Here is a 57,671-nt window from a genome sequence, read left to right on the forward strand (position 1 = left end):
AAAGGGGCCAAGCTGCGTTGAAGCTCCCATCCCACTTGGCCATTTTTGCCAAGTAGAAGGATCCTCATGCCGAACGCTCGGCGTAGTTCTTTTCGACCCATTCGCGGTACGAACCCGATTGGATATTGCTTACCCAATCCTGGTTGTCCAGGTACCACTCTACGGTTTTGCGAATACCCGTCTCGAACGTCTCAGCCGGCTTCCAGCCCAACTCACGCTCCAGTTTGCGTGCGTCGATGGCATAACGGCGGTCATGGCCTGGGCGATCGGTCACGTAAGCAATCTGGTCGCTGTAAGGCTTGCCATCCGCTTGAGGACGCAGCTCATCGAGCAAGGCGCAAACGGTGTGGACGATGTCCAGGTTTGGCTTTTCGTTCCAGCCGCCGACGTTATAAACCTCACCCACAGTGCCGGCTTCCAGTACACGACGGATAGCGCTGCAGTGGTCTTTAACGTACAACCAGTCACGAATTTGCTGACCGTCGCCGTACACCGGCAGGGCTTTGCCTGCCAGTGCGTTGACGATCATCAACGGAATCAATTTTTCCGGGAAGTGATACGGGCCGTAGTTGTTCGAGCAATTGGTCGTCAGTACCGGCAAGCCATAGGTATGGTGGTAGGCACGTACCAGGTGGTCGCTCGCCGCCTTGCTCGCCGAGTAAGGGCTGTTAGGCTCGTACTGATGAGTTTCGGTGAACGCCGGGTCTTCCTTGGCCAGGGAGCCATAGACTTCATCAGTCGACACATGCAGGAAGCGGAAAGACTGCTGTGCATCAGCGTCCAGTCCTTTCCAGTAGGCGCGCACCGCCTCCAGCAGGCGGAAGGTACCGACGACGTTAGTCTCGATAAAATCTTCCGGGCCATGAATGGAGCGGTCGACGTGCGACTCGGCGGCGAAGTTCAGGATAGCGCGCGGCTGGTGTTCAGCGAGCAGGCGCTGGACCAACTGAGTATCGGCGATATCACCCTGTACGAACACGTGGCGCTTGTCGCCTTCGAGCGAGCTGAGGTTCTCCAGGTTGCCGGCATACGTCAGCTTATCCAGATTAATGACCGGCTCATCCGCCTGGGCTACCCAGTCCAATACAAAGTTTGCACCGATAAAGCCCGCACCGCCGGTTACTAAGATAGTCATTGAGTCAGATCTTTTTCAGTAGTGTTGCAAAAATTAGCCCGAGGTTCCCCATAAACGTCTGCCGATACAAACCAGCAGACCAAAACCCCAGCACTCGTCTAAATAACGTTTGACTCCGCGCACCTTTGAAGCGCGCAAGGGTCGTTCGATGCTCTTCGCAGAGACGATGCTCCATGGCTTCGAGTGCACGAATGTTCTGTTCGTTCCACTCGTAGAAACGTCCTTGAAAGATCATCCGTAGCCGAACCAGGCGAGCTGCCCAGCTGGAGTTGCTGCCAATCAGATTTTCATCATGCTGGCGGTAAAGCATTCGAGGCTCGGGATCGTAGTGAACGACGCCTCCCGCCCCCGTGACGAGCTGATATGCCCACCAATCGTGAGACGGAACGACGACATCCAGCCCCGCCTCCATGATCAACTCACGAGCAGCCTGGTTGAACACCATGGTATTGCCGCCCGCAATGCTCTGAACGAGTGCGTTCGAGAAGTGCGGAGGCAACGTGAACAGCGGCGAATAACCCAGCGTGACACCCGAGTCGCTGACCAGCTGAGTGCGACCACAGTAAAGGGCCGGAACGTCTGAAGGCTGGGTCTGCAACCACTCAATGGCTACCTGCAGCTTCTCGTCATTCCAGATATCGTCCTGATCGCACCAGGCAAAATAATCCGCCTGGATATCGGCGCGACACGTCAACGACAGAAAATTGGCGACAAAGCCTTTCTGAGGACCAGCCACGACGCGCAAGCGGTCGCTGCCCCAACGATTGCTGTACTTCTGGAAGATCTGCGAAGTACTGTCTTTGGAACCGTCGTCAGAAATGACTAATGTCCAGCCGCTATGGCTCTGCCGTTCAATGGAGTCGAGCTGTTCAGCAAGGAACGCTTCACCATTGTACGAGCACATCAAAACCGCGACGTTTGCGAGGCAAACATCGTTAGGCAGAGCATTGGAAAGGCTACGCGATGCGAAAATAGACACAATATCCCTTTGCGAGCGTACTACATATCCTGCAGGGAGGTAGGATATAGGCCACAATAAGGTCGGAATTATTACAGCATTAAATGGTAAGAGCAATCTTACTGATGACCAACGGTCGACGTCCTCGCCCCGCTCAGAGGCTCTAGGATCAGGCGTTGCACCTCTAAACCGGGGGTTTGTGACGCTACGCGGCCTAAATGACCGGAGGGTAACCTTCCCTGATCCGCCCGCAATGGCTAAATCATGTTAGTGCGCCATCAGTGAATACGCCAAACCACTGCGAATAACCGCGTTCGCCGCGAGCCGAAAACCTGCTTATCCCGGTCGCCCGCCCTGCAAACGCCGAAGAGGGTATAGCGCATATTCAGTTATGATGCGTCGACAACGCCTAACGGAAGTGCGACTGACCTATATCAACGAACGCTGAATAGCTGCAGTTGCGCACTGGCTGACGAACCCGATCCACTTCATTATCACGCTCACAACAATCCATCGGTTGACTCTACACATCACTTATCGGCTCTTATTCAACAAGAGCAATAGAACAACTTTGTCAAATGAAAAATGAGCAGCGTTGAAACTGGAGCTCGAATGAATACCAAGACCATCGCGATTATCGGCGCAGGCTTCTGCGGCTCGACGCTGGCCGTACACTTGTTGCGTCACCCGCCGGTCACCGCCTTGAAAATTCTGTTGATCAGCCGCCCTGGCAGCATGGCCCGCGGGGTTGCCTACAGCACCCGCGCCCGCGCCCATGTGCTCAACGTGCCCGCCGGCAGAATGAACGCCCTCGCCGGTGAAGACGACAGCTTTTATGACTACGTTAAACGCCACGCCCCAACTGCGACACCCGGCTCCTTCGTAGAGCGGCGCGTCTATGGCGATTACCTGGAAGCGCTGCTGAAGGACGCCATCAGCCGCGCGCCGCAGGGTTGTGAGCTGCACGAGGTGATTGGCGAAGTGGTCAAGATAGTCCCCCAGCCCAATGCAAACGGCGCACTGCTCTTGATGGATAACGGAGAGCATTATCGCGCCGACAGCATCGTTTTGAGCATTGGCAGCTGTGCACGCCAGGAACCGGCTATCGCCCCGCAATATCGACAGTTCTACGCAAGCCCGGGCTACGTGCATGACCCATGGCAACCCGGCGCACTGGATGGCATCAGTGCCAATGACCCCGTCTTCCTGATCGGTAGCGGACTGACCATGCTGGATGTCGTGCTCGACTTACGTGATCGAGGGCACAAAGGCACTATTCAAGCCGTCTCACGCCGTGGCCTGCTGCCCCAACCGCACCGCGAATTGAATGCACACCCCGCTTACGACGAGGGGCTGTCACAGCACATGTTGACCGATTGCAGGGTGCGTCATTACGTACGCGCAGTCCGTGACGCGGTCAGGCTGCACGCTCAAAGCGCAGGAGACTGGCGCGACATCATCGGTGGATTGAGGTCGGCCACCCAGCAACTGTGGCAGGCCTTGCCGCTCGATGAACGCCGACGATTCTTGCGGCATATACGCCCTTACTGGGACGCCCATCGCCATCGTTGTGCACCCCAACCCGGCGCCCGCATGCACGAAGAACTCGCCAGCGGCCAGCTCAAGCTGTTGGCCGGGCGCATCGTCGGCTACGCGTCAAACCCTCAGGGCGTAAGCGTTTCAGTACGCCGTCGTGGCGCCAGCACCGAGGAACAGTTGCAGGTTAAAGCGGTGATCAATTGCACGACGCCAGCCCTGGACCTGCGCCAATTGGACGACCCTCTGCTCAAATCCCTGCGCGCAGATGGCCTGTTAGTGCCTGACGCACTCGGAACCGGGATGGGTATCGCCCCTTCAGGCGCGCTGCTCGATTGCAATGCCGTGCCGTCAGACTGGCTGTACTACGTCGGGCCCTTCCTCCAGGCGCGAGACTGGGAAGCCACCGCAGTACCCGAACTGCGCGACTACGTGAAAAGCATGGCGCAGACGCTGACGACTGCGCTCACTCGACAATAGATCGCAGACCTGACGGGCGCGCGCTTTCGCGGGCCCCCGTCAGCGTTGAGGCAGTGCTCAGCACCTCACTCAACGTCTACCAAACACAAACCCCAACCCGACGATGATCAACCCCATCCCCAACACGCTTAACAGCGCGAGCCGGTTACCAAAGATCAGGTAATCCATCACCGCCGTCACTGCTGGCACCAGATAGAACAAACTGGTGACATTCACCAGATTGCCACGCGCGATCAGACGGTACAGCAGCAGCGTCGCCAGTAACGACACCACCAGCCCCATCCATAGCACCGGCAGGTAAAAGTTGGCGCTTTGTTCAAAGTGGAAAGGTTGGAACGGTACAAACACGGCACACAGCAGCAACCCCGCCAGATACTGCACGGGCAGCGTACCGAGAGGGTTATCGGTGATGCGTTTTTGCATGATCGAGCCAAACGTCATGCTCGCCAGCGCCAGCAGGCCGAACAGCATCCCGGCCAGGGACATCCCAGACAACCCAATGCCCTGATAGACCACCATGATCAACCCCGCCAGCCCCAGTCCAAGACCGAACATCCGGCGTAACGAACGCTGACGTTCCACCAGCACCACCGTGAGTATCGGCTGCACCCCCATGATGGTGGCCATCACGCCGGGAGTGACTTTAAGGTCCAGCGCCAGCAGATAGAAAATCTGATACGCGCCTAACAGCACCAGCCCCGTCGCCGCCGCATAGAGCATGGGCTTGCCGGGACGTGGCAGTTTCAACCTGAGGATCGGCACCAGAACCACCAACCCGGCCAGGGCGATGGCAAAGCGAATCAGCAGAAAGGCAAAGGGCGAAGCATGGGCCAACCCCCACTTGGAGAATATCGCCCCGCTGCTCCACAACAGGACAAACAGGCTCGTCGAGGCCGCCGCGGCCACGGATTGTTTCGAAAGAACAGACATGGTTACCACCTGCAATCAGGCAAAAAAGCCAATTCAGCCAAGGCTGAAACTCAGTAGGTTTTTTTCAGGCGGGCACAGGGGACAGCGAATCGCTGATCAGCCCGCAATGCCAACACCCGGCGGTGATACGACTGCGTACACCGGCGTGCTACTGACAGGTGGGGGGTAGTGACTGATCTGCGCAGGCTGTTTATTCCCGCACGGCACGACCACAGCGCTGACCGCTGAATCGACTACCGCTATGCGCTGGGAAGCTGGCATGTGCTGATCTTTTTTGAAGGGATAACGACGCGCCGACTATAACCAGCCGCCTTCCTGTTTTGCAATCACTTCACCCAGGCGCCGTGCGTGGAAGAGTTTTCATGCCTGCGAACAAGCCCGGTCGCTATAATGCCGGCCAGTTTTTTTGAAGGATTTCACATGATCGCTTTGCCCTGGCTGTACCTGGTGCTTCTCTCCATTGGCTATGTATTGGCCTTGACCTACGGGCAATTGGGCATGTTGGCGGCGGTCTCGGTGGCCATGCTGCTGATCGCCGGGTACGCCGTACGCCAGCAACGCAGCCCTTGGGCGCGCTACCTCGGGCACGGCTTGTTCGTGGTGCTGGCCCTGGGCCTGGCGATGCACTGGCTGCCGGGTTTCTACAACGGCCGCGGCATCGCGCCCGAGCGCCTGACACCGGACGCGGTGCCGTTTTCGATGTACCTGAACCAGGACAAACCGCTGATCGGCTTCTGGCTCCTACTCGCTTGCCCATGGATTGTGGCGCGCCGCTCGTTGCGCCTGTCGATCTGCGTCGCCGCCCTGGCGGTGACCCTGACAGCAGTGGCAGCGTTGGGTGGCGCCGCGTTGCTGGGGATGATCAGTTGGGCCCCCAAATGGCCGGAACAGGCGTGGCTGTGGGTGCTGAATAACCTGCTGCTGGTGACCCTGGTCGAAGAAGCGTTGTTTCGCGGCTATATCCAGGGCGGCCTGAGCCAACGCTTCAAACACCTGCCCTACGGGGAAAACCTGGCATTGCTGCTGGCCTCGTTATTATTCGGCCTGGTGCACCTGGGCGCAGGTTGGCATTGGGTGCTGCTGGCGAGCATTGCAGGCGTCGGTTATGGGCTGGCCTATCGCTTTGGCGGCCTGGGCGCAGCGATCGCCACGCACTTTGGCTTGAACCTGCTCCACTTCGGTTTGTTTACCTACCCGATGCTGGCCGGTTGATTGTTGCAAAAATAAGTTAAATAAATACCCGCAATGGCCGACAACCCATCAAAGCCTTGCGGATTGAACAATCATGCGTAATAACCAACCCGTTACCCAGCGCGAACGTACCTTCCCCGCTCAGCAACGGTTGATCTCCACCACAGACGCCAAAGGCGTGATTACCTACTGCAACGACGCCTTCGTCGAAATCAGTGGGTTCACCCGCGACGAACTGGTCCGTGCGCCGCACAACCTGGTACGTCACCCGGATGTTCCGCCGGCCGTGTTCGCGCACATGTGGTCCACGCTCAAACAAGGCTTGCCATGGATGGGCATCGTTAAGAACCGCTGCAAGACGGGCGATCACTACTGGGTTAACGCCTACGTGACGCCGGTCTTCGATGGCAACCAGGTGATCGGCTACGAATCGGTGCGCATCAAGCCCACCGCCGAGCAGATCCGACGGGCCGAAGCGCTCTATCAACGCATCAACCAGGGCAAGTCGGCCGTGCCTCAGCGCGACAAGTGGCTACCGGTGCTGCAGGACTGGCTGCCGTTTATTCTGGTCAGCCAGTTGAGCTTCATGATCGGTGCCTCGCTCAACTCCCACTGGGGCTTTGCCCTCGCGGCGGGTTTGTCGGTGCCGCTGGGCCTGCTCGGCCTGAGCTGGCAGCAGCGCGGCCTCAAGCGCTTGCTGCGCCTGGCCGAGCAGACCACGTCCGACCCGTTGATCGCACAGATGTATACCGACAGCCGTGGCGCACAAGCGCGACTGGAGATGTCGATCCTCAGCCAGGAAGCGCGCCTGAAGACGTGTCTTACCCGCTTGCAGGACACTGCCGAGCACCTCAACGACCAGGCAGCGCAGTCCAACACCCTGGCGCACAACAGCTCCAGTGGCCTGGAACGTCAGCGCGTGGAAACCGAACAGGTGGCCACCGCCGTCAACCAGATGGCGGCGACCACCCAGGAAGTCGCCAGCCATGTGCAGCGCACCGCCGACGCCACCCAGGAAGCCAATCGCCTGACCGGACGCGGCCGCGACATCGCCGGGGAAACCCGCGAGGCGATACAGCGCCTGTCGGTCGCCGTGGGCGAAACCGGTGTGACCGTCACGCAATTGGCCAAAGACAGCGATGAAATCGGCGGCGTGGTCGACGTGATCAAAGGCATCGCCGACCAGACCAACCTGCTGGCGCTGAACGCCGCCATCGAAGCGGCGCGCGCCGGTGAGATGGGCCGTGGTTTTGCGGTAGTGGCCGACGAAGTCCGTCAACTGGCGCAGCGCACCGCTGAATCCACCGGGCAGATCCATGCCCTGATCGCCAAGCTGCAGCAGACCGCCGCCGCTGCGGTGCAAACCATGGACGCCGGGCATCGCCAGGCCGAAGAAGGTGTGGCACGGGTGATGGAGGCAGATCAGGCCTTGGTGGGCATCAGTGAGGCCGTGGCCAACATCACCGACATGACCACCCAGATCGCCGCGGCCACCGAGGAGCAAAGCGCGGTGGCCGAAGAGATCAGCCGCAACATCAGCACGATTGCGCTGTTGGCGGATCAGACCTCGGAACAGGCGATGAACTCGGCGCAGTTGAGCGAAGAGCTGACCCACACGGCGAATACCCAGTATTCACTGGTCGAGCGCTTCAACCGGTAAACCGCTCTCGCGAGCAAGCCCGCTCGCACATTTGGAATGCATTTCCAATGTGCGAGCGGGCTTGCTCGCGAAGGGGCTCCTAACAGGCACCCAGAAACTCAGCGACTTTCACCGCCGCAGCCTGCAAATGCTGCTCATGACTAAACCCCGACGCCTTCAGCGGCTTCAAATCATGATCGCCCGCCACCCGCCACATCACCTCGATGCTCGGCGACAACTCATACCCCTGCACCGCCGCCCGATTACCCAGCGCATCGCGCTCGCCCTGCACTATCAACGTCGGCGTCTTCAGCCCGGCCAGATGCTCGACCCGTGGCTTTTCCGGCTTGCCCACCGCATAGAACGGATAGCCCAGGCACACCAACCCATCGGCGCCCAACTCATCGGCCACAATACTGGCCATGCGCCCGCCCATCGACTTGCCGCCGATGGCCAGTTTCCCAGCGACATGACGTCGCACCACGGCATACACCTCACGCCAACATTCCAGCAGCTTCGGTGCCGGGTTGGGTGGTCGTTTCCCCCCATCCGCACGGCGTTGAACCATGTAGGGAAACTCGAAGCGCAACACGTTCACGCCATGCCCGGCAAGGCGTGCAGCCATGTCGCTCATAAAGGCTGAGTCCATAGGCGCGCCAGCACCATGAGCCAGGATCAGCGTCACCGGCGCACGCGCGATCGACCCCGTCGCGGCATCCCACAACCAGCCATGTTCCCGTACACACTGCGCCCATTGATCCCCGTCAATACTGGCCTTGTGCTCTTTGCTCATGCTTGCCTCGCTTTTTAGTCTGCCTATAACTCCAGCCCAAGTGCCGCATTTGCTTGGGTTGAACCGTGGATGGGGAACCATGAACACTACTTTAAGTACCGCCTATAACTACAAGGTGGTCCGCCAATTCGCCATTATGACGGTGGTGTGGGGCATCGTCGGCATGGGGCTCGGGGTTTTTCTCGCCGCCCAATTGGTTTGGCCTGCACTCAACTTTGACTTGCCCTGGACCAGCTTCGGCCGCTTGCGCCCGCTGCACACCAACGCGGTGATCTTCGCCTTCGGCGGCTGCGCACTGTTCGCCAGCTCCTTCTACTCGGTGCAGCGCACCTGCCAGACGCAGCTGTTCGCGCCGAAAATTGCCGCGTTCTGCTTCTGGGGTTGGCAATTGGTGATCGTGCTGGCAGCCATCAGCTTGCCGCTGGGCTACACCACTTCCAAGGAATACGCCGAGCTGGAATGGCCGATCGCTATCCTTATCGCCGTCGTCTGGGTCGCCTATGGCGTCGTGTTCTTCGGCACAGTGATGAAGCGCAAGACCAAGCACATCTACGTCGGTAACTGGTTCTTCGGTGCGTTCATCATCACCGTGGCCATCCTGCATATCGTCAACCACGCTTCCCTGCCAGTGAGTTGGACCAAGTCCTACTCGGCCTATGGCGGTGCCACAGATGCCATGGTGCAGTGGTGGTATGGACATAACGCGGTAGGCTTTTTCCTCACTGCCGGTTTCCTCGGGATGATGTACTACTTCGTGCCCAAACAGGCCGAGCGGCCGGTGTACTCCTATCGCCTGTCCATCGTGCACTTCTGGGCCCTGATCACCCTGTACATCTGGGCCGGCCCGCACCACCTGCACTACACCGCACTGCCGGACTGGGCACAGTCGCTGGGCATGGTGATGTCGCTGGTACTGCTGGCACCGAGCTGGGGCGGCATGATCAACGGCATGATGACCCTGTCGGGCGCCTGGCATAAGTTGCGCAGCGACCCGATTCTGCGCTTCCTGGTGGTGTCCCTGGCCTTCTACGGCATGTCGACGTTCGAAGGGCCGATGATGGCCATCAAGACGGTCAACGCCCTCTCCCACTACACCGACTGGACCATCGGCCACGTACACGCCGGCGCCCTCGGTTGGGTGGCGATGATCTCCATCGGCGCGCTCTACCACATGATCCCGAAAGTCTTCGGCCGCGAGCAGATGTACAGCCTCGGCCTGATCAACGCGCACTTCTGGCTGGCCACGATCGGCACCGTGCTCTACATCGCCTCGATGTGGGTCAACGGCATCGCCCAGGGCCTGATGTGGCGTGCGATTAACGAAGACGGCACGTTGACCTACTCCTTCGTCGAAACCCTGGTGGCCAGCCACCCTGGCTTCATCGTGCGACTGGTGGGCGGGGCAATCTTCCTCAGCGGCATGTTGCTGATGGCTTACAACACGTGGCGCACCGTACGTTCGGCGCAACCGGCCGAAGTCGTCGCTTCTGCGCAGATGGCCTGAGGAGTCAGTGATGAAACACGAAACGATTGAAAAGAACGTCGGCCTGCTGATGCTGCTGATGGTGCTCGCCGTGAGCATCGGCGGCCTGACCCAGATCGTCCCGCTGTTCTTCCAGGACGTCACCAACAAACCGGTGGAAGGCATGAAGCCCTACACCGCGCTGCAACTGGAAGGCCGCGACATCTATATCCGCGAAGGCTGTGTGCAGTGCCACTCGCAGATGATTCGCCCGTTCCGCGCCGAAACCGAACGCTACGGCCACTACTCGGTCGCTGGCGAAAGCGTCTGGGACCACCCGTTCCTGTGGGGCTCCAAGCGCACCGGGCCGGACCTGGCGCGCGTCGGCACGCGCTACTCGGATGACTGGCACCGCGCGCATTTATACAACCCGCGCAACGTCGTGCCGGAATCGAAAATGCCGGCCTATCCATGGTTGGTCACCGCCCCCGTCGACAGCAGCCACACCGAGACCAAGTTGCACGTCATGCGCACGCTCGGCGTGCCGTACACCGACGAGGACATCAGCGGCGCCGTCGCCAGCCTCAAAGGCAAAACCGAGATGGACGCGCTGGTTTCGTACCTGCAAGTGCTCGGCACTGCCATCAAGAGCAAGAGGTGAGCCATGGGATTTGAATTCGATGCGGGCACCATCCGCGGCCTCGGCACACTGGTCGTCGCCATCGCCTTTATCGGCCTGTCGCTGTGGGTGTTCAACAACCGGCGCAACGAGGCGTTCGAGCAGGCACGCCTGCTGCCTTTCGCCGATGAACCTTCGCCATCCGACGCTCAAGAAGAGCCTGCAACAAGGAGCACTCGCCCATGACGACCTTCTGGAGTACATGGATCTGCGTATTGACCCTCGGCAGCCTGATCGGCCTGACCTGGCTGCTGATCGGCACCCGCAAGGGCGAGACCAAGGGCAGCGTCGACCAGACCATGGGCCATGCCTTCGACGGCATTGAGGAATACGATAACCCGCTGCCCCAGTGGTGGTTCATGCTGTTCGCCGGCACCCTGGTGTTTGCGGTCGGCTACCTGATCCTCTACCCGGGCCTGGGCAACTGGAAAGGCGTGTTGCCGGGCTATGAGAACGGATGGACCTCGGCCAAGGAATGGGACAAGGAAATGGCCAAGGCCGATACCAAGTTCGGGCCGATCTTCGCCAAGTTCGCCGCCATGCCGGTGGAAGAAGTTGCCAAGGACCCGCAAGCGCTGAAGATGGGCGGTCGCCTGTTCGCCTCCAACTGCGCGGTGTGCCACGGCTCGGATGCCAAGGGCGCGTATGGCTTCCCGAACCTGGCGGACAACCTCTGGCGCTGGGGCGGTTCGGCTGACGCGATCAAGACGACCATTCTGAATGGTCGCCACGCGGCGATGCCGGCCTGGGGCGAGATACTGGGTGAGGATGGGGTGAAAAACGTCGCCGCCTTTGTGCGCCACGACCTGGCCAAGCTGCCCTTGCCCGCTGACAGCACCGCGGATCTGGCGGCCGGTCAAGCCGCCTTCAACACCACCTGCGTGGCGTGCCACGGGCCACAAGGCCACGGCACCGAAGCCATGGGGGCGCCGAACCTGACCGAGCCTGCCGGTTTTATCTACGGCACCAGCCTGGCGCAATTGCAGCAGACCATCCGCCATGGCCGCCAAGGTCAGATGCCGGCGCAGGACGTGCTGCAAGGCAACGACAAAGTGCACCTGCTCGCCGCCTATGTTTACAGCCTGTCCCACAACGCTGATGGCGCAACGCCAGAAAGCCACGCTGAGTAACCTCTGACTGCCGCCCCTGTTCGGGGCGGCAACTTTTGCGTTTTACGCGACCAAGTGTCGCACCCTTCCCCACCGCAACTTTCCCCTCCTGCCATTCGGGTCTACGCTTGTTCCCACAGTGGATCGGTATTGACCGGTCGACGGCCGATTTGCACTCGATGGGTTGAACATTTTTGCAGGGTGACAGGCGCAAAGGCTGGCAGTGACCGGCTATCGTGCCACTGACCACTCGTCACCTCGAGAGCGTGTTTACACACACCAAGTTACAAGTCCCCGCCAGCAATAAATTTTCCTGTCCACTCGATCAGCTTTCTATTTCCGATTTTGTCCTTACTTAAAACATGGAAAGGGCGCAGAATCTGGCGTGGAACGCATTGATACAGGTCAGTCATTGCGTTGCAATGGCCCCTCGCTTTCTACATACTTGCGGCCGATTTTACCTATAAAAAAACCTAAACCGTGGAACCTTAGAATGAGCACAGCAATCAGTCCGACTGCTTATAACTATAAGGTAGTCCGCCAGTTCGCCATCATGACGGTGGTCTGGGGGATCCTTGGCATGGGGCTCGGGGTGTTTATCGCCTCGCAACTGGTTTGGCCGGAATTGAATTTCGGTTTGCCATGGACGACCTTTGGCCGCCTGCGCCCGCTGCACACCAACCTGGTGATTTTTGCCTTCGGTGGGTGTGCGTTATTTGCCACTTCCTACTATGTCGTGCAGCGAACCTGCCAGACGCGACTGATCTCCGACGGCCTCGCGGCTTTCACCTTCTGGGGCTGGCAAGCCGTTATCGTCGGTGCGATCGTGACCCTGCCGCTGGGCTACACCACCACCAAGGAATACGCCGAGCTGGAATGGCCAATCGCCATTTTGCTGGCCATCGTCTGGGTGACCTACGCCCTGGTGTTCTTCGGCACCATCGTCAAGCGCAAGACCAAGCACATCTATGTCGGTAACTGGTTCTACGGTGCCTTCATCCTGGTGACGGCGATGCTGCACATCGTCAACCACGCGTCGCTGCCGGTCAGCCTGTTCAAGTCCTATTCGGCGTATGCCGGTGCGACCGACGCGATGATCCAGTGGTGGTACGGCCACAACGCCGTAGGCTTCTTCCTCACCACCGGCTTCCTGGGGATGATGTACTACTTCGTGCCCAAACAGGCCGAACGCCCCATTTACTCGTATCGCCTCTCTATCGTGCACTTCTGGGCATTGATCACCCTGTACATCTGGGCCGGTCCTCACCACCTGCACTACACCGCGCTGCCGGACTGGGCGCAATCGCTGGGCATGGCGATGTCGATCATCCTGCTGGCCCCAAGCTGGGGCGGCATGATCAACGGCATGATGACCCTGTCGGGCGCCTGGCATAAGCTGCGCACCGACCCGATCCTGCGTTTTCTGGTGGTGTCGCTGGCGTTCTACGGCATGTCGACCTTCGAAGGGCCGATGATGGCGATCAAGACCGTCAACTCCCTGTCCCACTACACCGACTGGACCATCGGCCACGTACATGCCGGCGCCCTCGGTTGGGTGGCGATGATCTCCATCGGCGCGCTGTATCACATGATCCCCAAACTGTTCGGCCGTGCGCAGATGCACAGTGTCGGGCTGATCAACACCCACTTCTGGCTGGCCACCATCGGCACCGTGCTCTACATCGCCTCGATGTGGGTCAACGGCATCACCCAGGGCCTGATGTGGCGTGCGATCAACGATGACGGCACCCTCACTTACTCCTTCGTCGAAGCGCTGCAAGCCAGCCACCCGGGCTACATCGTCCGCGCCATCGGTGGTGCGTTCTTTGCCAGCGGCATGCTGTTCATGGCCTACAACGTCTGGCGCACCGTGCGTGCTTCCGACCCGGTAGAAGCCGAAGCCGCCACCAAGATCGCCGTTGTGGGAGCTCACTGATGAAGCATGAAGTAGTCGAGAAGAACATCGGCCTGCTGGCCTTCTTCATGGTCATCGCCGTGAGCATCGGCGGCCTGACCCAGATCGTTCCGCTGTTTTTCCAGGACGTGACCAACAAACCCGTAGAAGGCATGAAGCCGCGCCCAGCGCTGGAAGTTGAAGGCCGTGACGTGTTCATCGCCAACGGCTGTGTGGGTTGCCATTCGCAAATGATCCGTCCGTTCCGTGCCGAAACCGAACGCTACGGCCACTACTCGGTGGCCGGGGAAAGCGTCTGGGACCACCCGTTCCTGTGGGGTTCCAAACGGACCGGCCCGGACCTGGCCCGTGTCGGCGGTCGTTACTCCGATGACTGGCAGCGTGCGCACTTGTACAACCCGCGCAACGTGGTGCCTGAATCGAAAATGCCGGCGTACCCGTTCCTCGTGGAAAACAAGCTCGACGGCAAGGACACCGCGAAGAAACTCGAAGTCTTGCGCACCCTGGGCGTGCCCTACACCGATGAAGACATCGCCGGTGCAGCCGCCGCCGTGAAGGGCAAGACCGAAATGGACGCATTGGTGGCCTACCTGCAAGGCCTTGGCACCATCATCAAAAGCAAACGGTGATCTTCATGGATATCGGGATGATTCGAGGCCTGGGCACCGTTGTCGTGATGGTGGCCTTCATCGGCCTGGCATTGTGGGTGTTCAGCCCGCGGCGCAAGTCGGAGTTTGACGACGCGACCATGCTGCCCTTTGCAGATGATCCCGAAGCCATCAAGCACGTCGAGCAAGCTTCTAGGAGTAACAAAGAATGACTACGTTCTGGAGTCTGTACGTCACAGTCCTCAGTCTGGGTACCATTTTCGCCCTGACCTGGCTGCTGCTGTCGACCCGCAGGGGGCAGCGCGCCGAACAAACGGACGAGACCGTCGGTCACTCGTTCGACGGCATTGAGGAGTACGACAACCCGTTGCCGAAATGGTGGTTCATGCTGTTCGTCGGCACCATCATCTTCGCCCTTGGCTACCTGGCGCTGTACCCCGGTCTGGGCAACTGGAAGGGCCTGCTGCCGGGCTACAACTACCTCGACAACGACAAGCAAACCCCGTTCGCCAATGGCCAGACCGGCTGGACCGGCGTGCATGAATGGGAAAAGGAAATGGCCAAATCGGACGCCAAGTTCGGGCCGATCTTCGCCAAGTTTGCCTCAATGCCGATTGAAGACGTGGCCAAAGACCCGCAAGCCTTGAAGATGGGTGGCCGCCTGTTCGCCTCCAACTGTTCGGTATGCCACGGTTCCGACGCCAAGGGCGCCTACGGCTTCCCTAACCTGACCGATGCCGACTGGCGCTGGGGCGGTGAGCCGGCCACCATCAAGGAAACCATCATGAAAGGCCGCCATGCGGTGATGCCGGCCTGGGCCGAAGTCATCGGCGAGCAAGGCGTGGCCGACGTGGCGGGTTTTGTGGTGACCAACCTCGACGGCCGCAAACTGCCGGAAGGTGCCAAGGCCGACGTGACCAACGGCGCGAAACTCTTCGCCGCCAACTGCGTGGCCTGCCACGGCCCTGCCGGTAAAGGCACCCCAGCGATGGGCGCGCCGGACCTGACCCACCCGGGTGCATTCATCTACGGTTCGAGTTTTGCGCAACTGCAGCAAACCATTCGTTATGGCCGTCAGGGCCAGATGCCTGCGCAGGAGTTGTTGCAGGGGAATGACAAGGTGCACTTGCTGGCGGCGTATGTTTACAGCTTGTCTCATGGGGATAAGCCAGCCGATCCAAAGTGACACGTTAAAATCACAAAAGCCCTGCCAATGTTGAATCCGCAGGGCTTTTTGTATGGTGAGGGTCTGGCACCCTCACTCAGCGGCCATAGACGATTTATCGAGCGTCCGCGCCAGCCGTTGTTACCTCATGTTCCCTCAACATTGCGTCCATGTAGGCACGGATGTCCTGCCGGTCAAACTTACCGTTGCGCTCGCCTTTGTCATCCAGATCCAGGGACGCCGTGAAACCGCCACGCTTGAGCACTTCCAAAGCGAGCACTTGGTCCGACGAGGTAAATTTGTTTCCAGCCATACCCATGGCGATGTATCCCAAAAATTCTACCGTCAAAAACCCCCTGTTTTCAGGATCCTCCAATCGGTCAAATTCGTTACCCAAAAGCTTGCCCAACTCATACCTGTCCATGCTGGCGTACAGATCAGACATCTCTCGCAGCGTTGCACGTGCAAAATTGGAGTCTACAGGCGAAGGTGCTGAGGCGTTATAAGTTGCAAGCGTCGAAGAAATATTCAAGTTTTCATCTCATTAGTAAACAATCCCACTCCCAACACAGGTAGTGGGTGACGCATGAGTGCTCTACTTCATCGCCTCAGTTCCGCTATCACATACGGACTTACGCATTACATCGCGCCGCGACACATCTGGCCGGGCCGCCCTGTACTGGATGAGACAGATGTTCAGTCCTGCGGCGCCTCACTGATTAATCCATGGGATGAATGACCTGCCTACCGGCAAAAAACGTCCATACTTGCCAAGTCAATTGATCCAGATCACATATACCATCCATTGATTTCCCCCAACGCGACCAAAGGTCGCACCCGTTGAGCAGCATCAGGGGCGTATCATTACGCCACTGCAAGACCCTATTTTTGACCCCGGCTGGCACGTACTGGCCGAGGCAAATCTCCACCGCCGTGGGATGCAATGATGAGCAACCAAATACCGGTACACGACGTTACCCCGCCTGCCAAAAACGCCAGCAACACGGTCGACCTCTATGCGTCGCGAGAGAAAATCTACACCCGCGCCTTCACCGGCCTGTTCCGCAATTTGCGCATGCTCGGCGGTGCCGGTTTGTTCCTGCTCTACTTCGGCACCGTGTGGCTGAATTGGGGGGGGCACCAGGCCGTTTGGTGGAACCTGCCGGAGCGTAAATTCTTCATTTTTGGCGCGACCTTCTGGCCTCAGGATTTCATCCTGCTCTCGGGCATTCTCATCGTTGCGGCCTTTGGCCTGTTCTTTATCACCGTGTACGCCGGGCGCATCTGGTGTGGGTATACCTGCCCGCAAAGCGTGTGGACGTGGATCTTCATGTGGTGCGAAAAGGTCACCGAAGGCGACCGTAACCAGCGCATCAAACTGGACAAAGCGCCGATGGGCGCCAACAAATTCCTGCGCAAACTCAGCAAGCACACGCTCTGGTTGTTGATCGGTTTTGTCACCGGCATGACCTTCGTCGGCTACTTCTCGCCGATCCGCGAACTGGTGTTTGATTTCTTCACCGGCCAGGCCGATGGCTGGTCGTATTTCTGGGTCGGTTTCTTCACCCTCGCCACCTATGGCAATGCCGGCTGGCTGCGCGAACAGGTGTGTATCTACATGTGCCCGTACGCGCGCTTCCAGAGCGTGATGTTCGACAAAGACACCCTGATCGTGTCCTACGACCCGCGCCGTGGCGAAGTGCGTGGCCCGCGCAAAAAGGGCAGCGACTACCAGGCCGAGGGCCTGGGCGATTGCATCGACTGCACCATGTGCGTGCAGGTGTGCCCCACCGGTATCGACATTCGCGACGGCCTGCAAATCGAGTGCATCGGCTGCGCTGCCTGTATCGACGCCTGCGACAACATCATGGACAAGATGGACTACCCGCGCGGCCTGATCAGCTACACCACCGAGCACAACCTGTCCGGTCAGAAAACCCATAAATTGCGCCCGCGCCTGATCGGGTATGCCCTGGTGTTGCTGGCAATGATCAGCCTGTTGGCCGGCGCATTTTTCATGCGCTCGCTGGTGGGGTTCGACGTCAGCAAGGACCGCGTGCTGTACCGGGAAAACGCTGAAGGGCGCATCGAAAACGTCTACAGCCTGAAAATCATGAACAAGGACCAGCGCGACCACACCTACGTGCTCGACGCCTCGGGCCTGCCGGACCTCAAGCTGCAAGGCCGACGCGAAATCAAGGTTGCGGCCGGGGAAATCTTCAGCATGCCGGTGGAGTTGTCCAGCGCGCCGGAGCAACTGCCGTCGAGTACCAACGAGGTGAAATTCATCCTCAGGGATGCCGATGACGACAGCGTCCACATCGAAGCCAAGAGCCGATTCATCGGCCCACAAGTGCGTTAACCACCCAGTTCGCTAACTAGAGAGCACAACAATGCCCGTCGCTACTGCCGCAAGCCCCTGGTACAAGCACCTTTGGCCCTGGATCATCATTGGTATCCTGACCTGCTCGGTGACCCTGACCTTGTCCATGGTGACCATTGCGGTGAAAAACCCGGACAACCTGGTTAACGACAACTACTACGAAGCCGGCAAGGGGATCAACCGTTCCCTTGACCGCGAACTGCTGGCCCAAACCCTGCAACTGCGCGCCAACGTGCACCTGGACGAGTTGACCGGCGAAGTCGAGTTGCACCTCAGCGGCAACAGCAACCCGAATACCCTGGAGCTGAACCTGATTTCCCCGACCCAGCCGGAGAAGGACCGCAAGATCAACCTGACCCGCAGCGACAGCGAGCCCGGCCGCTACGTCGGCCAGGTGACCGACAAGGTCGAAGGCCGACGCTTCGTGGAACTGCTCGGTGTGGAAGGCGACAAGACCTGGCGCCTGTTTGAAGAAGAACAGGTCAGCCACGATAAGGACTTGCTGTTGGGTGACGAGCCGTTGCAAGGTGCAGAAGACTTGGACAAGTAAGCAACCTGCGCGTCGCGCATCGCGGGCCAGCCTGCTCCCACAAGGACACCATGATCCTGTGCAGGAGCCGGGCTGGCCCGTGATGAGGCCCACCCCGCCACCAAAGATCCAACTCATGACCAGCCCAATTCCCTGCTACCACTGTGCCCTGCCCGTCCCTGCCGGTAGCCGGTTTACCGCCGTGATCCTCGGCGAACGTCGCGAACTGTGCTGCCCGGGCTGCCAGGCGGTGGCCGAAGCCATTGTGGCCGGCGGCCTGGAAAGTTATTACCAGCACCGCAGCGAAGCCTCGGCAAACCCTGAGGCGCTGCCGGTGCAACTGGTGGACGAGCTGGCGCTGTACGACCGTGCCGATGTGCAAAAACCCTTTGTGCGCCACGATGGCGAGCTCGCCGAAACCACTCTGCTGATGGAAGGCATCAGTTGCGCCGCCTGCGGCTGGCTGATCGAGAAACACCTGCGCAGCCTGCCCGCAGTGGCCGAGGCACGCCTGAACCTGTCCAACCATCGCCTGCAAGTGCGCTGGGCCGACGGGCAATTGCCGTTGAGCCAACTGCTCGCTGAGCTGCGTCATATCGGCTATGCCGCCCATCCTTACCAGGCTGACCGTGCCGCCGAGCAACTGGCCGGCGAAAACCGCCTGGCCTTGCGCCAACTGGGCGTGGCGGGGTTGCTGTGGTTCCAGGCGATGATGGCGACCATGGCCACCTGGCCGGAATTCAATATCGACCTGAGCCCGGAGCTGCACGTGATCCTGCGCTGGGTGGCGATGTTTCTGACCACCCCCATTGTGTTCTACAGCTGCGCGCCATTTTTCAAAGGTGCACTGCGCGACCTGCGCACGCGCCACCTGACCATGGATGTGTCGGTATCCCTGGCCATTGGCGGCGCGTATTTCGCGGGCATTTGGACGGCCATCACCGGCGTCGGCGAGTTGTATTTCGACGCGGTGGGCATGTTCGCGCTGTTCCTGCTGGCCGGCCGCTACCTTGAGCGCCGGGCGCGGGAACGCACGGCCGCCGCCACCGCGCAATTGGTCAACCTGTTGCCCGCCTCTTGCCTGCGCCTCAACGCTGACGGCCAAAGCGAGCGCATCCTGCTCAGTGAGCTGGCGTTGGGCGACCGGGTGCTGGTGCATCCCGGCGCGGTACTGCCAGCGGACGGGGTGATTCTTGACGGCCAATCCAGTATTGATGAATCCCTGCTCACCGGTGAGTACCTGCCACAGCCTCGGCACAGCGGTGATGCAGTCACCGCCGGTACGCTCAACGTCGAAGGCGCACTCACCGTCGAAGTCCGTGCCCTGGGCCATGACACGCGCCTGTCCGCCATCGTGCGCCTGCTGGAACGCGCCCAGGCCGAGAAACCGCGCCTGGCACAAATCGCCGACCGGGCCGCACAGTGGTTCCTGTTGTGTTCGCTGATTGCCGCCGTATTGATCGGCCTGGTGTGGTGGGAGCTGGATGCCTCGCGGGCATTTTGGATCGTGCTGGCGATGCTGGTGGCGACCTGCCCGTGCGCGCTGTCACTGGCCACACCGACCGCCCTCACCGCCGCCACCGGCACGCTGCACACACTCGGCTTGCTGTTGACCCGTGGCCATGTGCTGGAAGGCTTGAATCAAATCGACACGGTGATTTTCGACAAGACCGGTACGCTGACCGAAGGCCGCTTGGCGTTACGCGCGATCCGCCCCTTGAGCGCACTGAACAGTGATGAATGCCTGAGCCTCGCCGCCGCCCTGGAAAACCGCTCCGAACACCCGATTGCCCGGGCGTTCGGCCGAGCGCCGCTGGCCGCCGATGAAGTCCTCAGCTCCCCGGGGCTCGGCCTGGAAGGTCGCGTAGGCGAACGCCAGTTGCGCATCGGCCAGCCTGGTTTTGTCTGCGAACTGAGTGGCTGCCAAATTCCCGAGTCGCCGGATGAGGCCGGCCAATGGCTGCTGCTGGGCGACCGTCGTGGCGCACTTGCCTGGTTCGTGCTGGATGACCGCCTGCGCAGCGACGCGCCAGCCCTGCTGGCCGCGTGCAAGGCGTGGGGCTGGCGCACGCTGCTGCTGTCGGGCGACAGCTCGCCGATGGTCGCCAGTGTCGCCCTGGAGCTGGGCATCGACGAAGCCCATGGCGGCCTGCGCCCTGACGACAAACTGCAGGTGCTGCAACAGCTGCACCAGCAAGGCCGCAAGGTGCTGATGCTCGGCGATGGCGTCAATGATGTGCCCGTGTTGGCCGCCGCCGATATCAGTGTGGCGATGGGCTCGGCCACAGACCTGGCGAAAACCAGCGCCGATGCTGTGTTGCTGTCCAACCGCCTCGACGCGCTGGTGCAAGCGTTTAGTCTCGCGCGGCGCACGCGCCGGGTAATCATCGAAAACCTGTGGTGGGCCGGGCTGTACAATGGCCTTATGCTGCCGTTTGCCGCCCTCGGCTGGATCACTCCAATCTGGGCGGCGATCGGCATGTCCCTCAGTTCGTTGACTGTGGTGCTCAACGCCTTGCGCCTGACTCGCCTGCCGAGCGCGCCGGCTGCAAGCGCCGCCTTAGTAACCCGCCCGCTGCCGGCTTGAGCCGCACAGGCATGGAGTGCAGATGCCAGCTCTATACGTGATGATTCCAGCGGCGCTGCTGTTAGTCGGCGTGGCCATTTACATCTTCTTCTGGGCGGTGGACAGCGGCCAGTACGACGACCTCGACGGCCCGGCCCACAGCGTGCTGTTCGACGACCAGGACCCGAACCACCTGGCCGCCGTGGACGAAGCCAACGGGCCCGAGCAACCGCCCGCGCCAAAAGCCCCCCCCCATGCTTGAACTGGCACCGTTGCTGGTCTCCGCGCTGATCCTCGGCCTGCTCGGCGGCGGCCACTGCCTGGGCATGTGCGGCGGGCTGATGGGCGCGCTGACCCTGGCCATTCCAAAGGAGCAACGCAGCCGCCGCTTTCGCCTGCTGCTGGCGTACAACCTCGGCAGAGTGCTCAGCTACGCCACCGCCGGGTTATTGATTGGCCTGGCCGGCTGGGCGGTGGCCAACAGCCCGGCGGCGATGTTCTTGCGTGTGCTGGCCGGGTTGCTGCTGATCAGCATGGGCTTGTACCTGGCCGGCTGGTGGAGCGGCCTCACCCGTATCGAAAGCCTCGGGCGTGGTCTGTGGCGCTACCTGCAACCCGTCGCCAACCGTTTGCTGCCGGTGTCCAGCCTGCCGCGCGCTTTGCTGCTGGGCGCGCTATGGGGCTGGTTGCCGTGCGGGTTGGTCTACAGCACCCTGCTGTGGGCCGCGAGCCAGGGTAATGCGCTGGACAGTGCATGGCTGATGCTGGCTTTCGGGCTGGGCACTTGGCCGGTGTTGCTGGCCACCGGGCTGGCGGCCGAACGTGTCACGGCGTTGCTGCGCAAACGCAGCGTGCGTGTGGCCGGTGGTTTACTGGTGATGGTCTTCGGTATCTGGACGCTGCCCGGTCCGCATCAGCACTGGTTGATGGGCCACTAAACGCCCATGTGGCATAGCGCCGCTCCCCGTTGATACAAGTCAACATGCCATTGCGGCCATGCCCCTAGACTCGGTCCACTAGCCTATTCGGGGGACCGCCCGCATGCTCGACGCCATTCGTTGGGACACAGATCTGATTCACCGTTACGACTTGGCGGGGCCGCGCTACACGTCCTACCCCACCGCCGTACAATTCGACAGCCAGGTCGGCACCTTCGACCTGCTCCACGCCCTGCGCGACAGCCGCAAGGCCGTGCGCCCCTTGTCGCTGTATGTGCATGTGCCGTTCTGCGCGAACATTTGCTACTACTGCGCATGCAACAAGGTCATCACCAAGGACCGCGGCCGCGCCCAGGCCTATCTGCAACGCCTGGAGCAGGAAATCCAGTTGGTGGCCTGCCACCTCGACCCGAAACAGCCGGTGGAGCAGTTGCACTTTGGCGGCGGCACGCCGACGTTTCTCAGCCACGACGAACTGCGCCAGGTCATGACAAGCCTGCGCCAGCATTTCAATTTGCTCGATGATGACTCCGGTGATTACGGCATCGAGATTGACCCGCGTGAAGCCGACTGGGCGACCATGGGGTTGCTGCGTGAACTGGGCTTCAACCGCGTGAGCATCGGCCTGCAAGACCTCGACCCCGAGGTACAAAGGGCGGTCAACCGCTTGCAAAGTCTGGAAGAAACCCGCGCAGTGATTGATGCGGCACGCACCCTGCAGTTTCGCTCGATCAACGTCGACCTGATCTACGGCCTGCCCAAGCAGTCGCCGCTGAATTTTGCGCGTACCGTCGAAGAAGTGATCAACCTGCAACCGGATCGCCTGTCGGTATTCAACTATGCGCACCTGCCGGAGCGTTTTATGCCACAGCGGCGGATCAACGCCGACGACTTGCCCTCCCCGGCAGAAAAACTGCTGATGCTGCAAACCACCATCGAGCAGTTGACCCAGGCGGGCTATCGCTACATCGGCATGGACCACTTTGCCCTGCCCGATGACGAACTGGCCATCGCCCAGGAAGAAGGCAGGCTGCAACGCAATTTCCAGGGCTATACCACCCACGGGCATTGCGACTTGATTGGGTTGGGTGTCTCGGCAATCAGCCAGATCGGTGACCTGTACTGCCAGAACAGCAGCGACCTCAACCACTACCAGAGCGCGCTGGCCGGCGGGCAGCTGGCGACCAGCCGTGGCCTGGTCTGCACCACGGATGATCGCTTGCGGCGGGAGGTGATTCAGCAGTTGATCTGCAATTTCAGCCTGGGCTTCGAGCTGATCGAACAAGCGTTCAACATCGACTTTCGCGGTTATTTCGACGAGCTCTGGCCGCAGTTGGAGACGATGGCCGCAGACGGCCTGATTGAACTCGATGCCCAGGGCATTCGCGTACTGCCCGCCGGGCGTTTGTTAGTACGCTCGGTGTGCATGGTGTTCGATGCCTACCTGGAGCACCAGAACAGGCAACGGTTTTCGCGGGTGATCTAAGCGCCGCTACTTCATCGCCAGGCTCATGGCTTCCAACTGAGCGGCTGGCGGCTCGTTCTTCAGGGTTTTGCCCAACTGCGTCTGGGTCGTTACCAAGGCGGCTTGTAGGGTCGCCACATCGCCCTGCAATCTGGCCACCTTGGCCTGCTGTGCCTCGGGGCTCAGGGCGGTGTCAGACATGGCAGCCGAGAGTTCAGCCATTTTTTCGGCGAGCTGCTTTTTCAGTTCGCGGATCATTTTCAACAACTGCTTGACGCTATCGCTCAAGCTGCTGTTGTCGATATCGCTGTTGGGCGATTGCTCGGCCTTCGATGCGCCCATCCCCGCACCGGAAATGACCACCTTCACACCTTCGGTGGGCGTGGGTTGAACATTCTTGGCTTCGGTTGGCGCCTTGGTGGTGGCGTCTTTATCTTTTGCCGCATCGGCGGCCTTCCATACCGATACCGCTGCCACGTTGATATTCGGGTTCTGGATCGAACTGACTGACATGATCTGAGCTCCGGCTCATGGAGATACCTTCATGTATCGGCACTGATACATAATCCTTTATACCGTTGCTGCTTTTTTGTACAGACTGGCCTCACTCCCCTCAGTGCGTTACCCTTACGTCTTATGTGTGTTTTCTCACAAGGATTTAAGAAATGTCCGAGCCAGTCAAGCTGCGCGCTCACAGTCAGGCTCACTGCAAGGATTGCAGCCTGGCGCCCCTCTGCCTGCCACTTTCATTGAATTTGGAAGACATGGAAGCGCTGGACGAAATCGTTAAACGTGGTCGCCCGCTGAAAAAAGGCGAGTTCCTGTTTCGCCAAGGCGACAAATTCGATTCCGTTTATGCAGTACGTTCCGGAGCGTTGAAGACGTTCAGCCTGAGCGACGGCGGCGAAGAGCAGATCACCGGTTTCCACCTGCCCAGCGAACTGGTCGGGCTGTCCGGCATGGACACCGAGATTCACCCCGTGTCAGCCCAGGCACTGGAGACGACGTCGGTGTGCGAAATCCCCTTCGAACGCCTGGATGAATTGGCCCTGCAACTGCCGCAGTTGCGTCGCCAGTTGATGCGTGTGATGAGCCGAGAGATTCGTGACGATCAACAGATGATGTTGCTGCTGTCGAAAAAAACCGCCGACGAGCGTATCGCCACCTTCCTGGTCAACTTGTCGGCACGTTTCCGCGCCCGTGGGTTCTCGGCCAATCAGTTCCGCCTGAGCATGTCGCGCAATGAAATCGGCAATTACCTGGGCCTCGCGGTAGAAACCGTGTCCCGAGTGTTCACGCGTTTTCAGCAGAACGAATTGATTGCCGCCGAAGGCAAGGAAGTGCACATTCTCGACCCCATCCAGTTGTGCGCGCTGGCCGGTGGTTCGCTGGACGGTTGATGCAAAGGCTTGCGGCCGCGCCAATCGGCGAGGCCGCAGGTATACTTCGAGTCCGTTTTCAGCCCTCAGGACTCTTCGACGATGACCTTCGATTCGTTCGACATCAAATCCCTGATTCGCCCTGTCATCGATTTCCCCAAGCCTGGGGTGATATTTCGTGACATCACGCCCCTGTTCCAATCGCCCAGGGCCCTGCGCCTGGTGGCGGACAGCTTTGCCCAGCGTTATGTCGAGGCCGACTTTACCCACATCGGCGCGATGGATGCGCGCGGCTTTCTGATCGGTTCGATCATCGCCTACCAACTGAACAAACCGCTGATCCTGTTCCGCAAGCAGGGCAAGCTGCCGGCCGACGTGCTGGCCGAGGGTTACCAGACCGAATACGGCGAAGCCTTCCTCGAAGTGCACGCCGACAGCCTGTGTGAAGGCGACTCGGTGCTGATGTTCGATGACCTGATCGCCACCGGCGGTACCTTGATCGCTGCCGCCAACCTGGTGCGGCGCATGGGCGCGAAGATTTTTGAAGCGGCGGCGATCATTGATTTGCCCGAGCTGGGTGGCTCGCAGCGTTTGCAAGACATGGGCATTCCGACGTTTTGCCTGACCCAGTTTGCATTGACCGAACGTTAAGCATTGCCGGAACCAGCCTCATCGCTGGCAAGCCCGCTCCCCCATCCGAATGCGCTCACCTGTGGGGGCCGGGCCTGCCCGCGATGGAGCCCGTGAACCCCGTCACAACCCCATCTGCTTGCTGATGATTTCATTCATCACTTCGCGGGTGCCGCCGCCGATGGACAGGATGCGGTTGTCGCGATACAGCCGCTCCACCAGGCTGCCGCGCATGTAGCCTTGGCCGCCAAGGATCTGCACGGCGTCGTAAGTGACGCGATCGGCAGTGTCGGTGGCCAGGTTCTTGGCCATGGAAATTTCCTTGATCACACTCATGCCTGCGGCCATTTTTGCTGCCTGGCGATACGTGAATTCCCGCGACACTTCCACCGCCGTCGCCATCTCGGCCAGCCGATGCTTGAGCACCTGGAATTTGCCGATGGGTTTGCCAAAGGCTTCGCGCTGGGCGGCCCATTTGAGGCTTTCCTCCAGCGCCAGTTGCGCGGTCATATTGGCCATCAACGCCAGGGCCAGGCGCTCACTTTGGAAGTTGCCCATGATGCAGGCAAAGCCCATGTTCTCGACGCCGATCAGGTTGCCCACAGGCACGTGGCAATCGTCAAAGAACAACTCCGCCGTGTCCGACGCCCACCAACCCATTTTCTTCAACGGCTGACCGACCGTGAAGCCCGGCGTACCTTTTTCGATGAGCACTAAGCTGATACCGCCAAAGCCCGGCCCGCCTGTGCGGACGGCCACGGTGTAGAAGTCGGCACGGTTGCCGCTGGTGATAAAGGTTTTGCTGCCGCTCACCCGGTAATGCTCGCCATCACGGATCGCGCGGGTTTGCAGGTTGGCCACATCGGAGCCACCGCCAGGCTCGGTAACGGCCAGGGCGATGATCTTTTCGCCGGCCAACACCTGGGGCGCGACGCGGTCACGCACTTCGGGCCGCGCCCATTTGACGACGGGCGGCAGGCCGATATCCAGCGAACCCAGCCCTGCAACGACCCCACCGGAACCACAGCGCATCAACTCTTCGCTGGCAGCGACCTTGGCAAACAGATCACCTTCGTGACTGCCGCCCAGACTCTCCGCGTAACCGATACCCAGAATCCCCGCAACGCCGGCCTTGCGGTACAGCTCGCGAGGAAAGCTTTCCGCCTCCTCCCATTGCTCGATGCCCGGCAACATCTCGCGCTCGACAAAACGGCGCACGCTGTCGCGGACCAATTGGTGGCTGGGGTCGAAGTAGTCCTGATAGGCAGACATCGGTAAGCTCCACGCTGAGGTGGAACGAACTTACCAAGCGCTTGCTTGGTTATCAAGCGATCAAGCTCACACAAAACAGTGTGGGAGCGGGCTTGCTCGCGAATGCGCGGGTTCAGTCAATACATCTGCTGACTGAAACCCCACATTCGCGAGCACGCCCGCTCGCACATTTTGAACGGTGACTAGCGTTAAAGGGCGATCGGTTTGCGACCTGCAAACGAATGCGCCAACGTGCCGCCATCGACCAATTCCAGCTCACCCCCCAGCGGCACGCCGTGGGCGATACGCGACGTCACCAGCCCTTTGTTGCTCAACAGCTGGGCGATGTAATGCGCGGTCGCCTCACCTTCCACCGTTGGGTTGGTCGCCAGGATCACCTCGGTAAAGGTGCCCTGCTCTTGAATGCGTGCCACCAGTTGCGGAATGCCGATGGCTTCCGGCCCCAGGCCGTCCAACGGCGAGAGGTGCCCTTTAAGCACAAAGTAGCGCCCGCGATAGCCGGTCTGCTCTACCGCATACACATCCATCGGCCCCTCTACCACGCACAGCAACGTGTCGTCGCGGCGCGGGTCGGCACATTGCGGGCAGAGTTCTTCTTCGGTGAGGGTGCGGCACTGGCGGCAGTGGCCCACGCCGGTCATGGCCTGGCTCAAGGCCTGGGCCAAGCGCGTGCCGCCGCTGCGATCCCGCTCCAGCAGTTGCAGCGCCATACGCTGGGCGGTTTTCTGACCCACACCCGGCAAGGTACGCAGGGCGTCGATCAGTTGGCGAATCAGAGGGCTGAAGCTCATGGGGCAATGGTCCGACAAAACAACGAGACGCGGTTTATACCCGCGCCCCGGATTAGCGTCAAATGGTCAATCCTGTGCGACGCGCACCACCAACTTGCCGAAGTTGCGCCCCTCAAGCAAACCGATAAAGGCTTCAGGCGCCTGCTCCAGGCCCTCGACCACGTCTTCGCGGAACTTGATCTTGCCATCGCGCACCCACGGCGCCATGGCGCTGAGGAATTCAGGCTGGCGATCACCGTAGTCGTCGAACACGATAAAGCCCTGGATGCGCACGCGCTTGGTCAGCAAGGTGCGTTGCAGCGCCGGCAGACGGTCGGGACCGCTCGGCGCTTCATGGGCGTTGTAGCCGGCGATCAAGCCGCACAGGGGAATCCGCGCTTTGGGGTTGAGCAACGGCAGCACCGCATCGAACACCTTGCCGCCGACGTTTTCAAAGTAAATGTCCACGCCGTTGGCGCAGGCCAGGGCCAGCTCGTTGGCAAAATCGGCGCTCTTGTGATCGATGCACGCGTCAAAACCCAGCTCGTCCACCACGTAGCGGCATTTGTCCGCGCCACCGGCGATGCCCACCACTCGCAAGCCCTTGAGCTTGGCCACCTGGCCCACCACCGAACCGACGGCGCCGGAGGCAGCCGCCACCACCAGGGTTTCCCCCGCCTTGGGCTGCCCGATATCCATCAGCCCCATGTACGCAGTCATCCCCGGCATGCCCAGCACACCCAGCGCCATCGACGGGCTCGCCAGGCCCTTGGGCACCGGGATCAGGTTACGTCCGTCGGAAACGCTGTGGCTCTGCCAGCCGGTGGAGCCGACGACCAGGTCACCCACTTCGAATTTCGGGTTACGCGATTGCTCGATACGGCTGACAGCGCCACCGGTCATAACCTCGTCGATTTCAACCGGAGCCGCGTAGGAAGGTGCGTCACTCATGCGGCCGCGCATATAGGGATCGAGGGACAGGTACAGGGTTTTCAATAGCACCTGGCCGTCCGCCAACTCGGGCAAGGTCACGCGTTCCAAGCGGAAATTTTCCGGGGTCGGTGCGCCTTGAGGGCGCGAGACCAGCACGACGCGCTGGTTCAGAATCGGTTCTTCAGACATCAGGGAACTCCTTTATCGAATTCATCGGTATAGGGTGCAGACCCTGTAAGGCGCTTCAGGGTTCAGATTGAACGCAGTGCGTCCTCGTGGCATGACGTGACTGCCCAGCGGACGATTACCGCACAAACAAAAATGCCAGGCGCGATGCCTGGCATTTTTATTAAAGCAAAAGCTCACCGATCAGAACGGCAGCTTCATGCCCGGCGGCAGTTGCATGCCGGCGGTCACGCCAGACATTTTGTCCTGGCTGTTGGCTTCGATCTTGCGCACGGCGTCGTTGACGGCCGCCGCGAACAGCGCTTCAAGCATTTCCAGGTCATCTTCACTGGCACCGGGCAACACGCTTGGGTCAATGCTCACGCGCTTGATGTCGTGACGACCGGTCATCACCACGCTGACCATATCGCCACCGGCTTTACCGGTGACTTCGGCGTTGGCCAGTTCTTCCTGCATCTTGGCCATCTTTTCCTGCATCTGCTGCGCCTGCTTCATCAGGCCGGCCATGCCACCTTTCATCATGGGAATCACCTCAAAAGTACGTGGATCAATAAGTAGCCCGGTTTTATCACGCTTGGGGCACCGGGGCGTCGACAGGTTCAATAGTATCTTGGCGCACGACCGCACCAAACTGTTGCATCATTTGCTGGATGAGCGGATCACCGTGGATCGAGCTTTCCGCTTCTTGCTGACGGTTGATGCGTCGGCGTGTCGCGGCCTGGGCCGGGGTTTCCTGCTCGGGCTTGATCAGCTCGATGGTGATGGTCAGCGTGCGCTCATGGTACTGGTTCAGCGCATCGTTGAGCCGGCGTTGCTGGGTCGCGTTGAACAGCGCGCTGTGGGCCGGGTCCAGGTGCAACAGCCAATGGTCACCATCGATGGCGATCAAGGTGCAGTTGGCCGCGATGCTGCCGGTCATGCCGGAGATCGGCAATTTCGGGAACAGCTCCAGCCACTGCAAGGCCAGGCCGGTGGCCGGGGCCGCCGCCGGTTCCGCTTCGGGCTCGGGCGCCGGTTCGGCGGTGTGCTCGCTGGCCAGGTCATCCAGGTAGCTGTAGGCCGAATCCATGTCCGGCTCGATGTAGTCTTCGTCCAGTGGCGGTTCGTCGTCGAGGTCGATGCCCGGCGTCGCAGCGTCGACTTGGGCGACCGTCGGCTCGGGCACCGGCGCAGACACCCACTCGGGCGCGGCCGGCACAACACTGTCCGGTGTCGGTGCGGGCATCGGCGTCAGCTCGGGCTGCTCGCCGATTGTTTCCAGTACGGGCTCCACGGCAGGCTGCAGCTCGACGTCAGGCTCGGCGTCTATCGGATCGTTCCAGGGCAGGTCGACCACCGGGGCCGGTTCGGGCTCGGGCTCGGGCTCGATCACCGGCGCCGGCTGCGGCGCTGGCTCGGCCACGGGCGCGGCAACCACAGGCTCCGGTGCCGGAGCAACCGGCGCAGGTGCAGCAACCACTGGCGCGGCCACCGCTGCGCCAGCCACTGGTTTGGCGGAATCAACTGTGGCCTGGCTGATTCCCACTGGCTTTAGCGGCTGTCTCGGTGCATCTGCCGAGTCAGCGGGCCGGAAGGCCAGCATCCGCAGCAGGACCATTTCAAAGCCACCACGCGGGTCCGGCGCCAGGGGCAAATCCCTGCGGCCGATCAGGCCCATCTGGTAGTAAAACTGTACGTCTTCGGCCGGCAACGCCTGGGCCAGCGCCAACACGCGGTCGCGGTCGCCATGGCCGTTGTCGACACCTTCCGGCAACGCCTGGGCGATGGCGACACGGTGCAGCACGTTGAGGATTTCCGAGAGCACACCGTTCCAGTCCGGCCCTTGCTCCGACAAGTGGCGCACGGCTTCAAGCAATGCCTTGGCATCACCTTCGATCAGCGCGTGCAGCACGTCGAATACCTGGCCGTGGTCGAGGGTGCCGAGCATGGCGCGCACATCGGCGGCCATGACCTTGCCTTCACCGAAGGCGATGGCCTGGTCGGTGAGGCTCATGGCATCACGCATCGAACCATCGGCAGCACGGCCGAGCAGCCACAGTGCGTCGTCTTCGAACGGTACGTTCTCGACACCCAGCACGTGGGTCAAATGCTCGACCACACGCTCGGGGGTCATGTTTTTCAGGGAGAACTGCAGGCACCGCGACAGAATCGTTGCAGGAAGCTTCTGCGGGTCGGTGGTGGCCAGAATGAATTTGACGTAGGGCGGCGGCTCTTCCAGGGTTTTCAACAATGCGTTGAAGGAATGACTGGACAGCATGTGCACTTCGTCGATCAGGTAGACCTTGAAGCGGCCACGGCTCGGCGCGTACTGCACGTTGTCGAGCAATTCGCGGGTGTCTTCGACCTTGGTGCGGCTCGCGGCGTCGATCTCGATCAGGTCGACGAAACGCCCTTCGTCGATTTCGCGGCACACCGAACACGTGCCGCAAGGCGTCGACGTGATGCCGGTTTCGCAGTTCAGGCATTTGGCAATAATGCGCGCAATGGTGGTCTTGCCCACCCCGCGCGTACCGGTGAACAGGTAGGCATGGTGCAGCCGTTGGCTGTCCAAGGCATTGATCAGAGCCTTGAGCACATGGGTCTGGCCGACCATTTCGCGGAACGAGCGCGGACGCCATTTACGTGCAAGAACCTGATAACTCATCGAAAACCGTCGCAACTGGGAAGCGGAAGCCGGTAATGCTAGCGGAGCAAGGGGGAAATTGCATCCGGCACGCTCGCCTAATCTGACTAAGCTTGCCTGATGGGCCCCACGAAGGCCTCAACCCGGAGAGTGTATGCGCGTAATCCTGGGCGCTTTATGGATGATTTCCCTCACCAGCCTCGCGGCACCCGCGCCGTTGCGCTTCTCGATTTCCGACAGTTGGGCGATGCCCATGGCCGAAGTCGAACACCGCCGGCCCACTCAGGGCATTTTGTATGACTTGATGTTGAGCCTGGCCACCCAGGTCGGGCGCCCGGCCGAGTTCCACGTACTGGCACGGCCCCGCATCGCCGGTGCCATGGCGCACGGCGACATTGACGTGCGCTGCTATGTCGCCCGGGACTGGGTCGACAACCTGTCCGGCGACTACATCTGGAGCGTGCCCCTGATGGTGCAACGAAATGTGCTGGCGAGCAGCCCGGCAGCGCCACAACCGGTGCAGGTCAGTGAGCTGGCACCCCAGTCGATCGGCACCGTGCTTACCTACCACTACGCCACGCTCGACCCGCTGTTCGCCAGCGGCCGGCTGACCCGTGACGATTCGCGCAGCGAGGCGCTGGTGCTGCAAAAGCTGGTGGCCGGGCGCTATAAATACGCCGTCATCAATGAATGGGTGCTGGACCGATTCAACCTCAACCTGCCTGCCGACCAGCAGTTGCCCAAGGCCGCCGTGATCGACGAGCAAAGCCTGGGTTGCATCGTGCGCAATGACCCGAAAGTCCCGGTGCAACGGATCTTGCGCACACTGTTGCGGATGAAAATGTCGGGCGAGATCGATGACATCATCAAGCTGTACACCGGTGAAAATGCGCAACAGCTGCCGACTCCTGACAAGAACTGACAGGGCCCTCTCCTAAACTGGGCTGACTCAACCGCCCGTTCTCAAGGAGCCTGTATGAACACCGTCGCCCACTACTTTCTGCTGTACGTAGACAGCCCGGCCACCAGCGCCAACTTCTATAGCCGCCTGCTGGACAAGCCCCCGGTGGAGTTGAACCCGACGTTTGCCCTGTTCATCCTCGACACCGGTGTGAAGCTGGGGCTGTGGTCACGGCACACCGTAGAGCCGGCCGCCCGGATCACTGGCGGCGGCGGCGAGGTAGGCTTTTCCCTGCCCGACAATGCCGCGGTCGACGCCCTGCACGCTCAGTGGGTAGCGAGCGGCGCGACGATCATCCAGTCACCGACCACCCTGGACTTCGGTTACACCTTTGTCGCCCAGGACCTTGATGGCCACCGGCTGCGCGCGTTCAGCCTGAGCGACTGATCGCCAGCGGCCCTCCAGGCTGATGGCCGCGACGCTGGCCAGTACAATCACACCGCCCAGCACCACCTGCAGGGCAATGTGTTCGCCCAGCAGCGTCGCGGCCATCACCATGGCGACCGGCGGAATCAGGTACATCGCCAGCGAGGCGCGGCTGACGTCGATGTGTTTCAACACATACCCCCACGCCAGATACGCCAGGGCGCTCGGAAAGATCCCCAGCACCAGCACCGCGAGGTTTCCGGCAACGGCGCCTGCCCGACAGCATTGGCCAGGCCCGGCAGGTTCACACACAGCATCAGCGTGCCCGCCCACACCATGTAGCACGCCATGGTCAGTGGACTGTAGCGATGCGCGTAGTGTTTCTGGATGGCGAAGTACACGCTCCACGACACGGCCGCCAATAAAATCAGCAAACCGCGCGGGTCGATTTCGCCTAAGCCCTGATCGCCCCAGATCACCACCAGCACGCCGACCAACCCCAACAGCACGCAGCCCCAACGCCAGGCACTGACCCGCTCCTTCAAGGCAAAAAACGCGATCAGCACACTGAACAGCGGCGCCGACTGCGCGAGCACACTGGACGCCGCCGCCGTCACCCATTGCTGCCCATAGTTGAGGCTGGTGTGGTGCAGGAACACCCCGAAAAACCCCAGCACCAGCAGCCACGGCAGATCCTGCAAACGCGGGCGCGCGATGCCCACCAGCACGGCCACACCCGCCATGAATACCGACGCGATCAAGAACCGCAGCAACGCCAACTGACCGGGGCTGTAACTGTGCAGCCCCATGTGCACGCCAATCGGTGAATAGGCCCAACAGAGGATGACGCCAGCGATGACTAGCGTAATCTTTAAGGATGACGGGGTATTCATCGACGGCGTCCAGAAACTGAGAAGGAATACCGTCAGTCTTGGCCTGAGCAAGACGTAGGACAATTGACCGTTTCTGACTTCTGAAATCACTGGAACTGAGCAATGGAACTGGCCCAACTGAAAATGGTGCGAGCCGTGGCACAAACCGGCAGCGTGGCCCAGGCCGCTCTGCAATTGCACTGCGTGCCCTCCAACATCACCACGCGTATCAAGCAGTTGGAAGGCGAGTTGGGCACGCCGCTGTTTATTCGTGCGGGCCGTGGGCTGGCGATCAGTGCCGCCGGTGAAATCTTCCTGGACTACTGCGAGCGCATCCTGGCGTTGGTGGACGAGTCCAAACGCGCGGTGGATGCCAACGCCATTCCGCGCGGCACCTTGCGCATCGGCGCGGTAGAGTCCAGCGCCAGCGGGCGCCTGCCGCCGTTGCTGGCGGAATACCATCGCCGTTACCCGAACGTCACCCTTGAGCTGGTCACCGGCGCCTGGGCGCAACTGCTGGACGACCTGCAACACCATCGTCTCGACGTGGCGTTGGTCGCCTCCGGCGGCAAACGCGCCAAGCTCGAACGCTGCGTGGTCTACAGCGAGCGCCTGGTGCTGATTGCCAGCGCGTCCAGCGCGCCGATCAACAGTGCCGAAGACCTCGCGGGCCGCACGCTGCTGGTGTGGCCAACGGGTTGCCCGTATCGCGCCGCATTGGAGAACTGGATCAAACCCCATGACGTCAAGCCAAGCATCGCCAGCTATGCCAGCTGGGGCACGATCATCGGTTGTGTCAGCGCAGGCATTGGCGTGGCGCTGGCACCGGAAGGCATCCTGGCCCGCTATGAGCAGGCCAACCAGCTGACGTCCTACCGGTTTGAGGAGTTGCAGGCCGTGGACAACCTGCTGTTTTGGCACACTGACACACAGCGGCACCTGGCACGGGATGCGTTTGCCGAGCTGCTGCGCGAGGCTTTCGGCTAACCCAGGCGAGCTCGTTTACGCTATTCTCCGGCGAAATTAATTCAAAATGTAAGGGACTACCATGAATTACATCCGCCTATTGCTCGCGGCGGCCGCCCTGAGCCTGCCTGCCGCACTCGCCTCTGCCGCCCCCACGCCTGCGCCCGTTGAAGCCAGCGCACCGGCCGAAACCGCCGAGCACTTTCTCGCTTCACTCAAGCAAAAGACCGGCACGGTCACGCTGCCCAGTGGCATTGCAACCCTCAAGCTTAACGATGAGTTCTACTACCTCGACCCGGCCGACACCGAGCGCCTGCTGACCGATGGCTGGGGCAACCCGCCAGGCTTCAAGACCCTGGGCATGATCGTGCCGAAAGCTGTAAGCCCACTGTCGGAGCGCGGCTGGGGCGTGATCGTCAGTTATAAGGCAGACGGCCACGTGTCCGACGAAGACGCCGCGAAAATCGACTACGCCGAACTGCTCAAGCAAATGCAGGAAGACGACGACGCCGACAACAAGGAGCGCCAGAAACAAGGCTACGCCGGCCTGCACCTGTTGGGCTGGGCCGAGCCGCCGCACTACGACGACACTACCCACAAAATGTATTGGGCCCGCGAGCTGAAAGCCGACGACGCCCAGCAGACCACCCTCAACTACAGCATCCGCGTATTGGGTCGTGAAGGCGTTCTGGAACTCAATGCCGTCGCCGCCATGGTCGACCTGCCGACCATCAAGCAGGAAATGCCCAAAGTCCTGGCCTTTACCAACTTCACCGACGGCAACCTGTACACCGACTTCAACCCGAAGACCGACAAGCTTGCCACGTACGGCCTCGCGGCGTTGGTTGCCGGCGGGATCGCCGCCAAGGCCGGGCTGTTCGCCAAAATCGGCATATTCCTGCTGGCGGCGAAGAAGTTTCTGGTAATCGGCGTGGTGGCGTTGCTCGCCCTGCTCCGCAAGCTGTTCAACCGCAACAAAGCCTGAACCCCGCACATACAAACGCCGCAGTCTGCCTGGCAGGCTGCGGCGTAGCGGGTTAACTCAGGCTAGCGGTGGCATCGCTCAGCTTTTCGGCGCAGACACACGGCGGTATTGGTCCTGGCTGATCCAGCCAGTGAACGAGCGGCCTTTGGCATTGGTAAACTCAACCTTGGCCGACCCCTCCTTGTAGGCCAGCACGCCGACCACATCATTCTTGACGATGTACGGGCGCTTGGCAGCGTCGGCGCCCGGGGCTTTCAGCAGGTAAGCCTTGTCAGCAGACACCGTCACAAGGCCGATCCATTTTTTGTTGGCTGTTTGGGTCAACTCCAGGCCCGTCGCGATCTCCGGCATCAGCACGCTGATACAACCGGGATGCTGACGGCCCTGCTCCACCGTCAGGGTGACGCCGTCGGACGCGGCCACCACACTGCCAGGGTAAGCAGCATCGAGCCAGGTGGTCAGCGCTTCAGGCTTGCCTTGCAGATAGAACGTGCAACTGCGGGTCACGCCCTCGCCCAATGCTTCCGAGTAATAGCCTTCGACCTGATGCTCGGGCGTGACCGCCAGCATCAGCCCTTCGTATTGGCCCGAGTGCAATTCAGTCGCACCTGCCCATCCAGGCAAGACAGCGCACCACGACAACACGGCGATTGCTGAAAAACGGCTCATCTTATTTTTTCCCTTCCAGTGCGTCGTAGGCTTTTTTAATCAGCACGTCATAGTTGCCATAATCGTCGCCGTTATAGCCACGCGCCATACCAACATAATCCTTGTTTTTCATGGCCTTCATCAGTGAAGGGCTTTGGCTGCAAAACGACACGAAGGCTTTCAACTGGTTACCGGCATTAATCTTTAAGGCCGCGACGAACTCAAATACCGTCTTGTAACCGCACGACCCGAAGTTGAACCCCATCACCTGAAACATGCCCCAGGACGCCGACTTCAGCGCCGCCTCCTGGTCCAGGGCAAATGCAGTCGCCATGGTTTCCCACGCCTTGACCTGATCCTTGTTATTGACCTGCCATTGTGGCCCGGCCTTTTTCACATAGGGGTACGACAGCAACGGGTGCGCCTGGTCGTAGATCTTCTTGGTGTACTTGCGAAAATGATGCCCTTCAAACGCGATCACCGGCAATTTGGCCGGCCCGAAGCCAGAGCGTCCGCCGGACTCCACCGTGGCGAACGCCTTGATGATGTTCACCGAAATGCCGTTGCCCAGCTGGGTGGCGGCGTTCTGAAAGTCGGTATCGGTGAGCGTCATGCCGCCATCGCAGGTGGACTGCAGCATCAATTGCCGGTTACGCCGCTCGGCCTCGACCATCGCGCGCATGCGGTCCAGGTACACATTGACCGTGGCTTGCACCGCATCGCCGCTGTTATTGCCGAAAACATTGAGAAAGCTCGGGATTCGCATCGTCGGATACGCCTTCACCGGCACCTTCACCGCTTCTTCGATCAAACTGTTGAAGGTCCGACCGGTAGGGTCGATCACGCCATCGGGGTGCGCGTACTTGAGATGACGGAACTGATACTGACTGATGCACTGCACCAACTGGCCGTCGCACTTGCCATTTTCAGCCAGTGCAAAACCCATCTTGGGAATGATCAAATTGAATAAATACTGGATGCACTGAACATCGGCGGGCAAGTTACTCGCTTTACCGGGCGCACCGACCGAAGCACTGATGAGACGGGGCAACCCTTGCAGGCTTTTCATCACAGACATCCTTGTTAGTTAATGAAGTGATGGCACTTCAGCATCAAGCCAGCACACTTTTCAAACCTTGAAACGAGCGGCTGGCGGAAACTAACAAGTTGGTTTTGGGTTGTCCAGTGGGCGCTCTGAACATTGTGAGGCAGCCATCGTGTGCGGCTATTTTTTCCTTTCAAGCGCCTCAAACGCTGTTTGGATTCGCTTGTCGTAGTCGCCGTAGTCCGCACCGTTGTAACGGGCGGCCATGCCCACATAGTCCTTATTCTTGATCGCCTTGACCAAGGCCGGGTTTTTACTGCAAAAACCGACGAAGGCCTTTAATTGACAGCCAGCGTTGGTTTTCATCGCCGTCACGAAGTCGAACACGGTCGTGTAACCGCAGGCGGCAAAGTTGAAGCCCATGATTTGAAACATGCCCCAGGACGTCGACATCAACGCCGCTGCAGGGTCCAGCCTATACGCAGCGACCAGCGTCGCCCAAGCCGTCGTCTGGTTCTTGTTATTGGCACGCCATTGCGGGCCAGCCTTTTCCACGTAAGGGTATGACAACAAGGGGTGACTCCTGTCGTACTTCCGCTCGGTGTATTTGCGAAAGAGGTGCCCTTCGTAAGCAATCACCGGCATTTTGGCCGGGCCAAACCCGGAGCGCCCGCCCGACTCCACCGTGGCGAACGCCTTGATGATATTCACCGAAACAGCGTTGCCCAGCGCAGTGGCGGCACGCTGAAAATCGCTATCGGTAAGGGTCACTGCCCCGTCGCAAGCAGGCTCGGTCAGCCATGGCTGCCGGTCTGGCTCGGCGGCCTGAGTCTCAGGGCTGGCCTTGCGCGCATCCGCGACCAGGCGGTTGAACGTCCGGCCTTGCGGGTCAATCACTGCGTCGGGCTTGGAGACGTTGAGACAGTTTGACTGGTATTCGCTGATGCGCTGAACCAACAGGGCACCGCACTTACCGTCGACCACCAAGTGCGAACCGGATGTGGGTGTAATCAGATTGAACAGACGCTGAATGCATTCAACGTCAGCCGGCACATTACGTGCCTTGCCTGGGGTGCCGACGGAAGCACTGATAGAGCTGGGTAAACCTTGAAGGTTGGTCATGGCAATCATCCTTATCGATCAAAGGAGTGCCATCACTTCTTCACTACTCCAGCACGGGGTCGCTTGCATGATTGAAGCTAGCAGGCGGCCTGGCGTTGTCCAGCCGCGAGATAAACAGTGGTGAAAAACTCAAGGTTGTTCACAACCCAACAGCTTTGCCACCCTTTCGCCTCACAGTAACCAGGTATTTTTCGAGAGGTGTTACCTCGCACACGCTTCATTAAATAAGCGCATTCAGCCACCTATTGAACTACTGTTTCTTGCGCAAGCTGCCCCCTTTCAAATATTCAAGGATTGAAATGAAAGCCTCCCTGCTCATCCTGTCGGTGCTGGTTCTGCTATCCGGCTGCGCCTTCACGTCGAGACCTGCCAACCCGGCCCTGTCGCGCCCTTCGGTTGCTGAAACCAACTCGCTCATATTCGCGGGCAAAACGTTTGTCCTGAAATACCAGACTGACGGCCAGATTCCACTCAAGGAATACTTCCTGCCGGAGGAAAGCGTTGATGCCTGGAGTGACATGGCGGATTTTCGCGTCGCGCCGCCACTCCTGAACGATCTGGAGCCGGTAGACCTCGCCAACCGCGCCGCCCTGCTTCATCAACAAGATTACCCACAGATGACGGTGCAACTGAATACGGATGAAAAAACCGGGGTCACGACCCTGATGCTGTTTTACCCTTCCTCCCTGCGCAAGGACGGGCGGTTCTCCGAATTCAGCATCTTCAAGTTCTACAAGGACAGCGCCACGGGGCAGAACATCACCTTTCACTTCGCCCGCAACATACCGGTAGCGACGCCTGAAGCAGAGCGCGACCTGGAAAAAAACCTGCGGAAGTTGCAGCAGGAAGTGCTGCCGGCGATGGCCAGGTTCCCGCTTTACCGGCCGTAATGCTGTCGAGCGCGCAGCAGAAATCGATTCGCAGGCAGTGATTGCCGGCAAAACATCTATAAATTGGGATTTTTTTGAGCGTCAGGAAGAGCGTTATGGAGGCAACCCCACCAGCCACACCCCGGCACACAATGTTCCCGCTGTGGCTGCTGCCTTCCGGCTCTGACCAGGTTCACGGGTAATCGTTGCGGGGGGACCGATGGGGTCACCATAACGACGCTGGCCTCTCGGCAAGCCGCGCCATTGTACCGATCTCATCGGAAGTTACAACCGTTGATGCCGGATTAAAATATGAAGGGGCTCAAGCACTTGCCATAACCTTCAGCGTCACCCCATCACCTGCGGGAGGAGGCTGGCTCCCGGAAGCAGTCTGCCGGCCAGTCAGGCCAGTGCCTGATCCACGCCGTCAGCAGTCAGCCCCTCGCACATTTTGATCATTGCGCCTTCAGCACCTCATCGGCCCTACCGCCCTCTTCCTGGATCACCAGGTGAATGAAGTGCAGCTTGGCGATCACAGCCGGCGGCAATACAAACGGATAAAAGTCCGGCTGGCCCATGCTGCGCGACAGTTCGTTGAGCATGCCGGCCAGTTCGATCCAGGCGTTGACGAACGACAGGAAGGCCGGGCCGCCAGGGTGGTCGGGGTCGTAGAGCGTGGTGAGCGGGAACGGTTGATAATCGAGGTCCATCTCGCGGGCGCTCATGCCAAAGCCCAGCGCGGTGTCGACGGCGTCCATCATGTGCAGGTAATGGGCCCAGGTCTCGGCCCAGTCTTCCCAAGGGTGCATGGTGGCGTAGGCACTCACGCAGGTCTGCTGCCAGTCGGGACGCGGGCCGTTCTGGTAATGCTGGTCGAGTGCCTCGGCATAACTGGCGCGCTCGTCGCCGAACAGGCTGCGAAACGCTGCAAGCCAGTGGCTGTTGGCGATCAGTCGATCCCAGTAGTAATGACCGACTTCATGGCGAAAATGGCCGAGCAAGGTGCGGTACGGTTCACGCATCTGCACGCGGATTTTTTCGCGGTGGGCGTCGTCGGCCTCCTTGATGTCGAGGGTGATCAGACCGTTGGCATGGCCGGTGGTGGGCGCGTTGCCTTCCAGGTCAATGCCGACGAAGTCGAAGGCCAGGCCGGTGTCTTCGTCAACGCTTTTTGGCACCACTTGCAGGCCCAGGCTGATCAGTTGCGCCACCAGTCGGCGCTTGGCGGTTTCCACCTTGCGCCAGCGTTCGGGGTTTTCCGGTACGGACAGGTCAGGAATGGTGCGGTTCAGACTGCACGCCACACACAGCGGTGCAGTGCTATGGGCCGCAATCAGCCAGTTGCAGGCGGCCGCAGTGTCGAGGTTGGCGCAGCGACGGAAGGCACCGGCGTCGAGGTTATCGTCCTGCAGCCAGGTGTCGGCGACGGGCCCGGGCTGTAGAGACGACAACCGACTCTGTTGCGGTTGGTAGCCCAGCAACGCGTGACAGGCCAGGCACTGGCTGTTGCGAAAGAACAACGCCTGGCCGCAGCGGCATTGCCACACCTTGCTGTTGCGCGAGGATCCGGCCATGAACGGTGCGGCGATGCGCGAACTGAGTTGCTCGAAGTAGCGGAACATGGCGATCTCTCCCTGGGTGCTTGCCAATACTAGAGCATCGCCAGGCAGAGATCGTTCAGTCCGAATCAGACCGTTATGTTGTGCTTGGCCAGGAACGCGACAAACGCCTCCTCATCCAGCACTTTCAGGCCCAGTTCGCTGGCCTTGGCCAGTTTCGAACCGGCGCCCGGCCCAGCCACCACGCAGTGCGTTTTCGCCGACACTGAACCGGCCACCTTGGCGCCGAGGCTTTCGAGCTTGTCCTTGGCCACATCGCGGCTCATCAGCTCCAGGGAGCCGGTGAGCACCCAGGTATGCCCCGCCTCCGGCAACCCTTCGACCACCTTCTTCTCGCTCTGCCAATGCATGCCAAAGTCCTTGAGCTGCTGCTCGATGGCCAGGGCGTGCTCAGCATTGGCGGGGTTATCGAAAAACTCGCGCACAGCCTTGGCCTGTTTCTCCGGCAGCGCCTGGCGCATATCCAGCCAGTCGGCCTTGATCACACCTTCCAGGGAGCCGAACTTGTCCGCGAGTTTCTGGGCGGCACCGGGGCCAACGCTGGGTACGTGCAACTTGTCGAGCAAGCCGCCCAGGGTGGTGCTGGCGGCGAACTCGGCGCTCAGGTCGCCCTGATCTTGCAATTGCAGCGCGCATTCGTCCGGTGACAACAGGGCGCCGATCACGTCCTGGTTATGGCGGTCTTCGAAGAAGCTGTGAATCTCGTGCGCCACTTCCAGGCCTACGTCCGGCAAGTACGTCAGCACTTCCGGCAATGCCTTCTGCACCCGCTCCAGAGACGCCAGCGAGCGCGCCAGCACCTTGGCGGTCTCCTCGCCGACGTCCGGAATACCCAGCGCATAGATAAAGCGCGCCAGGGTCGGGGTCTTGCTGTTTTCGATGGCAGTGATCAGCTTCTTGCTGGAAATATCGGCAAAGCCTTCCAGGTCGATGATCTGCTCGTACTTGAGCGTGTAGAGATCAGCCGGCGAACCGATGAGCTTTTCATCCACCAGTTGCTCAATGGTCTTGTCGCCCAGGCCGTCGATGTCCATGGCGCGGCGCGAAACGAAATGGATAATCGCCTGCTTGAGCTGCGCACCACAGGCCAGGCGCCCGACGCAGCGGTACACCGCGCCTTCGCTGACGGTTTCCTTGCCCTTGCTGCGCTTGACCAATTGCGTGCGCTCCACGTGGGAACCGCACACCGGGCAGCTCTCGGGAATCTGCACCGCGCGGGCGTGTTCCGGGCGCCGCTCGGGCACCACGGAAACGACTTGCGGGATCACATCACCGGCACGGCGGATGATCACGGTATCGCCGATCATCAGGCCCAGGCGCGCGACTTCATCCATGTTGTGCAAGGTGGCGTTGGATACGGTCACACCGGCAACCTTGACCGGCTTCAACCGCGCCACAGGTGTCACGGCGCCGGTGCGGCCGACCTGGAACTCCACGTCGAGCAACTCGGTAAGCTCTTCCATGGCCGGGAATTTATGCGCGATCGCCCAACGTGGCTCACGGGCACGGAAGCCCAGTTCACGCTGCGAGGCGATACTGTTGACCTTGAACACCACGCCGTCGATTTCATAACCCAGGCTGTTACGCCGCTCGCCGATATCGCGGTAGTAGTCCAGGCATTCCTGGATGCCTTTGGCCAACTTCAACTCGTGGCTGATCGGCATGCCCCACTTCTGCAACTGCTTCAAGTTGCCGATATGGGTGTCGCTGATATCTGCGGTCACTTGGCCAATGCCATAGCAGCAAAACTCCAGCGGGCGACTGGCGGTAATCTTCGAATCCAACTGGCGCAGGCTCCCGGCTGCGGCATTACGCGGGTTGGCGAAAGTCTTGCCACCGACTTCCAGCTGCGAGGCGTTCAGCCGCTCGAAACCGGCTTTGGACATGAACACTTCACCGCGCACTTCCAGGGTGGCGGGCCAGCCCGTGCCCTGTAGCTTCAGCGGGATATTGCGCACGGTGCGCACGTTGATGCTGATGTCTTCGCCCGTGGTGCCATCACCCCGGGTAGCACCGCGCACCAGTTCACCTTCTTGATACAACAGGCTGACCGCCAGGCCATCCAGCTTGGGTTCGCAGCTGTACTCCACCGCCGCGCCACCGCCAAACAGATCGCCCACCGGCAGGTCGAGGCCTTCGGTGACCCGGCGATCAAACTCGAGCATGGTGGTTTCATCAAAGGCGTTGCCCAGGCTGAGCATCGGAATCTCGTGGCGTACCTGGGTGAACGCCGACAACGCCGCACTGCCGACCCGCTGCGTCGGTGAGTCGCGCGTTACCAGGTCCGGGTGCTCGGCCTCAAGGGCCTTGAGCTCATGGAACAACCGGTCGTACTCGGCGTCCGGAATGCTCGGCTCGTCGAGGACGTGGTAACGGTAATTGTGCTGATCCAGTTCAGCGCGCAGTTCGAGAATGCGGGTGTGGGCGGCGGTCATGGGTGTTCTCTCATAAAGCAAAAGAGCAGCCGAAGCTGCTCAATATGTTAGTGCACGGATTCTACAGACAACGCTTAAGATCGAACCTCAGCGTTTCTGTGTCAGGGCGCGACGCTCGAACTCGACGATACGCTGACGGTAGTGTTCGATGGTTTGGGCGGTGAGGACGCTGCGTTGGTCGTCCTTGAGCTCGCCGTTGAGTTCCTGGGACAGTTTGCGGGCGGCGGCCACCATCACGTCGAACGCTTGTTTCGGGTGACGCGGGCCTGGCAAACCGAGGAAGAAACTCACCGCCGGGGTGCTGAACAGGTCGATATCGTCCAGGTCGAAGGTGCCCGGCTTGACCGCGTTAGCCATCGAGAACAACACTTCGCCGTTACCGGCCATGCTTTCATGACGGTGGAAAATATCCATCTCGCCAAAGCGCAGGCCGCTTTCGAGGATGTTCTGCAACAGCGCCGGGCCTTTGAAGCCGGCGGCGTCGCGGCAGATCACGCTGATCACCAGGACTTCTTCGGCGGCCGGCTGATCGTTTACCGATTGGCGTGGCGCGCTTTTGGTTGGGGTCTCGTCAGGGAAATCGTCATCGCGGCTGCTGAAGCTCGGGCCTTCATCGACGTCGAGGTTCAGGTCGCCCTGATGCGGCTCGGCCACCGGCGCAGTGCCGCGCTTGCCACGCTTGGAGGACGGCTCACGGGCTTCACGCATTGGCGCGCTCATCGATGGCAAGTCGTGTTCGTCCAGCTGCGGCTCTTTATGGGTGTCCAGCACACGGGGCGGCCCCAGCAGCTCGGCGCTGCCGTCGTCGTCGGGCAAGTTGGACAGGTTACGGTCCAGACGGAATTTGAGCTTGCCCTTGCCACCGCGCATACGGCGCCAGCCATCAAAAAGAATACCGGCAATGACAATAATGCCGATGACGATCAGCCACTCGCGCAGACCGATTTCCATGTAATCCCGTGCCTCTAATAAAAAATGCTGAAAAATAAGGGGTTTAGCACCGTGCAAACCGCTTTAAAACGTGGCGCCAACTCTATGTTCTGACTGACGTTTTGCCCACGTATACGAAAAATTGACATTAAACTAGCACGACCCAAGATAACTTTACACCGTCTGTCAAAATGCCTTGAACAAATATGTCCATTTGCCACTTCTACCAGCGCGGTTCATCACCGGTTACGGGCCAAAAAATCGGCTCTGTCAGCGTGGCTCAGGACTCCACCATCGCCATCGCTTCCTCGACATCCACCGCCACCAATCGCGAGCAACCCGGTTCGTGCATCGTTACCCCCATCAATTGATCCGCCATTTCCATGGCGATCTTGTTGTGGGTGATATAGATGAACTGCACGGTCTGGGACATCTCTTTCACCAATCGAGCGTAGCGTCCAACGTTAGCGTCATCCAGCGGGGCGTCAACTTCGTCGAGCATGCAAAACGGCGCCGGGTTCAACTTGAAGATGGCAAATACCAGGGCCAATGCGGTCAGGGCCTTTTCGCCACCGGACAACAAATGGATGGTGCTGTTCTTCTTGCCCGGAGGCCGCGCCATGATCGTTACCCCTGTATCGAGTAGATCTTCGCCCGTCAGTTCCAAGTAGGCGCTGCCGCCACCGAAAACTTTCGGGAATAACGCCTGTAAACCGCTATTAATCTGATCAAAGGTATCTTTGAAGCGGTTACGGGTTTCCTTGTCGATCTTGCGAATCACGTTTTCCAGGGTGTCGAGGGCCTCCACCAGATCGGCGTCCTGGGCATCCAGATAACGCTTACGCTCGGACTGCTGCTGGTACTCGTCGATGGCCGCAAGGTTGATCGCACCGAGCCTTTGAATACGTGCAGCAATCCGCTCAAGTTCTTCTTCGGCGTCTTTTTCGTTGGCCTGGGCGGTCAAGGTATCGAGCACGCCGTGCAAGTCGTAGCCGTCTTCCACCAACTGGTCTTGCAGGGTTTTGCGGCGCACGGTCAGGGCTTGCCATTCCATGCGTTGCTGTTCGAGCTGACCACGGATCAGCTGGGATTGCTGCTCGGCCTGGGTCCGCCGTTTTTCGGCGTCACGCAGTTCGCGGTCGGCGTCCTCCAGGGCGATCTGCGCAGTCTTGAGTTCTTCGTCGACGGTCATGCGCTTGTCGAGCAATTCTTCGAGCTTGAGCCGCAACTCTTCCAGCGGCGCTTCGCCCTCCTCCAGGTTGAGGCTCAGTTGCTCGCGCTTTTCGGTGAGGCGTTCGGATTGCATCTCCAGGCGCTCAAGGGCCTGGCGCGTGGAATCGTGCTGGGCGCGCAAAGAGCCGAGGCGCACCGCCAATTGGTGGGCGTGGTCTTTGTGCTGACGGGCTTCCTGGCGCACGCGGTCGAGGCGCTCGCGCAGGCTGTCACGCTGGGCCATCAGCAGTTCGCGCTGCTCGGTATCGAGGGCCATGCTGTCGAGGGCTTCTTGCAATTGCAGGCGCGCCTCACCGATTTGTTCGTGTTCCAGGGCGCGCTGCTCGCCCATCTCGGCCACTTCGTCGTCGAGACGCGTGCGGCGCAGCGTCAGTTGCTCGGCCTTGGCCTTGCTCGCCGACAACTGGGCTTTCAATTCACCTTGCTGGCGCGCTTCATCCTGCAACAGGCGGCGCAGGTGTTCGCGACCGGTCTCTTGCTGGCGCTGGGTGGCGCGCAGGGTTTGCAGTTCGGTTTCGAGGCGCTCGAGGGTGGCTTCGCGCTCCTCGCGCTCGGCGGTCAGGTTGACGATTTCCTGGCCACGGGCCAATACGCCGCTTTCCGCTTCGCTGGCACGGCGCACCCGCAGGAAGTGCCGGCCAACCCAGTAGCCGTCACGGCTGATCAGGCTTTCACCGGCGCCCAGTTGACCGCGTTGGGCCAGGGCCTGCTCCAGGGACTCCACCGGTTTGACCTGGCCCAGCCAGAGCGACAGATCAATCGCCGCCTCGACCTTGTCCAGCAAACTACCCGGCACGCGGGTGCCATCGGCCGCCGGGCTGAGTAAACGCAGATCACCCTGGGCAAAACCGGCCAGGTCGAAGCCGCCAAAATCATCCACCAGCACGGCTTGCAGGTCGGCGCCGAGCACGGTTTCCACTGCCAGCTCCCAACCAGCCTCGACCTTCAAGCCTTCGGCCAGGCGCGGGCGCTCGGCCAGATGCTGGTCGCGCAGCCATTCGGCGGTGCCGGTGCCCGGGTCCAGTGCGGCTTGCTGCAAGGCTTCAAGTGACGCCAGCCGACCGTTGAGCCGCTGCAAATCGCCCTGGGCCTGCTGCTGCGCCTGGGTCGCCTGTTGCAACTGCTGACGCAATTGCTCCAGGCGCTCCACTTGTTGTTCTTCGCTGGCTTCCAGCTCTTCGAGCGTCATTTCGCTCTCGGCCAGTTGCTCGCTGAGTTCCATGATCGCCGCATCTTCCGGGTCGGCGGCAAGCAACACACGCTCTTCCTGCAGACGACGCTGGCGCTCGGCCAGGCGCTCCATACTGGTTTCCAGCTGCTGGATACGCGACTGCTGCACCTCAGCCTGACGGCGCGGCTCGGCGGATCGCAGGTTGAAAGCGTCCCACTGTTCCTGCCAGCCGTGCATGGTGGTTTCGGAGTCTTCCAGCGCAGCGGCCGCTTCTTCGGCGGCGGCGCTGGTGATTTCCTGCTCGGGGGTGAGCATGTCGAGCTCTTCGCCGAGGGTCAGCAACAAAGTGCGGTCATGGCCCAGGTGCGATTCGGTTTCCAGGCGCGCGCGTTCGGCTTCTTTCAAATCATCCTGCAACTGGCGCAGACGCTGCTGGCCGTGCTGGATGCTCTGCTCGACCCGGGCAATATCACCGCCCACCGAGTAGAAACGGCCCTGCACCAGATTGAAGCGCTCGGACAGGTCATGGTGCCCATCACGCAAACGCTCAATGCTGGCGTCGGCATTACGCTGCTCGGCCACCAGTGCTTCAAAGCTGATTTCCTGGGTGCCGATGATCGCTTCGCGCTGGCCGACCTGATCATTCAGCGCCTGCCAACGCAGGGCCGACAGTTGCGCCTTGAGCTGACGCTCCTCGCCTTTGTATTCCTGATACTTCTCGGCGGCCTGGGCCTGGCGGTGCAGGCGCTCCAACTGGCGCTCCAACTCTTCGCGCAGGTCGGTCAGGCGGGCAAGGTTTTCATGGGTGCGGCGAATACGGTTTTCAGTCTCGCGGCGGCGCTCCTTGTACTTGGAGATACCAGCCGCTTCTTCGATAAAGTTGCGCAGGTCTTCGGGCTTGGCTTCGATCAGCTTGGAGATCATGCCCTGCTCGATGATCGAGTAGCTGCGCGGGCCCAGGCCTGTGCCGAGGAAGATATCGGTGATGTCACGGCGCCGGCACTTGGTGCCGTTGAGGAAATAACTGTTCTGGCTGTCGCGCGTTACTTTACGGCGGATGGAGATCTCCGCGTAGGCCGCGTATTCACCGACCAGGGTGCCGTCGGAGTTGTCGAATACCAGTTCGATGCTGGCCTGGCTGACGGGCTTGCGGCTGGTGGAGCCGTTGAAGATGACGTCGGTCATCGACTCGCCACGCAGGTTTTTTGCCGAACTCTCGCCCATCACCCAGCGCACGGCGTCGATGATGTTCGACTTGCCGCAGCCATTGGGCCCGACCACCGCCGCCATGTTACTGGGGAAGTTCACCGTGGTCGGGTCGACGAAGGATTTGAACCCCGCCAGTTTGATGCACTTGAGCCGCACGCTTAGGCGTCCGCCAACGCAGCGATCACCAGCGAGGAACTGCGCTGGCCATAGGCCGACAGCACTTGGCGGATCTGTGCCAGGTCACGGGCCAGCACGGCGGCGAGCAGTTGCTCGAACAACGCCAGGTACTCGCTCATGGACGCCTTGCGTTGATCCAGCGCCAGGTAATACGCGCGGTTCATCGCCGGCTGCAGGTTCTCGACGGTTTCCTGCAAATACGGATTGTTGGCGAAGGGGTACGCCGCGCGCATCACGTTGAAGCTTTCTTCGACAAAGGCACGGATGTCCTCGCGCTCGAAGCTGGTTACCAGCCGCTGCTGGATCTGCAGGAACGGCGCCATGTCGGCCTGAGTCTGCCAGCCATCCGCCACGGCATTGCCGAGCAGGATGTACAACTCGCTCATCAACGTACACAGGCTCTGCACCTTGTGCGCGGTGAGCTCGGTGACGTGGGCGCCACGGCGCGGCAGGATCGCGATCAGGTGGCGGCGTTCAAGGATCAATAAGGCTTCACGCACGGAACCACGGCTGACATTGAGTGCCAGCGTGACTTTCTGTTCCTGGATCCGCTCCCCAGGCTTGAGATCGCCGCGAATGATACGTTCGGCGAGGTGGTGAGCGATTTGCTCGGCGAGACTGTCCGGCGCCTTGAACGTCATGTTTTTCCTTCAAAATCGTCTATCGGTACAAGCGCGGCAGTGTAGCGCATTGGCTAGCTGATGGCGCTACGCCCACGGTGGCGAATTTGGCATGAAATAAGCAGCGATGAATAGCCAGAAGCCGCCAAAAACACCGGTTCCAGAAGACTGGACCATAATTGAAAGTGTTGTGATCGCATTTTCTTGACCCGAAGGTCAGAAAACCATTGACCGAAAAGTCAGATATGACTAGATTCGGCGCAAAGCGGTTAACAACAATAATGAGTCTGTGAGGCCTTCCGTGATCCAGTTTTTACTTAACCAGGAACTCCGTAGCGAGCACGCCCTGGACCCCAACCTGACCGTGCTCAACTATTTGCGCGAGCATGTGGGCAAATCCGGTACCAAGGAAGGCTGCGCCAGCGGCGATTGCGGTGCGTGCACCGTAGTGGTCGGCGAGCTGCATACCAATGAGCACGGCGCAGAGCAGATTCGTTATCGCAGCCTCAATTCGTGCCTGACCTTCGTATCGGCGTTGCACGGCAAACAACTGATCAGCGTCGAAGACCTCAAGCATCAAGGCCAGTTGCACAGCGTGCAGCAAGCCATGGTTGAGTGCCACGGCTCGCAATGCGGCTTTTGCACGCCGGGTTTCGTGATGTCGTTGTTTGCCCTGCAAAAGAACAGCGATGCCGCCGACAGCCAAAAAGCCCATGAAGCGCTGGCCGGCAACCTCTGCCGTTGCACCGGCTACCGCCCGATTCTGGCCGCCGCCGAACAGGCCTGCTGTAATAAACCGCAGGACCAGTTCGACAGCCGCCAAACCGAAACCATCGCCCGCCTTAAAGCCATCGCACCGACCCAGACCGGCGAGCTCAACAGCGGCGACAAACGCTGCCTGGTGCCGCTCACTGTCGCCGACCTGGCCGACCTCTACGACGCCTACCCACAAGCCCGGCTGTTGGCCGGCGGCACCGACCTGGCGCTGGAAGTCACCCAGTTCCATCGCACGCTGCCGGTGATGATCTACGTCGGCAATATCGAAGAGATGAAGCGCATCGAGTCGTTCGACGACCGCCTGGAAATCGGCGCGGCCACTGCGCTGTCCGATTGCTACAGCGCGCTGCATCACGCGTACCCGGACTTTGGCGATCTGCTGCACCGCTTCGCCTCTCTGCAAATCCGCAACCAGGGCACCCTCGGCGGCAATATCGGCAACGCCTCGCCGATTGGTGATTCGCCGCCGCTGCTGATCGCCCTCGGTGCGCAGATCGTGCTGTGCAAAGGCAACACCCGCCGCACCCTGGCGCTGGAAGATTACTTCATCGACTACCGCGTCACCGCGCGCCAGGACAGCGAGTTCATCGAGAAAATCATTGTGCCCAAGGGCCATTCCCTGTTCCGTGCCTACAAGGTTTCCAAGCGCCTGGACGATGATATTTCCGCCGTGTGCGCCGCCTTCAACCTAAAGCTCGCAAACGGCGTGATCAGCGAAGCTCGCGTTGCCTTCGGTGGCATGGCCGCCACGCCCAAACGCGCGAAAAGCTGCGAAGCCGTATTGGTCGGCGCCACCTGGAACGCCGCCACCGTGGAGAAAGCCTGCGCCGCACTCGCCGAGGATTTCACCCCGCTGTCGGACTTCCGCGCCAGCAAGGAATACCGCCTGCTCAGCGCACAGAACCTGTTGCGTAAATACTTCATCGAACTGCAAACACCGCACATCGAGACTCGGGTGACCGCTTATGTCTAACCATCACGCCGTCGTTAAAACCCAGGCCGAACTCGCCGCGCTGTTTGCCCAGGACCTGACCTCCGGCGTCGGCCGCAGCGTCAAGCACGACAGCGCCGCCAAGCACGTCAGCGGTGAAGCGCAGTACATCGATGATCGCCTGGAATTCCCCAACCAGTTGCACCTGTACGCGCGTATGTCCGACCGCGCCCATGCCCGCATCATCCGCATCGACACTGCGCCTTGCTACGCCTTTGAGGGCGTGCGCATCGCCATCACCCACGAAGACGTGCCCGGCCTGAAAGACATCGGCCCGCTGATGCCCGGCGATCCGTTGCTGGCCATCGACACGGTGCAGTTCGTTGGCCAAGTGGTGCTGGCCGTCGCCGCCCGTGACCTGGACACCGCGCGCAAAGCCGCGATGGCAGCCGTGATCGAATACGAAGACCTGGAACCGGTGCTGGACGTGGTCGAAGCCTTTCGCAACAAGCACTTCGTGCTGGACAGCCACACCCACCAGCGCGGTGACGCGGCCGGCGCATTGGCCACGGCGAAAAACCGCATCCAGGGCACGCTGCATATCGGCGGCCAGGAACACTTCTATCTGGAAACCCAGATCTCGTCGGTGATGCCCACCGAAGACGGCGGCATGATCGTCTACTGCTCCACGCAAAACCCCACCGAAGTGCAAAAGCTGGTGGCCGAAGTGCTCGACGTTTCGATGAACAAAATCGTCGTGGATATGCGCCGCATGGGCGGTGGGTTTGGTGGCAAGGAAACCCAGGCAGCCAGCCCGGCGTGCCTGTGCGCGGTGGTCGCGCGCCTCACCGGCCAGCCGACCAAGATGCGCCTGCCGCGCGTCGAAGACATGCTGATGACCGGCAAGCGCCACCCGTTCTACATCGAATACGACGTAGGCTTCGACGACAGCGGTCGCCTGCACGGGATTAATCTGGAACTGGCAGGTAACTGTGGCTGTTCGCCGGACCTGTCGAACTCGATTGTCGACCGCGCGATGTTCCATGCCGACAACTCGTATTACCTGGGCGACGCCACGGTCAACGGCCATCGCTGCAAGACCAACACTGCCTCCAACACCGCCTATCGAGGCTTCGGTGGCCCGCAAGGCATGGTCGCCATCGAGGAAGTGATGGACGCCATCGCCCGCCATCTGGCGCTTGATCCGCTGGCCGTGCGCAAGGCCAATTACTACGGCAAGACCGAGCGCAATGTCACCCACTACTACCAGACCGTCGAGCACAACATGCTCGAGGAAATGACTGCCGAGCTTGAGGCCAGCAGCCAATACGCCGAGCGCCGCGAAGCAATTCGCCTGTACAACGCCCACAGCCCGATCCTGAAAAAAGGCCTGGCGCTGACGCCGGTGAAATTCGGTATTTCCTTTACCGCCAGCTTCCTCAACCAGGCTGGCGCCTTGATCCATATCTACACCGACGGCAGCATCCACCTGAACCACGGCGGCACCGAGATGGGCCAGGGCTTGAACACCAAGGTCGCGCAGGTGGTGGCCGAAGTGTTCCAGGTCGACATTGACCGCGTACAAATCACCGCCACCAACACCGACAAGGTGCCCAACACCTCGCCGACCGCAGCCTCCAGTGGCGCCGACCTGAACGGCAAAGCCGCGCAGAACGCCGCCGAGACCATCAAGCAACGGCTGGTGGAATTTGCCGCGCGCAAGTACGACGTGAGCGAAGCGGACGTGGAATTCCATAACGGCCATGTGCGCGTGCGCGATCAGATCCTGACCTTTGAAAGCCTGATTCAACAGGCGTATTTCGCCCAGGTCTCGCTGTCGAGCACCGGCTTCTACAAGACGCCGAAAATCTTTTATGACCGCAGCCAGGCACGGGGCCGGCCGTTCTATTACTTCGCGTTCGGCGCGGCCTGCTGCGAAGTAATCGTCGACACCCTGACCGGCGAATACAAAATGCTGCGCACCGACATCCTCCACGATGTCGGCGCTTCGCTGAACCCGGCCATCGACATCGGCCAGGTGGAAGGCGGTTTTATCCAGGGCATGGGCTGGCTGACCATGGAAGAGCTGGTGTGGAACAACAAGGGCAAGTTGATGACCAATGGCCCGGCCAGCTACAAGATCCCGGCCGTCGCGGATATGCCACTGGACCTGCGCGTGAAGCTGGTGGAAAACCGCAAAAACCCGGAAGACACCGTGTTCCATTCCAAGGCCGTGGGCGAGCCGCCGTTCATGCTCGGGATTGCGTCGTGGTGTGCGATCAAGGATGCCGTGGCGAGCCTGGGTGACTATCGGTATCAGCCCAAGATTGATGCACCGGCCACGCCGGAGCGGGTGTTGTGGGGCTGTGAGCAGATGCGGCAGTTGCAGGCGGCGAAGGCTGTTGAGACTGACGCCGAGATGGCTTCGCTTTAGGACCGAGGTGCTGCCATCGCAGGCAAGCCAGCTCCCACATTTGACGGTGTTCACACTCAAAAAAGTGGGAGCGGGCTTGCCCGCGATAGCGGCCTCACAGACACCACAAGAGGTGACTATGAACAACTGGATCAGCGCCCTCGCCGACCTGCAGAACCAGGGTGAACCCTGCGTGCTGGTGACCATCATCGAAGAGCTCGGCTCCACGCCGCGCAATGCCGGCTCCAAAATGGTGATCAGCGCCGCGCAGACCTTCGACACCATCGGTGGCGGGCACCTGGAATACAAGGCGATGCAGATCGCCCGCGACATGCTCGTACGTGGCCAGCAAAACACCCATCTGGAGCGCTTCAGCCTCGGCGCCAGCCTGGGCCAGTGCTGCGGCGGCGTGACCGTGCTGCTGTTCGAGCCCATGGGCCAGGTGCAGGCACAGATTGCGGTGTTTGGCGCCGGCCATGTCGGCCGCGCCCTGGTGCCGCTGTTGGCGAGCCTGCCGTGCCGGGTGCGCTGGATCGACTCCCGTGACCAGGAGTTTCCAGAACACATCCCTCAGGGCGTGCGTAAAATCGTCAGCGAAGAGCCGGTCGACGAAATTGCCGACCTGCCGGCGGGCAGTTACTGCATCGTCATGACCCACAATCATGCGCTGGACCTGGAACTCACTGCGGCACTGCTCAAGCGCAATGACTTTGCGTACTTCGGCTTGATTGGCTCGAAGACCAAGCGGGTCAAGTTCGAACACCGCCTGCGTGATCGCGGCTTCGACACCGCCCAGTTGCAACGCATGCGCTGCCCCATGGGCCTCACCGAGGTGAAGGGAAAATTACCGGTGGAGATCGCCATCTCCATCGCCGGCGAAATCATCGCCACCTATAACGTGAATTTCGGCCAGCACACTGCGAGCGCCGAACCCATTGCCAAACTGCTGCCGGTATCACGCCGCAGCCAAGCTATCAGTTGAGATGACCATGCCTTTGACTCGCAAAGCCTACCGTGCCGCCATCCTGCACAGCATCGCCGACCCTGCTGAAGCAGGGATCGACGCCTCCTACGAGTATTTCGAGGACGGCCTGCTGGTCATCGATAACGGCCAGATCAGCGCCTTGGGCCACGCCAGCGATTTGCTGCCCACCCTGCCCGCCGACATCGACGTCACCCATTATCAGGATGCGCTGATTACGCCAGGCCTGATCGACACCCATATCCACTTGCCACAAACCGGCATGGTCGGCGCCTATGGCGAGCAGTTGCTCGACTGGCTGAATACCTACACCTTCCCGTGTGAAAGCCAGTTCGCCGACAAGTCCCATGCCGAAGAAGTCGCGGACATTTTCATCAAGGAACTGCTGCGCAACGGCACCACCACCGCGCTGGTGTTTGGCAGCGTGCACCCGCAGTCGGTCAATGCGTTTTTTGAGGCGGCCGAGAAGCTCGACCTGCGCATGATCGCCGGCAAGGTGATGATGGACCGCAACGCACCGGACTACCTGACCGACACCGCCGAATCCGGCTACCAGGAAAGCAAGGCGCTGATCGAGCGCTGGCACGGCAAGGGCCGTTTGCACTACGCGGTCACGCCACGTTTTGCGCCGACCAGCACCCCGGAGCAACTCGCGCTGGCCGGGCAACTGCTGGGCGAATACCCGGGCCTGTACATGCAGACTCACATCAGTGAGAACAAGCAGGAAGTCGAGTGGGTAAAAGCGCTGTTCCCGGAGCGCAATGGCTATCTGGATGTGTACGACCACTACAAACTGCTGGGCGAGCGCTCGGTGTTTGCCCACGGCGTACACCTGTGTGACGACGAGTGCGCGCGGCTCGCGGAAACGGGTTCGGCCGTGGCGTTCTGCCCGACCTCGAACTTCTTCCTCGGCAGTGGTTTGTTCAACCTGCCGATGGCCGAGAAGCACAAGCTGAATGTCGGCCTGGGTACGGACGTGGGCGGCGGTACCAGCTTCTCGCTGTTGCAAACGCTTAACGAAGCCTACAAGGTCATGCAGTTGCAGGGCGCGCGTTTGAGCCCGTTCAAGTCGCTGTACCTGGCCACATTGGGCGGTGCGCGGGCACTGCGCCTGGAAGACAAGATCGGTACCTTGCAGCCGGGTACGGACGCGGACTTTTTGGTACTGGATTACAACGCCACGCCACTGCTCAGCTACCGCTTGAAGCAGGCCAATACCATTGCCGAGACGTTGTTTGTGTTGATGACGCTGGGGGATGACCGGACGGTGTTGCAGACATATGCAGCGGGTCAGCTGGTGCACCAGCGCTAATTTCAGCGCCGCCATACACCAATGTGGGAGCGGGCTTGTGTGGGAGCCGGGCTTGCCCGCGATGCAGTCACCGAGGTGTATCAGTTACACCGCGGTGATGCTATCGCAGGCAAGCCAGCTCCCACACAAGCCCGCTCCCACATTTTTAGTCCCAGGCGAACCTGGAAAATTACAATTTGACTGAAGAACGCCCCGGTTTCTTGGTCTGCAGCAGATGCGAGAACACTGCGTGCAAATCATCCGACGCGCTTTCCTCATCGAGGTTGAGCTTGCTGTCGATGTGATCCATGTGATGCATCATCAAATTCACCGCCAGCGTCGCGTCGCGTGCTTCGATCGCATCGATCAGCTGAGTGTGCTCATCGTAGGAACAGTGCGAGCGGTTGCCGCTTTCGTACTGGGCGATGATCAACGACGTCTGGGAAACCAGGCTGCGCTGGAAGCTGATCAGCGGCGCATTCTTCGCCGCTTCGGCCAGCTTGAGGTGGAACTCGCCGGAAAGGCGGATACCCGCACCACGATCACCGCGTGAAAAACTGTCGCGCTCGTCGTTGACCATCTGGCGCAACTCGGCCAGTTGCTCAGCCGTGGCGTGTTGCACCGCCAATTCAGTGATCGCCCGCTCGACCAGACGCCGGGCCAGGAACACCTGGCGCGCTTCTTCTACACTTGGGCTCGCCACTACCGCGCCACGATTGGGCCGCAGCAGCACCACGCCTTCATGGGCCAGGCGCGACAGCGCACGGCGAATGATGGTGCGGCTGACGCCGAAGATTTCGCCCAGTGCCTCTTCACTCAATTTGGTTCCGGGCGCCAGGCGTTGTTCGAGGATCGCCTCGAAGATATGCGCGTAGACGATATCGTCCTGGGTTCCGCTGCGCCCGGCCTTGCCGGCTCGCGGTTGTTTCTTGAGAGGTTGCAACTGTTCGTTCATGGGCACTCGGGTAGGGAGAACGGCGGCGAATTAACGGTAATACGGCAACAGCGTGTCGCTGGCAAGTATCACCTAAAAACAGGGCACATTGTACACAACCGAGTGCGCCAACACACTGTACGGCTGTTTGCGGCCTCGGCTGTATTGCAATGAGTCGTTACGTTTGAGTTTAGGCTTGAATCCGGGCCTTCACCGGCAAACACCCAGGTAAAAGGAACACCCTTCCATGACTGACGCCATCCAAGCGCCCTTGCGCCCGCTGGCCGACACTTCTACGTCGGCCGTCGTCGCCGGCTTCATCGCCATGATGACCGGCTATACCAGCTCCCTGGTGCTGATGTTCCAGGCCGGACAAGCCGCCGGTTTGACCACCGCGCAGATTTCCTCGTGGATCTGGGCCCTCTCGATCGGCATGGCGGTGTGCAGCATTGGCTTGTCTTTGCGGTATCGCACGCCTATCACCATTGCCTGGTCGACCCCCGGCGCGGCGTTGCTGATCACCAGCCTGGGCGGCGTGAGTTACGGCGAAGCGATTGGTGCCTACATCACCTGCGCGGTGCTGGTGACGCTCTGCGGGTTGACCGGCAGCTTTGAAAAACTGGTCAAGCGCATTCCCGCCTCATTGGCGGCGGCACTGCTGGCAGGGATCCTGTTCAAGATCGGCAGCGAGATTTTCGTCGCCGCGCAACATCGAACCGGCCTGGTGCTGGGGATGTTTTTCACCTACCTGGTCATCAAGCGTGTGTCGCCACGTTATGCCGTGCTGGCCGCGCTGGTGTTAGGCACCCTGCTGTCAGGCCTGATGGGGCTGCTGGATTTCAGCGGCTTTCATCTGGAAGTGGCAACGCCGGTGTGGACCACCCCGCACTTCTCGCTGGCGGCGACCATCAGCATCGGCATCCCGCTGTTTGTCGTGGCGATGACCTCGCAGAACATGCCCGGCGTCGCCGTCTTGCGCGCCGACGGCTACAACGTGCCCGCCTCGCCGTTGATCACCGCAACAGGCCTGGCCTCGCTGGTGCTGGCGCCGTTCGGTTCCCACGGGATCAACCTGGCAGCGATCAGTGCGGCCATTTGCACCGGGCCGCATGCCCATGAAGACCGCAACAAGCGCTATACCGCAGCCGTGTGGTGCGGGGTGTTCTACGGGATTGCCGGGGTATTTGGCGCCACGTTGGCGGCGTTATTCGCGGCGTTGCCCAAGGAGCTGGTGCTGTCGATTGCGGCCTTGGCGTTGTTTGGCTCGATCATCAATGGCTTGAGCATCGCCATGAATGAGCCGAAGGAACGGGAAGCGGCGCTGATCACCTTTATGGTCACCGCGTCAGGCTTGACGTTGTTTTCCATCGGTTCGGCATTCTGGGGGATTGTGGCGGGGGTGTTGACGCTGCTGATTCTGAATGGGCGCAAGGCATAAAAAAACGGCGACCCGAGGGTCGCCGTTTTTTTTAGTATCACTTAGCCGCGTTGATCGGCTTTTCCGGATACCACACGTCCAGCAGTGGGCTGACTTCAGCGCTTTTCAGTTCGCTACGGCCTTTGAGCCAGCTTTCGACAGCTACACGCTGTTCTTCGTTGACCGAGCCACGCTTTTGCAGGCAAACCAGACCGAAGTCATCGCCGCCGACATAGCCCAGACCGTTGGCTTCCATGGCTTCTTTGATGAATGCTTCGAGGAAAGCGTCGGTAGCTTCTTCACTCAGGTCTTCTTTGAAGTCCAGGTTCAGTTCGAAACCCAGCTCTTGAAATTCATCAACGCACAGTTTTTTGCGCAGACGCTGGGAACGGTTAGTCGCCATTGGAACAATCCTCATAAGTAA

General features: G+C 60.5%; 51 protein-coding genes, 1 other RNA gene and 1 pseudogene. 29 read left to right on the forward strand and 24 right to left on the reverse strand.

The features are described from left to right. The 3 genes from A7D21_RS35195 to A7D21_RS08375 form a co-directional block, all read right to left on the reverse strand. Positions 1-68: sugar nucleotide-binding protein (locus tag A7D21_RS35195; RefSeq protein ID WP_141718212.1), on the reverse strand; the 68-nt coding region annotated here is incomplete at its 3' end. After that, on the reverse strand, positions 65-1,135 hold the full coding sequence (gene rfbB / locus A7D21_RS08370) for a dTDP-glucose 4,6-dehydratase (RefSeq protein ID WP_069551465.1): 1,071 nt from the start codon (positions 1,133-1,135) through the stop codon (positions 65-67). The genes A7D21_RS35195 and rfbB, both read right to left, overlap by 4 nt. A 4-nt stretch (positions 1,136-1,139) precedes the next feature. Continuing rightward, positions 1,140-2,114, reverse strand: a complete 975-nt coding sequence (locus A7D21_RS08375; protein WP_083272171.1) for a glycosyltransferase family 2 protein — start codon at positions 2,112-2,114, stop codon at positions 1,140-1,142. Positions 2,115-2,705: 591 nt separating this feature from the next. Between A7D21_RS08375 and A7D21_RS08380 the strand changes: the two genes are divergently transcribed. Further along, entirely contained in the window at positions 2,706-4,109 is a 1,404-nt protein-coding gene (locus tag A7D21_RS08380; protein ID WP_069551466.1) for an FAD/NAD(P)-binding protein, read from the forward strand. A 69-nt stretch (positions 4,110-4,178) separates the two neighbouring features. On the opposite strand, the gene A7D21_RS08385 is transcribed toward A7D21_RS08380, so the two are convergent. Continuing rightward, positions 4,179-5,039 (reverse strand): DMT family transporter, encoded by an 861-nt coding sequence (locus A7D21_RS08385; RefSeq protein WP_053257416.1) that lies wholly within the window; start codon positions 5,037-5,039, stop codon positions 4,179-4,181. 420 nt (positions 5,040-5,459) lie between these two features. Here A7D21_RS08385 and A7D21_RS08390 point away from each other — a divergent pair, with 420 nt between their 5' ends. Beyond that, on the forward strand, positions 5,460-6,251 hold the full coding sequence (locus A7D21_RS08390) for a CPBP family intramembrane glutamic endopeptidase (RefSeq protein ID WP_053257417.1): 792 nt from the start codon (positions 5,460-5,462) through the stop codon (positions 6,249-6,251). Between the two features lie 73 nt (positions 6,252-6,324). Further along, positions 6,325-7,890 carry a PAS domain-containing methyl-accepting chemotaxis protein gene (locus A7D21_RS08395; RefSeq protein WP_053257418.1) on the forward strand — a complete coding sequence of 522 codons (1,566 nt, stop codon included), beginning with the start codon at positions 6,325-6,327 and terminating at the stop codon, positions 7,888-7,890. Between the two features lie 79 nt (positions 7,891-7,969). Here A7D21_RS08395 and A7D21_RS08400 read toward each other — a convergent pair whose 3' ends face one another. After that, entirely contained in the window at positions 7,970-8,662 is a 693-nt protein-coding gene (locus tag A7D21_RS08400) for an alpha/beta family hydrolase (protein ID WP_053257419.1), read from the reverse strand. A gap of 79 nt (positions 8,663-8,741) precedes the next feature. Between A7D21_RS08400 and ccoN (A7D21_RS08405) the strand changes: the two genes are divergently transcribed. The 8 genes from ccoN (A7D21_RS08405) (at position 8,742) to ccoP (A7D21_RS08440) (ending at position 15,621) form a co-directional block, all read left to right on the forward strand. Beyond that, positions 8,742-10,166, forward strand: coding sequence for a cytochrome-c oxidase, cbb3-type subunit I (ccoN, locus tag A7D21_RS08405; protein ID WP_053257420.1), 1,425 nt, complete (start codon positions 8,742-8,744; stop codon positions 10,164-10,166). Positions 10,167-10,176: 10 nt separating this feature from the next. After that, positions 10,177-10,785: a cytochrome-c oxidase, cbb3-type subunit II gene (gene ccoO / locus A7D21_RS08410; RefSeq protein WP_053257421.1), complete on the forward strand. Its 609-nt coding sequence runs from the start codon at positions 10,177-10,179 to the stop codon at positions 10,783-10,785. 3 nt (positions 10,786-10,788) lie between these two features. After that, complete coding sequence (locus A7D21_RS08415; protein ID WP_053257422.1) at positions 10,789-10,989, forward strand: cbb3-type cytochrome c oxidase subunit 3; 201 nt, start codon at positions 10,789-10,791, stop codon at positions 10,987-10,989. Beyond that, positions 10,986-11,933, forward strand: coding sequence for a cytochrome-c oxidase, cbb3-type subunit III (gene ccoP / locus A7D21_RS08420; protein WP_069551467.1), 948 nt, complete (start codon positions 10,986-10,988; stop codon positions 11,931-11,933). The genes A7D21_RS08415 and ccoP (A7D21_RS08420) overlap by 4 nt, the downstream gene beginning before the upstream one ends. 472 nt (positions 11,934-12,405) lie before the next feature. Beyond that, positions 12,406-13,848, forward strand: coding sequence for a cytochrome-c oxidase, cbb3-type subunit I (gene ccoN, locus A7D21_RS08425; RefSeq protein ID WP_053257424.1), 1,443 nt, complete (start codon positions 12,406-12,408; stop codon positions 13,846-13,848). After that, the gene (gene ccoO / locus A7D21_RS08430) at positions 13,848-14,456 is read left to right on the forward strand and encodes a cytochrome-c oxidase, cbb3-type subunit II (RefSeq protein ID WP_053257425.1); all 609 of its coding nucleotides are present in this window, start codon (positions 13,848-13,850) and stop codon (positions 14,454-14,456) included. The genes ccoN (A7D21_RS08425) and ccoO (A7D21_RS08430) overlap by 1 nt, the downstream gene beginning before the upstream one ends. Before the next feature lie 5 nt (positions 14,457-14,461). Then, a complete protein-coding gene (locus A7D21_RS08435) occupies positions 14,462-14,647 on the forward strand; it encodes a CcoQ/FixQ family Cbb3-type cytochrome c oxidase assembly chaperone (RefSeq protein ID WP_003193169.1) in 186 nt (61 codons plus the stop codon). Then, entirely contained in the window at positions 14,644-15,621 is a 978-nt protein-coding gene (gene ccoP, locus A7D21_RS08440) for a cytochrome-c oxidase, cbb3-type subunit III (protein ID WP_069551468.1), read from the forward strand. The genes A7D21_RS08435 and ccoP (A7D21_RS08440) overlap by 4 nt, the downstream gene beginning before the upstream one ends. A gap of 94 nt (positions 15,622-15,715) precedes the next feature. On the opposite strand, the gene A7D21_RS08445 is transcribed toward ccoP (A7D21_RS08440), so the two are convergent. Then, positions 15,716-16,132: a hypothetical protein gene (locus tag A7D21_RS08445; RefSeq protein WP_139372146.1), complete on the reverse strand. Its 417-nt coding sequence runs from the start codon at positions 16,130-16,132 to the stop codon at positions 15,716-15,718. A 414-nt stretch (positions 16,133-16,546) separates the two neighbouring features. Here A7D21_RS08445 and ccoG point away from each other — a divergent pair, with 414 nt between their 5' ends. From ccoG to hemN, 6 genes are all read left to right on the forward strand, one after another. After that, a complete protein-coding gene (gene ccoG / locus A7D21_RS08450; RefSeq protein WP_053257428.1) occupies positions 16,547-17,962 on the forward strand; it encodes a cytochrome c oxidase accessory protein CcoG in 1,416 nt (471 codons plus the stop codon). A gap of 31 nt (positions 17,963-17,993) precedes the next feature. Beyond that, positions 17,994-18,533, forward strand: coding sequence for a FixH family protein (locus tag A7D21_RS08455; RefSeq protein ID WP_053257429.1), 540 nt, complete (start codon positions 17,994-17,996; stop codon positions 18,531-18,533). Positions 18,534-18,648: 115 nt separating this feature from the next. Beyond that, the gene (locus A7D21_RS08460; RefSeq protein WP_069551469.1) at positions 18,649-21,099 is read left to right on the forward strand and encodes a heavy metal translocating P-type ATPase; all 2,451 of its coding nucleotides are present in this window, start codon (positions 18,649-18,651) and stop codon (positions 21,097-21,099) included. Positions 21,100-21,121: 22 nt separating this feature from the next. Continuing rightward, positions 21,122-21,340 (forward strand): cbb3-type cytochrome oxidase assembly protein CcoS, encoded by a 219-nt coding sequence (gene ccoS, locus A7D21_RS08465; RefSeq protein ID WP_069551470.1) that lies wholly within the window; start codon positions 21,122-21,124, stop codon positions 21,338-21,340. Continuing rightward, positions 21,333-22,016, forward strand: a complete 684-nt coding sequence (locus A7D21_RS08470; protein WP_069551471.1) for a sulfite exporter TauE/SafE family protein — start codon at positions 21,333-21,335, stop codon at positions 22,014-22,016. Before ccoS ends, A7D21_RS08470 begins: the two co-directional genes overlap by 8 nt. Before the next feature lie 103 nt (positions 22,017-22,119). After that, on the forward strand, positions 22,120-23,502 hold the full coding sequence (gene hemN / locus A7D21_RS08475) for an oxygen-independent coproporphyrinogen III oxidase (protein WP_069551472.1): 1,383 nt from the start codon (positions 22,120-22,122) through the stop codon (positions 23,500-23,502). Between the two features lie 6 nt (positions 23,503-23,508). On the opposite strand, the gene A7D21_RS08480 is transcribed toward hemN, so the two are convergent. After that, the gene (locus A7D21_RS08480; protein ID WP_069551473.1) at positions 23,509-23,994 is read right to left on the reverse strand and encodes a hypothetical protein; all 486 of its coding nucleotides are present in this window, start codon (positions 23,992-23,994) and stop codon (positions 23,509-23,511) included. Between the two features lie 152 nt (positions 23,995-24,146). Here A7D21_RS08480 and fnr point away from each other — a divergent pair, with 152 nt between their 5' ends. Further along, complete coding sequence (fnr, locus tag A7D21_RS08485) at positions 24,147-24,881, forward strand: fumarate/nitrate reduction transcriptional regulator Fnr (protein WP_003219044.1); 735 nt, start codon at positions 24,147-24,149, stop codon at positions 24,879-24,881. Positions 24,882-24,962: 81 nt separating this feature from the next. After that, positions 24,963-25,511 (forward strand): adenine phosphoribosyltransferase, encoded by a 549-nt coding sequence (locus tag A7D21_RS08490; RefSeq protein ID WP_053257435.1) that lies wholly within the window; start codon positions 24,963-24,965, stop codon positions 25,509-25,511. Positions 25,512-25,613: 102 nt separating this feature from the next. Here A7D21_RS08490 and A7D21_RS08495 read toward each other — a convergent pair whose 3' ends face one another. The 5 genes from A7D21_RS08495 to dnaX all read right to left on the reverse strand — a co-directional run bounded on the left by A7D21_RS08495 (position 25,614) and on the right by dnaX (position 31,295). Then, positions 25,614-26,762, reverse strand: a complete 1,149-nt coding sequence (locus A7D21_RS08495; RefSeq protein WP_069551474.1) for an acyl-CoA dehydrogenase family protein — start codon at positions 26,760-26,762, stop codon at positions 25,614-25,616. A gap of 188 nt (positions 26,763-26,950) precedes the next feature. Beyond that, positions 26,951-27,553, reverse strand: a complete 603-nt coding sequence (gene recR, locus A7D21_RS08500; RefSeq protein WP_053257437.1) for a recombination mediator RecR — start codon at positions 27,551-27,553, stop codon at positions 26,951-26,953. 66 nt (positions 27,554-27,619) lie between these two features. Beyond that, the gene (locus tag A7D21_RS08505) at positions 27,620-28,654 is read right to left on the reverse strand and encodes an NADP-dependent oxidoreductase (RefSeq protein ID WP_053257438.1); all 1,035 of its coding nucleotides are present in this window, start codon (positions 28,652-28,654) and stop codon (positions 27,620-27,622) included. A 180-nt stretch (positions 28,655-28,834) separates the two neighbouring features. Next, entirely contained in the window at positions 28,835-29,173 is a 339-nt protein-coding gene (locus A7D21_RS08510) for a YbaB/EbfC family nucleoid-associated protein (RefSeq protein ID WP_010563853.1), read from the reverse strand. 46 nt (positions 29,174-29,219) lie between these two features. Continuing rightward, complete coding sequence (gene dnaX, locus A7D21_RS08515; protein ID WP_053257439.1) at positions 29,220-31,295, reverse strand: DNA polymerase III subunit gamma/tau; 2,076 nt, start codon at positions 31,293-31,295, stop codon at positions 29,220-29,222. A 133-nt stretch (positions 31,296-31,428) separates the two neighbouring features. Between dnaX and A7D21_RS08520 the strand changes: the two genes are divergently transcribed. Further along, on the forward strand, positions 31,429-32,196 hold the full coding sequence (locus tag A7D21_RS08520; protein ID WP_069551475.1) for an ABC transporter substrate-binding protein: 768 nt from the start codon (positions 31,429-31,431) through the stop codon (positions 32,194-32,196). Between the two features lie 54 nt (positions 32,197-32,250). Further along, complete coding sequence (locus A7D21_RS08525; RefSeq protein ID WP_053257441.1) at positions 32,251-32,622, forward strand: VOC family protein; 372 nt, start codon at positions 32,251-32,253, stop codon at positions 32,620-32,622. Here the strand turns inward: A7D21_RS08525 and A7D21_RS08530 are convergent. Then, positions 32,536-33,494, reverse strand: a pseudogene (locus tag A7D21_RS08530) (DMT family transporter). The gene A7D21_RS08525 and the pseudogene A7D21_RS08530 sit on opposite strands and share 87 nt — an antisense overlap. Positions 33,495-33,596: 102 nt before the next feature. Here A7D21_RS08530 and A7D21_RS08535 point away from each other — a divergent pair. Beyond that, positions 33,597-34,460, forward strand: coding sequence for a LysR family transcriptional regulator (locus tag A7D21_RS08535; protein WP_053257443.1), 864 nt, complete (start codon positions 33,597-33,599; stop codon positions 34,458-34,460). 61 nt (positions 34,461-34,521) lie between these two features. Then, a complete protein-coding gene (locus A7D21_RS08540) occupies positions 34,522-35,424 on the forward strand; it encodes a DUF2167 domain-containing protein (protein WP_053257444.1) in 903 nt (300 codons plus the stop codon). A 78-nt stretch (positions 35,425-35,502) separates the two neighbouring features. On the opposite strand, the gene A7D21_RS08545 is transcribed toward A7D21_RS08540, so the two are convergent. The 3 genes from A7D21_RS08545 to A7D21_RS08555 all read right to left on the reverse strand — a co-directional run bounded on the left by A7D21_RS08545 (position 35,503) and on the right by A7D21_RS08555 (position 38,239). Further along, positions 35,503-36,093 (reverse strand): hypothetical protein, encoded by a 591-nt coding sequence (locus A7D21_RS08545; protein ID WP_053257445.1) that lies wholly within the window; start codon positions 36,091-36,093, stop codon positions 35,503-35,505. Between the two features lies 1 nt (position 36,094). Further along, positions 36,095-37,141 (reverse strand): N-acetylmuramidase family protein, encoded by a 1,047-nt coding sequence (locus A7D21_RS08550; RefSeq protein ID WP_069551476.1) that lies wholly within the window; start codon positions 37,139-37,141, stop codon positions 36,095-36,097. Between the two features lie 156 nt (positions 37,142-37,297). Further along, positions 37,298-38,239: an N-acetylmuramidase family protein gene (locus A7D21_RS08555; RefSeq protein WP_069551477.1), complete on the reverse strand. Its 942-nt coding sequence runs from the start codon at positions 38,237-38,239 to the stop codon at positions 37,298-37,300. Between the two features lie 299 nt (positions 38,240-38,538). Between A7D21_RS08555 and A7D21_RS08560 the strand changes: the two genes are divergently transcribed. Then, the gene (locus A7D21_RS08560; RefSeq protein ID WP_053257448.1) at positions 38,539-39,129 is read left to right on the forward strand and encodes a hypothetical protein; all 591 of its coding nucleotides are present in this window, start codon (positions 38,539-38,541) and stop codon (positions 39,127-39,129) included. Between the two features lie 105 nt (positions 39,130-39,234). Here the strand turns inward: A7D21_RS08560 and ffs are convergent. From ffs to A7D21_RS08590, 6 genes are all read right to left on the reverse strand, one after another. After that, an RNA gene (gene ffs / locus A7D21_RS08565) (signal recognition particle sRNA small type) lies at positions 39,235-39,331 on the reverse strand. Between the two features lie 232 nt (positions 39,332-39,563). Then, a complete protein-coding gene (locus A7D21_RS08570; RefSeq protein WP_069551478.1) occupies positions 39,564-40,730 on the reverse strand; it encodes a putative zinc-binding metallopeptidase in 1,167 nt (388 codons plus the stop codon). A gap of 65 nt (positions 40,731-40,795) precedes the next feature. Beyond that, positions 40,796-43,162: an NAD-dependent DNA ligase LigA gene (gene ligA, locus A7D21_RS08575; protein WP_053257450.1), complete on the reverse strand. Its 2,367-nt coding sequence runs from the start codon at positions 43,160-43,162 to the stop codon at positions 40,796-40,798. Positions 43,163-43,249: 87 nt separating this feature from the next. Continuing rightward, complete coding sequence (gene zipA / locus A7D21_RS08580; protein WP_053257451.1) at positions 43,250-44,113, reverse strand: cell division protein ZipA; 864 nt, start codon at positions 44,111-44,113, stop codon at positions 43,250-43,252. A gap of 259 nt (positions 44,114-44,372) precedes the next feature. Then, complete coding sequence (gene smc, locus A7D21_RS08585; RefSeq protein ID WP_069551479.1) at positions 44,373-47,861, reverse strand: chromosome segregation protein SMC; 3,489 nt, start codon at positions 47,859-47,861, stop codon at positions 44,373-44,375. A gap of 2 nt (positions 47,862-47,863) precedes the next feature. Continuing rightward, positions 47,864-48,523: a GntR family transcriptional regulator gene (locus tag A7D21_RS08590; protein ID WP_053257453.1), complete on the reverse strand. Its 660-nt coding sequence runs from the start codon at positions 48,521-48,523 to the stop codon at positions 47,864-47,866. Between the two features lie 280 nt (positions 48,524-48,803). On the opposite strand from A7D21_RS08590, the gene xdhA reads away from it, so the two are divergent. From xdhA to guaD, 4 genes are all read left to right on the forward strand, one after another. Next, complete coding sequence (gene xdhA / locus A7D21_RS08595) at positions 48,804-50,252, forward strand: xanthine dehydrogenase small subunit (RefSeq protein ID WP_053257454.1); 1,449 nt, start codon at positions 48,804-48,806, stop codon at positions 50,250-50,252. After that, the gene (xdhB, locus tag A7D21_RS08600) at positions 50,245-52,644 is read left to right on the forward strand and encodes a xanthine dehydrogenase molybdopterin binding subunit (protein ID WP_069551480.1); all 2,400 of its coding nucleotides are present in this window, start codon (positions 50,245-50,247) and stop codon (positions 52,642-52,644) included. Before xdhA ends, xdhB begins: the two co-directional genes overlap by 8 nt. Before the next feature lie 118 nt (positions 52,645-52,762). After that, positions 52,763-53,605 (forward strand): xanthine dehydrogenase accessory protein XdhC, encoded by an 843-nt coding sequence (gene xdhC / locus A7D21_RS08605; protein WP_069551481.1) that lies wholly within the window; start codon positions 52,763-52,765, stop codon positions 53,603-53,605. Positions 53,606-53,612: 7 nt separating this feature from the next. Next, the gene (gene guaD, locus A7D21_RS08610; protein WP_069551538.1) at positions 53,613-54,917 is read left to right on the forward strand and encodes a guanine deaminase; all 1,305 of its coding nucleotides are present in this window, start codon (positions 53,613-53,615) and stop codon (positions 54,915-54,917) included. A 169-nt stretch (positions 54,918-55,086) separates the two neighbouring features. Here the strand turns inward: guaD and A7D21_RS08615 are convergent, their stop codons facing one another. Then, positions 55,087-55,851: a GntR family transcriptional regulator gene (locus A7D21_RS08615; RefSeq protein WP_017134778.1), complete on the reverse strand. Its 765-nt coding sequence runs from the start codon at positions 55,849-55,851 to the stop codon at positions 55,087-55,089. Between the two features lie 226 nt (positions 55,852-56,077). Here A7D21_RS08615 and A7D21_RS08620 point away from each other — a divergent pair, with 226 nt between their 5' ends. Further along, entirely contained in the window at positions 56,078-57,268 is a 1,191-nt protein-coding gene (locus tag A7D21_RS08620; RefSeq protein ID WP_069551482.1) for a benzoate/H(+) symporter BenE family transporter, read from the forward strand. 37 nt (positions 57,269-57,305) lie between these two features. Here A7D21_RS08620 and A7D21_RS08625 read toward each other — a convergent pair whose 3' ends face one another. Then, on the reverse strand, positions 57,306-57,650 hold the full coding sequence (locus A7D21_RS08625; RefSeq protein WP_033900540.1) for a YggL family protein: 345 nt from the start codon (positions 57,648-57,650) through the stop codon (positions 57,306-57,308). Positions 57,651-57,671 lie beyond the last annotated feature (21 nt).

Source organism: Pseudomonas sp. AP19 (assembly GCF_001728855.1).
In the GTDB taxonomy this organism is placed as follows: domain Bacteria; phylum Pseudomonadota; class Gammaproteobacteria; order Pseudomonadales; family Pseudomonadaceae; genus Aquipseudomonas; species Aquipseudomonas fluorescens.

Bases quoted from the DNA above. Each gene is read 5' to 3' on its own strand.
- ccoO (WP_053257425.1), top strand. From the start codon at position 13,848: ATGAAGCATGAAGTAGTCGAGAAGAACATCGGCCTGCTGGCCTTCTTC.
- A7D21_RS08535 (WP_053257443.1), top strand. From the start codon at position 33,597: ATGGAACTGGCCCAACTGAAAATGGTGCGAGCCGTGGCACAAACCGGC.
- A7D21_RS08525 (WP_053257441.1), top strand. From the start codon at position 32,251: ATGAACACCGTCGCCCACTACTTTCTGCTGTACGTAGACAGCCCGGCC.
- A7D21_RS08590 (WP_053257453.1), bottom strand. From the start codon at position 48,523: ATGACGTTCAAGGCGCCGGACAGTCTCGCCGAGCAAATCGCTCACCAC.
- A7D21_RS08615 (WP_017134778.1), bottom strand. From the start codon at position 55,851: ATGAACGAACAGTTGCAACCTCTCAAGAAACAACCGCGAGCCGGCAAG.
- A7D21_RS08625 (WP_033900540.1), bottom strand. From the start codon at position 57,650: ATGGCGACTAACCGTTCCCAGCGTCTGCGCAAAAAACTGTGCGTTGAT.
- A7D21_RS08540 (WP_053257444.1), top strand. From the start codon at position 34,522: ATGAATTACATCCGCCTATTGCTCGCGGCGGCCGCCCTGAGCCTGCCT.
- A7D21_RS08510 (WP_010563853.1), bottom strand. From the start codon at position 29,173: ATGATGAAAGGTGGCATGGCCGGCCTGATGAAGCAGGCGCAGCAGATG.
- guaD (WP_069551538.1), top strand. From the start codon at position 53,613: ATGCCTTTGACTCGCAAAGCCTACCGTGCCGCCATCCTGCACAGCATC.
- A7D21_RS08620 (WP_069551482.1), top strand. From the start codon at position 56,078: ATGACTGACGCCATCCAAGCGCCCTTGCGCCCGCTGGCCGACACTTCT.
- ccoN (WP_053257420.1), top strand. From the start codon at position 8,742: ATGAACACTACTTTAAGTACCGCCTATAACTACAAGGTGGTCCGCCAA.
- A7D21_RS08460 (WP_069551469.1), top strand. From the start codon at position 18,649: ATGACCAGCCCAATTCCCTGCTACCACTGTGCCCTGCCCGTCCCTGCC.
- A7D21_RS08380 (WP_069551466.1), top strand. From the start codon at position 2,706: ATGAATACCAAGACCATCGCGATTATCGGCGCAGGCTTCTGCGGCTCG.
- ccoN (WP_053257424.1), top strand. From the start codon at position 12,406: ATGAGCACAGCAATCAGTCCGACTGCTTATAACTATAAGGTAGTCCGC.
- xdhC (WP_069551481.1), top strand. From the start codon at position 52,763: ATGAACAACTGGATCAGCGCCCTCGCCGACCTGCAGAACCAGGGTGAA.
- A7D21_RS08495 (WP_069551474.1), bottom strand. From the start codon at position 26,762: ATGTCTGCCTATCAGGACTACTTCGACCCCAGCCACCAATTGGTCCGC.
- fnr (WP_003219044.1), top strand. From the start codon at position 24,147: ATGTCCGAGCCAGTCAAGCTGCGCGCTCACAGTCAGGCTCACTGCAAG.
- ccoO (WP_053257421.1), top strand. From the start codon at position 10,177: ATGAAACACGAAACGATTGAAAAGAACGTCGGCCTGCTGATGCTGCTG.
- dnaX (WP_053257439.1), bottom strand. From the start codon at position 31,295: ATGAGTTATCAGGTTCTTGCACGTAAATGGCGTCCGCGCTCGTTCCGC.
- A7D21_RS08455 (WP_053257429.1), top strand. From the start codon at position 17,994: ATGCCCGTCGCTACTGCCGCAAGCCCCTGGTACAAGCACCTTTGGCCC.
- A7D21_RS08545 (WP_053257445.1), bottom strand. From the start codon at position 36,093: ATGAGCCGTTTTTCAGCAATCGCCGTGTTGTCGTGGTGCGCTGTCTTG.
- A7D21_RS08560 (WP_053257448.1), top strand. From the start codon at position 38,539: ATGAAAGCCTCCCTGCTCATCCTGTCGGTGCTGGTTCTGCTATCCGGC.
- A7D21_RS08435 (WP_003193169.1), top strand. From the start codon at position 14,462: ATGGATATCGGGATGATTCGAGGCCTGGGCACCGTTGTCGTGATGGTG.
- A7D21_RS08570 (WP_069551478.1), bottom strand. From the start codon at position 40,730: ATGTTCCGCTACTTCGAGCAACTCAGTTCGCGCATCGCCGCACCGTTC.
- ccoP (WP_069551467.1), top strand. From the start codon at position 10,986: ATGACGACCTTCTGGAGTACATGGATCTGCGTATTGACCCTCGGCAGC.
- A7D21_RS08400 (WP_053257419.1), bottom strand. From the start codon at position 8,662: ATGAGCAAAGAGCACAAGGCCAGTATTGACGGGGATCAATGGGCGCAG.
- A7D21_RS08415 (WP_053257422.1), top strand. From the start codon at position 10,789: ATGGGATTTGAATTCGATGCGGGCACCATCCGCGGCCTCGGCACACTG.
- A7D21_RS08470 (WP_069551471.1), top strand. From the start codon at position 21,333: ATGCTTGAACTGGCACCGTTGCTGGTCTCCGCGCTGATCCTCGGCCTG.
- xdhB (WP_069551480.1), top strand. From the start codon at position 50,245: ATGTCTAACCATCACGCCGTCGTTAAAACCCAGGCCGAACTCGCCGCG.
- recR (WP_053257437.1), bottom strand. From the start codon at position 27,553: ATGAGCTTCAGCCCTCTGATTCGCCAACTGATCGACGCCCTGCGTACC.
- zipA (WP_053257451.1), bottom strand. From the start codon at position 44,113: ATGGAAATCGGTCTGCGCGAGTGGCTGATCGTCATCGGCATTATTGTC.
- A7D21_RS08505 (WP_053257438.1), bottom strand. From the start codon at position 28,654: ATGTCTGAAGAACCGATTCTGAACCAGCGCGTCGTGCTGGTCTCGCGC.
- ccoP (WP_069551468.1), top strand. From the start codon at position 14,644: ATGACTACGTTCTGGAGTCTGTACGTCACAGTCCTCAGTCTGGGTACC.
- A7D21_RS08390 (WP_053257417.1), top strand. From the start codon at position 5,460: ATGATCGCTTTGCCCTGGCTGTACCTGGTGCTTCTCTCCATTGGCTAT.
- ligA (WP_053257450.1), bottom strand. From the start codon at position 43,162: ATGACCGCCGCCCACACCCGCATTCTCGAACTGCGCGCTGAACTGGAT.
- A7D21_RS08480 (WP_069551473.1), bottom strand. From the start codon at position 23,994: ATGTCAGTCAGTTCGATCCAGAACCCGAATATCAACGTGGCAGCGGTA.
- ccoS (WP_069551470.1), top strand. From the start codon at position 21,122: ATGCCAGCTCTATACGTGATGATTCCAGCGGCGCTGCTGTTAGTCGGC.
- A7D21_RS08395 (WP_053257418.1), top strand. From the start codon at position 6,325: ATGCGTAATAACCAACCCGTTACCCAGCGCGAACGTACCTTCCCCGCT.
- A7D21_RS08550 (WP_069551476.1), bottom strand. From the start codon at position 37,141: ATGAAAAGCCTGCAAGGGTTGCCCCGTCTCATCAGTGCTTCGGTCGGT.
- ccoG (WP_053257428.1), top strand. From the start codon at position 16,547: ATGAGCAACCAAATACCGGTACACGACGTTACCCCGCCTGCCAAAAAC.
- hemN (WP_069551472.1), top strand. From the start codon at position 22,120: ATGCTCGACGCCATTCGTTGGGACACAGATCTGATTCACCGTTACGAC.
- A7D21_RS08520 (WP_069551475.1), top strand. From the start codon at position 31,429: ATGCGCGTAATCCTGGGCGCTTTATGGATGATTTCCCTCACCAGCCTC.
- A7D21_RS08490 (WP_053257435.1), top strand. From the start codon at position 24,963: ATGACCTTCGATTCGTTCGACATCAAATCCCTGATTCGCCCTGTCATC.
- rfbB (WP_069551465.1), bottom strand. From the start codon at position 1,135: ATGACTATCTTAGTAACCGGCGGTGCGGGCTTTATCGGTGCAAACTTT.
- A7D21_RS08555 (WP_069551477.1), bottom strand. From the start codon at position 38,239: ATGACCAACCTTCAAGGTTTACCCAGCTCTATCAGTGCTTCCGTCGGC.
- A7D21_RS08385 (WP_053257416.1), bottom strand. From the start codon at position 5,039: ATGTCTGTTCTTTCGAAACAATCCGTGGCCGCGGCGGCCTCGACGAGC.